The organism is Corallococcus sp. AB030 (assembly GCF_003668965.1).
Classification (GTDB): domain Bacteria; phylum Myxococcota; class Myxococcia; order Myxococcales; family Myxococcaceae; genus Corallococcus; species Corallococcus exiguus.
The window spans coordinates 1-41,300 of the sequence record NZ_RAWQ01000073.1 but is presented as its reverse complement, the minus strand read 5'-3'; the positions used below and the strand labels follow the sequence as shown (position 1 = coordinate 41,300).

General features: G+C 69.1%; 12 protein-coding genes. 6 read left to right on the top strand and 6 right to left on the bottom strand.

Features of this window, described 5'->3' with window-relative positions; translation table 11 throughout:
* Window positions 1-82: 82 nt before the first annotated feature.
* Together D7Y15_RS18895 and D7Y15_RS18890 are read right to left on the bottom strand one after the other, a co-directional pair.
* A complete protein-coding gene (locus D7Y15_RS18895; protein ID WP_121753466.1) occupies window positions 83-1,813 on the bottom strand; it encodes an AAA family ATPase in 1,731 nt (576 codons plus the stop codon).
* The gene (locus D7Y15_RS18890; protein ID WP_121753465.1) at window positions 1,810-2,940 is read right to left on the bottom strand and encodes a DNA repair exonuclease; all 1,131 of its coding nucleotides are present in this window, start codon (window positions 2,938-2,940) and stop codon (window positions 1,810-1,812) included. Before D7Y15_RS18890 ends, D7Y15_RS18895 begins: the two co-directional genes overlap by 4 nt.
* Window positions 2,941-3,118: 178 nt before the next feature.
* Between D7Y15_RS18890 and D7Y15_RS18885 the strand changes: the two genes are divergently transcribed.
* A complete protein-coding gene (locus D7Y15_RS18885) occupies window positions 3,119-3,424 on the top strand; it encodes a hypothetical protein (RefSeq protein ID WP_121753464.1) in 306 nt (101 codons plus the stop codon).
* Between the two features lie 3 nt (window positions 3,425-3,427).
* Here D7Y15_RS18885 and D7Y15_RS18880 read toward each other — a convergent pair whose 3' ends face one another.
* Both D7Y15_RS18880 and D7Y15_RS18875 read right to left on the bottom strand, forming a co-directional pair.
* Window positions 3,428-4,402: an NADP-dependent oxidoreductase gene (locus D7Y15_RS18880; protein ID WP_121753463.1), complete on the bottom strand. Its 975-nt coding sequence runs from the start codon at window positions 4,400-4,402 to the stop codon at window positions 3,428-3,430.
* Between the two features lie 134 nt (window positions 4,403-4,536).
* Window positions 4,537-7,533 (bottom strand): DEAD/DEAH box helicase, encoded by a 2,997-nt coding sequence (locus tag D7Y15_RS18875; RefSeq protein ID WP_121753462.1) that lies wholly within the window; start codon window positions 7,531-7,533, stop codon window positions 4,537-4,539.
* A gap of 322 nt (window positions 7,534-7,855) precedes the next feature.
* Between D7Y15_RS18875 and D7Y15_RS18870 the strand changes: the two genes are divergently transcribed.
* From D7Y15_RS18870 to D7Y15_RS18850, 5 genes are all read left to right on the top strand, one after another.
* Window positions 7,856-8,644 (top strand): hypothetical protein, encoded by a 789-nt coding sequence (locus D7Y15_RS18870; protein ID WP_233605010.1) that lies wholly within the window; start codon window positions 7,856-7,858, stop codon window positions 8,642-8,644.
* A gap of 84 nt (window positions 8,645-8,728) precedes the next feature.
* Window positions 8,729-10,111: a di-heme oxidoredictase family protein gene (locus D7Y15_RS18865; RefSeq protein ID WP_121753460.1), complete on the top strand. Its 1,383-nt coding sequence runs from the start codon at window positions 8,729-8,731 to the stop codon at window positions 10,109-10,111.
* A 130-nt stretch (window positions 10,112-10,241) separates the two neighbouring features.
* Complete coding sequence (locus D7Y15_RS18860) at window positions 10,242-11,690, top strand: UbiA family prenyltransferase (RefSeq protein ID WP_121753459.1); 1,449 nt, start codon at window positions 10,242-10,244, stop codon at window positions 11,688-11,690.
* A 13-nt stretch (window positions 11,691-11,703) separates the two neighbouring features.
* Window positions 11,704-13,068, top strand: a complete 1,365-nt coding sequence (locus D7Y15_RS18855; protein WP_120576173.1) for an FAD-binding oxidoreductase — start codon at window positions 11,704-11,706, stop codon at window positions 13,066-13,068.
* Window positions 13,065-13,802, top strand: a complete 738-nt coding sequence (locus D7Y15_RS18850) for an SDR family oxidoreductase (protein ID WP_121753458.1) — start codon at window positions 13,065-13,067, stop codon at window positions 13,800-13,802. Before D7Y15_RS18855 ends, D7Y15_RS18850 begins: the two co-directional genes overlap by 4 nt.
* Here the strand turns inward: D7Y15_RS18850 and D7Y15_RS18845 are convergent.
* Window positions 13,799-14,722, bottom strand: a complete 924-nt coding sequence (locus tag D7Y15_RS18845; protein WP_121753457.1) for a hypothetical protein — start codon at window positions 14,720-14,722, stop codon at window positions 13,799-13,801. The two genes, D7Y15_RS18850 and D7Y15_RS18845, sit on opposite strands and share 4 nt — an antisense overlap.
* A gap of 61 nt (window positions 14,723-14,783) precedes the next feature.
* The coding region (locus D7Y15_RS18840; protein ID WP_148712804.1) for a non-ribosomal peptide synthetase at window positions 14,784-41,300 on the bottom strand (26,517 nt) is incomplete at its 5' end.

Here is a 41,300-nt window from a genome sequence, read left to right as displayed (position 1 = left end):
CTCCACAGTCGGCTTCCAGCGTTCCATGAGCCACCTCCGAAGGTGGCGACCTATGCACGCGACCCCAGCCCGCGTCGATCCCCTATCGCCTGCCTGCTCCCTCGCCGTAACCTGATCGGCGCTCTAGCTCTCCCGCTAACTCGCGCAGTTGCTCCCTCAGTGCTTCGAGGCTTTCGACGCTCGCCGCTTCCAGAAAGGCCTGGAGTGCTCCCTGTCGTTGCTTCTGCTCCTCAAGCTGCGCCCGTTGCTCCTCCCATGCGGTTTTCAGCCCAGGGAGATCACGGACTCCCTGTTCGTGAAGCAGACGGGCCAGTTCCTTGCGAAGCTTGTCGACTTCCGCCTGAATCTTGCCGACTTCCTCCGCTCCCGTGCGAACGCTCAGGGTGCCAACGCCCTTGATTCGCAGTTCCCCTGAAGTCACCCCCACGAAGCGCTGCTGCTCGGCTTTGGCGAGCTTGTACTCGTGGGTCGCCCCTTGCTCTTCCCACTCCAGCGTCCGTGCGGTTTCTGCAGTAAAGCACACCTCGGTACCCTGGGCTTCCAAGCGGCTTCGGGCCAGGAGCAGCCTGCGCTCCAGATCCTCCGCACGTTTCACGACGGCGTCGGACAGGCCCCCCGCTGGATGCTTCCGCATGCTGTTCTTGAGGGCCGCTTCCAACCGTTCGCCCTGCTTGATGAGTCCCTCCAGGTGATGCCGTTTCTCTTGGAGTCCCAGGGCCTTTTCCAGAAGCCGCCCCCGGTCCAGGCGCTGCTCTATTTTCTCGAACGCGTCCCGCTGGGCCTTGAGCTTCTGCCGGGCTTCCTTCCATGCCCCTTCCACGACATGGAAGACTTCACGGGCCTTCTGGAGCAGAGGCTGCCGCTGGGCCACGGTAGTCTCCTGCTTCGTCGCCTTGTCCTGCAGTTCCAGCAGTGCTCGCTGCTGCTCATCCAGGTTTTGAGCCCGCTGGCGCTGGCGTTCGGCGTCCTTTCGGAGCAGGAGGAGTTCTTGTTCCTTCCGTTCCTCTTCCTGGATGCGCTCCTGCAGGTCGGCGAGCTGCTTGGTGTAGCCGTCTTTCTCCGTCCGCAAGGCCGTCAGCCGGAGGCGGTTGTCGGAGAGGGAGTCCGCGTTCCGGGACACATCCTCCTTTCGCTGGAGCAGCTGGGTCACGCTCTTCGTCAGGGACTGGATGCGTTCCTCGGCCCGGGTGAGTTCACTGCCAACGGTGGGCTTGCCTGTCTTTGGCGTGTAGTACTGGCAGTAGGCCGCGTCCACGGCCTTGATCAGCGTCTGTTCCTCGGGACTGAGGGCCGCGATACCCATGGCCTCCAGGAGGCGTCCCTTGAGCGAGGGATCGATGGCTGGAAGGTCCTGGCGTTCCGGAACCTGGTTCAACCACAGCAGGCGCGCGATTCCCCACTGCCCGAGTTTCGTGGCACCGCTCAGTGAGCCACCTGAACTCAGGAAGGCTCGCACGCGTTCGTCCGCATTCAGCGAGTCCGCTATCCGTTCGAACCGCGCTCCCGTCCACTCTTCCAACAGGCTGGACGCTTCGTCCAGGAAGGCCTTCTCCAACTTGTAGCGGCGTCCTCCGGTTTCGAACTCCACGGTGATGCGGGGAGAGAGGTCGGTCTTCCATGGCCGAAGCTGGTGGATGGTCCGGTCCTTCGTGTTGTGGCGGTCGAAGAGAGCACGGGCGAGTGCCAGCACCAGGCTGGTTTTGCCCGACTCGTTCGGGGCGTGAATGACGTGCACGCCCAGTCCCAGGCCGGACAGCTCGACAGGGTTGCGGAAGCAGCGGAAGTGCTGGACTCGGAGACGGTTGAGAATCATTTCCACACCTCCAGGGCCAGCTCGGACAGCAGCTGCCGGGCCTCGGCACGAACGGTGTCGGTTGTTGCTGTTGCACCGGGGGGAGTCTCGCTCCGGCTCAGTTGCTCCAGCAGTGCGGTCAGCAGATCGCTCGATGGGGCCAGCTCCGCGAGACGGCCCTCTGCGTTGGCGCGAGAGACATCCTGTCTGTCGAGCTCGACGTGGAGGAAACCCTTGCCCCAGAGTTCGTCAACGAGTGCGTTCAGCGCGACTGAGTCTTCATCCGAGGACGTTCCCAGGGTACGTAGCCGAAGCAGGGTCTTGCCTGGATGCGGCAAGGCCGCGACGGCTTGACGGATCCGCACGAGTTCCAGTCCACACCCCTGGCTCAGGTCCAGTTCCTGGGTTTGCCATGTCAACGAACCCGTGGAGACCGGAGTCAACTGGGGGAGGGCACCGTGAGAGGCAATCTCCACCAGCAGTGCCTGCCCGGCTCCAGTTTCGCCAAACTTCGTGACCTCGTGGCTGCCCGCGTAGGCTGTGCGCTGCTGGTAGACGTACTGGCCATGCCAGTGGCCCAGGGCGAGGTAGTCGAGATTGCTTCGCGTCACCGCATCCAGGGCGATGGGAAAGTCGTCCGAGGCGTATTTGCCTTCAATGCGCAGGGAGCCATGCGCCACGCCAATCCGGATGTCATTGCCTTCGACCTGTGGAGCCCAGCCCGCGGTCGGATCCCGCATCCCGCTCTTGTGCCTGAGGGGAGCGGGGAGGAGGACCCCGTTCGTTCCGGGAATCGGGACACCACTGTCTGATTCCAGCATCTGGATGTGCGCGGGCCGTCCCCGCCAGGAGGCGCGCAGATAGACGGAGTCCGGAGTCAGGGGATCGTGGTTCCCCGGAAGGACATAGACAGGTGCTCTGGAGGCCTGGAGGACCGTCAGGAGCTCGTGGACGAGGCGATCTCCTACGGAGGTATCCTCGAAGACGTCGCCTGCGAGCACGACGGCGTCGACTCCCAGGGCATTGGCGGATTGGATGAGCTGCCGCGCGGAGTCCATCCTCGCGGCGCGTACGGCCGCGGCGGCGCCTGCGACGTGCTTCGCGCGCAAGCCCATCTGCCAGTCGGCGGAGTGCAGCAGCCGGATCATTGGGAACACCTTCCGACCGTGCCGGTTCTTCTCGCGGTGCCTGACGCGCCGCCCTTTCAAGTGGGCACGGACGCGACAACCCTACAGAGCGCCAGAAGCGCTCTGTATTCCCCATAGGAGGTACGTCACTGGCATTGACAAACCTGCGCCAGGTGCACTTCCTGCTATCCTTGTCGCCATGACGGGACCGCAAGCGAAGACCTGTGCAACCTGCGGACGCGTCATCGCCGCGCACGCCGTCTATTACCGCTTCAGTCTGGTTCTGGAAGGGGAGCAGGATCTCATCGACCCTTCGGATGACCTGGAGGGCAATTCCGCGGAGGCGCTCGCGGAGATCGTCCGCCGCCTGGATGAAGGCTCCGCGGACCCCGGTGAACTGGAGGCGCAGGTGCACTGGGAGCGCACCGGGGTTGTCTGCTCGGAATGTCGCTCCGTGGCGGTGCGGATGCTCAGCACCCCCACGGATGACTCTGGACCGCATTGAGCGTCATTGGATCTTCATCGCGTACTTGCCCAGGTGGTGCTTGAGCACCTCCTGCTGGGCCTTCGCGGCTTCCTCCAATGCGTAGAGACGGCCAATCTCCAGATGGAACGGCCCCGCCTCGATCAACTCATTGAGCCGCTTCATCACCTGGGGGTTGGGGATGCCGTCGTAGGCCTTGGTTTCAACGCCCTCCGGACCCTTGGGCGCCGGCTCCACGCCGTTCGGGAAGGCGATGCGCCCTCCCTTGCGGATGTTGCGGAGCAGGGGCTCGGCGGCGTCTCCCCGGGCCAGCACCAGCGCCGCGTCGAAGCCGTCTGGCGCGAAGTCCCGGCAGACCTTCTCCAGGTCTTCCTGATGCCCCTCCGCGACCGCGTCCGCTCCCAGCCTTCGTGCCAGCTCCACCCCGTCCTGTCCGGACGCGACCGCCAGCACCTTCGCTCCCAGCCTCTTCGCGAGCTGCAGTGCGATGTGTCCAATGCCTCCGCTGGCGCCGAAGATGAGCAGCTTCTGCCCTGACTTGAGCTGGAGGTGCTCCTCCAGGCCCAGGAGCCCCGTGAGTCCGTCCGCGGCGAGCACCGCCGCCTGCTCCACCTTCAACCCCTTGGGCACCTTCGCCGCCTGGTCTTCCTTCACGGCGACGTACTCCGCGTAGAAGCCTCCCTTGTTGCTCATGAACGCGGAGCCGTAGACCTGGTCGCCGACCTTGAAGTTCTTCACGTTCTTGCCCACCGCTGCGACTTCTCCCGCGCCGTCGGCTCCGGGCACGTAGGGGAATTTCGGGCCGCCTGGAATCATCTCGGCCATCTGGCCCTCGCGCTCCATCCAGTCCCAGGCACCGATTCCCGCCGCCGCGACGCGCACGAGCACTTCATCGTCGCCACAGGTGGGAACGGAGAGGGTCTTGATGCCCAGGACCTCCGGGCCGCCGAAGCGGTCGAGCGCCGCGGCCCTCATCTTTTCGGGAATGGATGCTGGCATGCTGTGACTCCCTCTCGGTTGATGTTTGTCCTCCGAGACGATGTGCATGCTTCGCGTGACGTTCAGCGTCACTGGCCCCACGCAGGCACGGCGGGGGAGCGGACTGCCGCTTTCCACCCCGCCGCGGAATGCCCTCAGTTCAAAAGCTGCATGAGGTCCGCTCGCGTGAGCGCGGCGCCTCCCGTGGCGCCTCCGAGCGCGGCCTCGAAGAGGGCTCGCTTCTTGTCCTGCAGGAGGAGGATCTTCTCCTCCACCGTCCCCTGGGACACCATCCGGTACACCATCACCGGGCGCTGCTGCCCGATTCGGTGCGCCCGGTCCGCCGCCTGCGCTTCCACCGACGGGTTCCACCACGGATCCACCAGGAAGACGTGGTCCGCCGCCGTCAGGTTGAGCCCCGTTGCTCCCGCCTTCAACGAGATGAGCATCACGGGCGCTCCCTTCTCGTCCTGGAAGGAGGACGCCACCGCGCCCCGGTTCGCCGTGCTTCCGTCCAGGCGGATGAAGCCGATGTCCGCCTCCTTCAGCGCGGGCTCGATGAGGTCCAACATCGACGTCCACTGCGAGAAGACCAGCGCCTTGTGCCCGTCCGCCACCGCCGTGCCGAGCGCCTCCACCAACGCCTGCACCTTCGAGGACGTCCTCGCCTGCTGCCCCGGCACCAGCGCCGGATGACAGGCCGCCTGCCTCAACCGCAGCAGCGCCTCCAGCGCCTTCAACACGCTGCCGCCCTCCTCGAGCTGCGACACCACCTCCTCGCGCGTCGCGGCGTGGACCGCGTCGTAGACGGCGCGCTCCTGCTCGGTGAGGGTGACGTGCCGCACGGCCTCCGTGCGCGGTGGCAACTCAGGCGCCACGTCGCGCTTGAGCCTGCGCAGCACGAAGGGGCGGATGCGCGCGCGCAGGGCCTCCGCGGCGCCCTTTTGATTCTCAGACACCGGCCGGGACCAGCGCTCCTCGAAGGCCTTGCGCCCGCCCAGCAGGCCCCGGTTGGTGAAGTGCATCAGGCTCCACAGCTCCTCGAGCCGGTTCTCGATGGGCGTGCCGCTGAGCGCGATGCGGAAGCCCGCGTCCAGTTCGTACGCCGCTCGCGCCACCTGGCTGTCTGGATTCTTGATGGCCTGCGCCTCGTCCAGCACCACCGTGTCCCAGGTCTTCGCCGCCAGGATGGCTGCGTCCAGACGCAACAGCGCATACGTGGTGAGCGTCACGTCCGCGGACTCGTCCAGCGTGCGCCCCACGCCGTGATAGACAGACACCTTCAACGACGGGCGGAAGCGCTTCACCTCCGCCTCCCAGTTGGGCAGCACGCTCGTGGGCGCCACCACCAGCGTTCCCCGGCCCAACGTGCAGATGGTCTGCAGCGTCTTGCCCAGACCCATGTCGTCCGCCAGCACGCCCCCCAGGCCCGCCTGCCTCAGGAAGGTGAGCCAGCTCACGCCCTGCAACTGGTACGGGCGCAGCGTCGCGGTGAGGTCCTTGGGCAGCTGGGGCTCGGGGAGTTTCTCAAAGCCTTGCACCAGGGGCGCGAGCCTCTCCGTGACGGGCGGGGCGGGGTGCTCCAATGCCTCGCACAGGCCGGTGAGCTGGGGGATGGCGTGGTTCGCGAGACGGCCGTCCTTTTCTCTCGCCGACAACAGGTCCGTCACTCGCTGGCCGTGGGCCTTCAGCCAGCCCGTGGGCAGGGGCGCCCAGCCTCCGCCCTCCAGCGGCACCAGCCCCAGGCCTTCCTCCCAGGCCCGCATCACCGCTCCCGCGTCCACGGTGCGCTTCTCTCCAGGGCCCAGGCCCTCCACGTGGAAGTCGAGCGAGAAGCCCACTCGCGGCACGCCCGCGTCGGTGGCGGACGTGTCCAACGTGAGCATCGGCCTGAGCTTCACGTCCGGGCTGACCACACCCGCGGCGTTCCCGGTGAGGCCTCCGCGCCACTTGCGCAGCTTGTCCGCGAGCTGCACGGCCTCCTTGCCGTGGACCGTCACGCGCCGGCCCGGCGCCATGTTTAGCTCGTCCCTCAGCTGGTGGATGAGCTTCGTCTCCGTGGGCTCGTCGCGCACCGGCGCGGCGCCCTGGAGGTACACCAGCTTCCCGTTGTCGATGCGCGCGGTGGGCGGCGAGCCGTACACCAGCGTGGGCAGCACCGAGAGCCCCGCGTCGAGCTTGTCCAACTCCAGCGAGATGCGCGGCTTGAGCGTCCGGTCGATGGGCGGCAGACGCCGGCTCTTCACGTCCACCGGCATGCGCCTCGCGAAGTCCGGCAGCACCTTGCTCGTCAGGTCCGCCAACTGCTCCGGGGCGAAGACGCGCTCCTGGGGCAGGTTCTCCAGCCGCGCGCCGGTGAGTGACAACTCTCCCAACCGGCAGAGCGCGCCCGCGCACAGCGCGACGCCGGGGCTCACCAGTTCGTTGATGCGCGGATCCTTCTCCACCTTGAGCACGGTCTGCTCGCCCCGGTCCTCGACGGTGACTCGCGGGAGGAGCGGCTCGTTGGAGACGGAGACCAGCGCGCCGTCGAAGAGGACGGTGCGCGCCTTCTCCAGCACGTGCAGCAGCGCATCCAGCTTGCTCTGCGGCAGCGCGCCCCGGGTCGCCTGCGCGAGCAGCTTGTCCGCGAGCAGGTCGCACGGATCCACGTGGATGCGCGCGGCCTCCACGGGGTTCTGGAGCACGGACGCGAGGCTCCGGGCCAGCAGCCTCGCGGTGTTGTCCGGCCGGACCACCAGCCGCTCCAACTGGAGGCCTCCGTCCGCGCGTTTGAAGCGGTACACCAGCCGTTCTGTCTTCGGCGCGGTGCCGGGACGCGTTGCCGTGGCGGCAGGGCCCGGGCGGGCAGGAGAGGCCGCTGCCGTGGCCTTCCTTCCTTCCGCCTGCCGCAGGACGATGGCCGCGGCGATGACGTGCTCGCAGGGGTCCACCTTCCCCCGGCAGTCGCACTCCCAGATTTCATCCTCGGGGTAGAGGGTCGTGGTGAGCGGGGTGGGGCGGCCGGGGATGCGGATCCGCAGGACGACCTCTTCCTCGTCCACGGACTGCACTGACACGACCCCCGCACGCGACAGGGCCTGTCCGGCGGACCACGTGGTCGGGCCTGACTCCTCCCGGATGGCTTCGAGCAGTTCCGCGAGCGCCGACATAGGAGGGGCGATTCCCTAGCCCCGCGCCGGGCCTGGCGCAAGCCACCGGGCGCGTGGCTGTGACACTGAGGGACACACGCTGCCGTGCTCCTGTAACTGGCGGCGCTACAGCGGCCACGACACCCGTGTCATCCGCAGCGAGGCCTTCCGAGGAAAGCGCAAAAATCTTGGGGTGTGGCGTGGCAGGTGCAAGGCGTCCTGTTCGGAACGCGCGTCGGTGCTTCCTTGGCTTCCGCCTGCTGGACCCTCAGCGTCTCCGTCCGTTGTGAGTGAAGCAGACAGTGTCCCCCACACAGTCGAGGTCCCACACATGCACCTGAAAATGACGAGTCGCCTCCTGGCGGCTGCGTTCCTGAGCCTGGTGGTTGGTTGCCAGGGTGAGCCGACGCAGTCCCCGGAAGGTTCGCAGTCCGCGGAGCTGTCCGCCAAGGCGGATTGCGTGCAGCGGTTCGATGGCATCACCACCTGCGCCAAGGGCAACGCGTCCCTGGCCGCCACCGAGAAGGGCGTGCAGGTCAACGGGCTGAAGAGCCTCAAGACGGACGGCGTCTCCAGCACGTTCAACGACGCCATCACCTGGTCGCAGGACGCGCAGATTCGCATTGGCAGCGCCTCGGGCGGCCTCGCCCTGGCCGCGCGGGATGGTGACCAGGTGGTCAGCACCCTGCGCATCACCCCCGGGAAGGACCGCCAGGTGTCCGTGGAGCCGGGCTTCACCGGTTCGTCCTCCGGCGCGTTCCGGATGAACGTCTACAACAATGGCCGCCTCGTTGGGTCGAGCCCCCAGCCGCAGGCCATGATCATCACCTTCTACAGCTGGTGGGCCTTCCTCGACTGGTACTACTGGCACTGGGGCTTCTTCTCCTACCGCACCACCGCCACGGGCGGGAACGTGGGCATGGACGGCGCCTGCGGCTGGCGCCTGAACGTGGCCAACACGACCTTCAGCGTCAAGCTCGCTGACGGGAAGGACGTCGTCGGCGACACGGTGGAGTTCATCGAGGAGATTGGCGACGGTGCCTACCCGTACCGCCACTTCTCCGGCATCGACGTGAACGCCAGCGCCACGGACTTCCTCGTCACGGGCGAGTCCTTCGGCCAGGAGAAGTAAGCTGTTCCTCCACCGGGTGGGGGCGCCTCGTTCCCGCCCGGTGGTGTCTGTCTGTCTGTGTCTTCCCATCGAGGAGTCGTGACGATGCGCGTGCCCTGGTCTCTCGCTGGCATCTCCGCCGGAGCGCTGCTCATCGGCGCCGCGTGGGCCACCGTCGTCCGCCGCCCCGAACCCCTGGTGCTGGGCGCGCTTCCCCCCGTCGTCCTGCCGCACGTGGAGCAGGCAGGCGGTGCCACCACGGTGACGGACACTGGCCGCAATGCCTTCGGGCGCGCGCCCATGAACATGCCGCGCTCGCGCTGGCCGGACTTCTACGCGGGCAAGGGCGTCTTCGACCGCGACTGGAGCGACTCGCGCCTGCGTGCCGCCGTGGCGGGGCCCTTCTTCAGCGCCACCGGCTGCATGACCTGCCACGTGAAGGACGGCCGGGGCCAGCCGCCCTCGAGCCCCACGGAGGCGCCCGTCTCGCTGGCGTTCCAGCTGAGCGCGCCCGACGGCGCCGGTCCCCACCCGCTGTACGGCATGCAGCTGGACGCGCACGCCGTGGAGGGCCAGGTCCCCGAGGGCCACGTCCGCGTCGACTTCGAGGAGACGCGCGGCACCTTCGCCACCGGTGAGCCGTACTCGCTGGTGCGCCCGCGCTACCAGTTCCAGGGGCTGGTGCACGGCCCCCTGGGCGACGGCGCCCTGTTCTCCGCCCGCGTGTCGCCCGTGAACTTCGGCCTGGGCCTGCTGGAGGCGCTGCCGGAGGCCGACATCGTGGCCCGCGCCGACCCCGAGGACCGCGACCAGGACGGCATCTCCGGCCGGGTCAACCGCGTGCTCGACGTGGAGACGGGCGAGACGCGTCTGGGCCGCTTCGGGTGGAAGGCCAATCAGCCCACGCTGCGCCAGCAGGTGGCGCATGCGCTCGTCGCGGACATGGGCGTCACCACGACGCTCTACCGCCAGGAGCAGGGCCGGGACGCTCCGGGTGAACCGGAGGTGTCCCAGGACGACATGGACCTGCTGATGATCTACATGCGCCTCGTCGCCGTGCCCAAGCGGCGCGACTGGGAGGCGCCGGAGGTCCAGCGGGGCCATGCCGTCTTCCGCGCCATCGGCTGCGCGGCGTGCCACGTGGACACGCCCCAGGAGACGGGGCCGGTGGAGGGCTTCGACGAGGTCTCCCGCCAGGTCATCTACCCCTACACGGACCTGCTGCTGCACGACCTGGGCGAGGGCCTGGCGGACGGACGTCCGGATGGGCTGGCCACGGGCAGCGAGTGGCGCACGCCGCCCCTGTGGGGCATCGGGTTGGTGGAGGCCGTCAACCGGCACACCCGCTTCCTGCATGACGGCCGGGCCCGCTCCCTGGAGGAGGCCGTCCTCTGGCATGGAGGGGAGGCGGCCCCCGCGCAGGCTCGCTACGTCCGGCTGCCCCGCGAGGACCGGGCCGCGCTGCTCGCCTTCCTGAAGTCGCTCTGAGGCACGGACGGGACGTCCTCCCGTCTGGGTCGCGGCCAGGAGGCCCACCGCCTGGAGGGGCTTCGGCCTGGGTGGGCGCACGGAACATTGGGACGGCAGGGGCCCTTGGAGTACCCTGCGCGCCCCCTTCATGCAGCCTCAGACTCCCATTCTCGATGATGCCCCCGACGTCCCGCTCGCGGTCGACCTGGACGGGACGCTGGTGCGCACGGACACGCTGCACGAGAACCTGCTCGTGCTGCTCAAGAACGCGCCGTGGCTGCTGCTGCTGGTGCCGTTGTGGGTGCTCCGGGGCAAGGCCTTCTTCAAGGCGGAGGTGGCTCGCCGCGCGCGGCTGGACGTCACCTCGCTGCCGTACAACGCGGAGGTGGTGGCCTTCCTTCGCGAGGAGCACGCCCGGGGGCGGCGGCTGGTGCTGGCCACGGCCGCGGACCGGAGCATCGCCGACGCGGTGGCCGCCCACCTGGGCCTCTTCCACACGGTGGTCGCCAGTGAAGCCGGGGTGAACCTGTCCGGCGCGCGGAAGCTGGAGCGGCTGCGCGAATTGCTGGGCCCCTTCGACTACGCGGGCAACGACGCGGTGGACCTGCACCTGTGGCGCGAGTGCCGGCGGATCATCGTGGTGCATGCGCCGGCGGGCGTGTTGCGCCAGGCCCAGGGGCTGGGCCGTCCCGTGCACCGCGTCTTCGAGGCCCCTCCTGGCGGGGTGCGCCCCTGGGTGAAGGCGCTGCGGGTGCATCAGTGGGCGAAGAACGCGCTCGTCTTCGTGCCGCTGCTGGCGGCGCACAAGGCCACCCAGGGCGGCATGGCCCCGCGCGCGGTGCTGGCGTTCCTCGCCTTCAGCCTCTGCGCCTCCAGCGTGTACATCATCAATGACCTGCTGGACCTGGCGTCGGACCGGCGGCACCCGTCCAAGTCGCGGCGGCCCTTCGCGTCCGGGGCCCTGCCGGTGCGCGCGGGCGTCGTGCTGGCGCCGCTGCTGCTGGTGGGCGCCGCGGCGCTGGCGCTGGCGACGCTGCCCCTGTCGTTCTCCGCGCTGCTGGCCGCGTACTTCGTGCTCACGCTCGCGTATTCGCTGCGGCTCAAGCAGGTGGTGATGCTGGACGTGCTGGTGCTGGCGGGCCTCTACACGGTGCGCATTTTTGGCGGCGCGCTGGCGGTGGGCGTGCCCACGTCGAGCTGGCTGCTCATGTTCAGCACCTTCCTCTTCCTGTCGCTGGCCCTGCTCAAGCGGCTGAGCGAGGTGCGGCGGCTGCGCCAGTCCAACGAGACGTCCGCTCACGGGCGCGGCTACCTGGCGCAGGACTACGAGCAGCTCGCGAGCCTGGGCGCGGCGGCGGGCCAGGTGTCGGTGATGGTGCTGGCCCTCTACATCACCAGCAAGGAAGTGACTGCGCTGTATGCCCACCCGGAGCGGCTGTGGATGCTGTGCCCGGTGATGCTGTACTGGGTGGGGCGCATCTGGTTGCTGGCGCACCGGGGGCTCGTGAACGAGGACCCGCTCGTCTTCGCGCTGAGGGACCGCGTCAGCTATGTCGTCGGCGTGGCCGCCGCGCTGGTGCTGTGGGTGGCGACGTGACGGGAGCATGGCGATGAGCACGTCGGATTCGTGGGGCCGTTTCCCCCGCGTGGAGCAGCAGACGCGCGCGCTGGCGTGGCGCTCGGACGCGGTGCCCCAGGTGGAGGGCTCCGTCCTGCCGCATGGCCTGGGCCGCAGCTACGGCGATTCCTGCCTCAACGGCGGGGGCACGGTGCTGCTCACCGCGGGCCTGGACCGGCTCATCGACTTCGACCCGACGACGGGCGTGGTGCGCTGCGAGTCAGGCGTGTCGTTGGACACGCTGCTGCGGCTGGCCGTGCCGCGCGGCTGGTTCCTGCCGGTGACGCCGGGCACGAAGTTCGTCACGGTGGGCGGCGCCATCGCCAATGACGTGCACGGCAAGAACCACCACCGGGCCGGGACGTTCGGCCGGCACGTGCGCCGCTTCGAACTGGTGCGCTCGGACGGCAGTCGGCGGATGTGCGCGCCCGACGAGAACCCGGACTGGTTCGGCGCGACGATTGGCGGCCTGGGGCTCACGGGGCTCGTCACCTGGGCGGAGGTGCAGCTCAAGCCCATCCGCAACCCCTTCGTGATTCAGGAGACCGTCCCGTTCGAGAACCTGGACGGCTTCATCCGCGTGTCCGCGGAGTCCGAGGCGGACCACGACTTCACCATGTCGTGGGTGGACTGCCTGGCGCGAGGGCGCAAGCTGGGGCGCGGCCTGTTCTACCGGGGCAACTTCGCGCCCACGCAGTTCGAGCGGCTGCCCCTGTCGAAGAGCCACCTGTCGCATGGCAGCGGGCTCGCGGTGCCCATCGACCTGCCGGGCTTCTGCCTCAACCGGCTGTCGGTGTCCGCGTTCAACTTCCTGTACTACCACCGGGAGCGGATGAAGCCGTCTCCCCGGCTCGTGCATTACGATCCGTTCTTCTACCCGCTCGACAGCGTGTACGGCTGGAACCGCATCTACGGCCGCCGGGGCTTCCTCCAGTTCCAGTGCGTGGTGCCCCACGCCACCGCGCGCGACGCGCTGCGGGAGCTGCTGGAGCGCAGCGCCCGGGGTGGGTTGCCCAGCTTCCTGTCCGTGCTCAAGACGTTCGGCGACCTGCCGTCGCCCGGGTGGTTGTCCTTCCCGCGCCCCGGCTACACGCTGGCCCTGGACTTCGCCAACCAGGGTGAGAAGACGTGGAAGCTGGTGGAGTCGCTGGACCGCGTGACGCGCGAGGCGGGCGGGGCGGTGTACCCGGCCAAGGACGCGCGCATGAGTCCGGAGAGCTTCGCCGCGTACTTCCCCAAGCGCGAGCAGTTCTCCGCGTACGTCGATCCCGCGTTCTCGTCCTCCTTCTGGCGCCGGGTGAACCCGGTGTCCTTGCCCTTGCCCTCGCTGGAAGACCGTCAGGTCGCCATCCCATGAAGAAAGTCATTGTCCTCGGCGCCACGAGCGCCATTGCCCAGGCCACGGTGCGGCTGCTCTCCGCGCGCGGGGCGTCGCTGTACCTGGTGGGCCGCAACGCCGCGAACCTGGAGGCGGTGGCCAAGGACGCGGCCACGCGCGGCGCGCAGAAGGTGGAGTTCCGCGCGCTGGATTTGAACGACTGCGAAGCGCACGCGAGCCTCGTGGAGAGAGCGTGGCAGGCCCTGGGCGGACTGGACGGGGTCGTGCTGGCGCATGGCGTGCTGGGAGTCCAGGAGGAGAGCCAGCGCTCGTGGGCGGCGGCGGAGCTGGTGCTGCGCACGAACTTCCTCTCCGCCGCGTCGCTGCTGACGGAGCTGGCCAACCGCTTCGAGGCGCAGAAGGCCGGCACGCTGGTGGTGATTTCGTCGGTGGCGGGAGACCGTGGCCGGCAGAGCAACTACGTGTACGGCGCGTCCAAGGGCGCGCTGACCGTGTTCCTCCAGGGCCTGCGCAACCGGCTGGCGAAGTCCGGCGTGGCGGTGGTGACGGTGAAGCCCGGCTTCGTGGACACGCCGATGACGGCCCACGTGCCGAAGAACAAGCTCTTCGCGTCGCCGGAGCAGGTGGCGCGAGGCCTCTTGAAGGCCGCGGACGGGCGCAAGAACGAGGTCTACGTGCCCGGCTTCTGGGCGCTCATCATGCTCATCATCAAGAGCATCCCGGAGCCTGTGTTCAAGCGGCTGAAGCTCTAGGCTTCCGCTGTTGCCCGCGCGGGCAGCCGGTGGAGCGGGGCGCAGTGGGGCGCGTGCGTCTGGAGGAACTGGCGCATCCGCTCCGCGCGTTCCGGGTCGTTCCGCTGGATGGCTGCGGCCCGGAGTGCCCAGGCGCAGAGCAGGCGGACCACGATGAGAGGAGACTCCTCCTGGTGGTGCTCCAGCAGCCGCAGGCCCTCCGGCGTTGATTGGCCCGTGACGACTTCCGCGGAGTGGATGAGGACGTCGTAGAAGACGCGGCCCATCTTGGCTCCGGGAACGGCGGGGTTGATGTCGGCCAGGGCGAGGGCCTCGCGGGCGAGCCTCAGGGTCTGCTCAGGGTCGTCCTTGCAGATCAGCTGGAGGAGCGCGTCGCTGCTTCGCTCCATGGCCTGGAGCAGGGGCGCCTTGCTCCGCCAGTCCACCGCGTTCAATTCGTGGCGGGCCAGGGCGTCCTGCCCGTAGAGGATCCTCCCCAGGGCCCGTCTCTGCGCCCGGAAGACGTCCACGTCGGGGAAAGGGCTGCTCGGAGGAAGGAGCTCATCCGTGAGCCTGAAGTAGGCCTCCACGTCAGGGTGCTGGAGTGCCTCTGCCTCCCGCCTGCGCGCCTTGCGAACCTGGTACTGCCGCCAGGCCAAGCTCCCGCCCACGAGCACGAAGAAGAGGATGAGGAAGGGGAGCAACTGCTGGCCCAGCCCTGGAGGAACCTGGGGCTTGGGGGTGGGCCATTCGCCGTCTCCGGTGATGGGCGAGGGGTTGGTGAAGAAGGCATGGAAGCCGTACCAGAGCGGCAGCAGGACGGCCCAGATGAGCAGGAGCTTCCGGAACGGATGGCGACCCAGCCATCCCAGGACGGGCACCTTGCGGAGCTGCTTATCGGCGACTCCGCGGAGATAGCGATTGTTCTCTTCGCGCGACATGCGCGCACCGTAACCCCTTCCACTCCGTGCCTGAAAGACAGACACGGAGTGGAGGTTGTCTTCAACTGCCGGTGGCGTCGTTGGACGTAACGGCGGCCAGGGCGGAGCGCAGGTGCTCGACGACAGACCCGAGGTGCGGGTCCTGCATCAGCTCGTGGTGGCCACCGGGGACGTCGTGCACTTTCAGTTCGCCTCGCACGAGGGGCTCCCACCCGCGGTGACGAGGAATCGCTTCGGCGACGCCACTGGCGCTCAGGAGCAGGGCGGTGCCGTCGTACGGCTGGGGCACGTACTTCTCGTGGGCGAAGAGGTTGGCTCGGAAGACGTTGAAGAGGGCACGCAGTTGGGCCGGGCCGGACTGCGCGTCGAGGATGCGCGACCGGAGTCCTTCCTGCAGCAGGTGGCCCAGCATCACGTCGTCGCCCTGTGCCAGGGCTTCGTCCGGGGCGGAGAGCTCCTGGCCGAAGGCGGTGGCGGTGGCATGGGCGAAGGCGAGCCGCGCGCGGGCCTCGGAGTCGAGGTGCGTGGCTTCCTGGGCGGGCTTCGTCAGGCCGTGGACGTGGGCGTCGATGAGGGCGAGCAGGTCCACGGCTTCACCGGCCTCACGCAGGCGGCGGGCCATCTCGTAGGCGATGACGCCGCCGAGAGACCAGCCTCCCAGTTGGTAGGGGCCGTGAGGCTGCACCGTGCGGATGGCTTCGATGTAGAGGGTGGCCATCTCCTCGATGGACTCGGCGACGGGCCGTCCGTCGAGGCCACGGGACTGGAGGCCGTAGACGGGCAGCGAGGGCCCCAGGCGGCGCGCCAGTTCCGAGTAGGCCAGGACGTTGCCTCCGCCCGGGTGGACGAGGAAGAGCGGCCGGTGCCCGGGCTCTCCACGCTCCAGTGGGACGAGGGGCGTCCAGTCCTGTGAGTCGTCGCGGAGCACCTGCGCGAGCTGCTCGATGGTGGGCTGCTGGAAGAGGACGGAGAGAGGGAGGCTCAGGCCGAGACGCTCGCGCACGGCGGCGACCATGCGCACGGCGAGCAGGGAGTGGCCGCCCAACTCGAAGAAGCTGGAGCGGACGCCGACGGAGCGGACGCCGAGGAGGTCCTCCCAGATGCGAGCGAGCTGCATTTCGAGCGCGTCGCGGGGAGCGACGAAGTCCCGGGCTTCAACGGCGTGGGCGTCGGGCTCGGGCAGGGCCTTTCGGTCCACCTTGCCGTTGGCGTTGAGGGGCAGGGCGCCCAGCACGACGAGCGCGGAGGGGACCATGTACTCGGGCAGCCGCTGCTTGAGGCCCACCTTGAGGGTGTCCGCGTCCAGCGGGTGGCCTTCGCGAGCAGTGACGTAACCGATGAGGCGCTTGTCCGCGTCCGTGCCCCGGGCCACGACGATGGCCTCATTGACGCCAGTGGCGGAGCGCAGGGCTGCTTCGACTTCGCCCAACTCGATGCGGAAGCCCCGCACCTTCACTTGGAAGTCGACGCGGCCGATAAAGTCGATGGTGCCGTCCTCCCTCCAACGGGCCTGGTCGCCCGTGCGGTAGAGGCGCTCGCCCGAAGTGGAGGCGAAGGGATGGGGGACGAAGCGTTCCGCGGTCAGCTCGGGACGATTCAGGTAGCCCCAGGCCAGGCCGTGGCCTCCGACGTACACCTCACCCGCGACGCCTACGGGCACCGGGTGCAGGTGCGCGTCGAGCACGTAGACGGTGGAGTTGGAGAGGGGCCGGCCAATGGGGATGGCGCCTTCCACGCGCGTGCCGTGCTGCATGGAGAAGGTGGTGGAGAAGGTGGTGTTCTCCGTGGGGCCGTAGCCGTTGATAAACGTCGCACCTTCCGCAAGACGCGCGAGGTGTTCGCGCACTCGGGCGGCAGGCAGCACATCGCCACCAGCGAGGACCTGACGCACGCCCGCGAGCGCTTCGCCCTGGTGCAGGGCCGTCTGCTCGAAGAGGGCGGCGGTGAGCCACAGGGACGTCACGCGGTGGTGGCGCAGCTGGGCGGCCAGCTCCTCCAGCGACAGGGAATGAGGCGGAGCGAGGACGAGCTTCGCGCCGTGCAGCAGTGCGCCCCAGATTTCGAGCGTGGACGCATCGAAGGCCACGGGTGCGAACTGGAGCCAGACTTCGTCGGGCCCGAAGCGCATGAAGGTGCTGCCGAGCACCAGGCGGGTGATGCCCCGGTGCGGCACACAGACGCCCTTGGGACGCCCCGTGGAGCCCGAGGTGAACATGACGTAGGCGAGAGACTCGCTATCCACGGAGACGTCGGGCGCATGCATGGGCCGCGAAGCGATCTCCGCGGACTGGGCATCCATCCAGACGCGAGCGCCGGTGGCGGGGAGCAACGAAGCGAAGGGCTGGTGCGTGACCACCACTCCGACGTCCGCGTCCTCCAGCAGCATCGCGATGCGTTCCACGGGGGCATTGCGGTCCACGGGGACGAAGGCCGCGCCCACCTTGAGGATGGCGAGGAGCGCGGTCACCAACTCGAAGGAGCGCTCGACGGCAAGGCCCACACGCGCACCCGGGACGATGCCCAGGGCACGCAGGTGCCACGCCAGTTGGTTCGCGCGCTCGTCCAGTTGGGCGTACGTCAGCGAATCATCCCCCAGCACGAGGGCGACAGCGTGAGGCGTGCTCTGGGCCTGCCGGGCGAAGTGGACGTGGACCGGAATCTCCGTCGGGCTGGTGACGCCCGTGTCGTTCCACTCCACAAGGACGCGCTGGCGCTCGTCGTTGGAGAGGAGCGGCAGGTGGGCCATGGGCTGCTCGGGCTTCGCGGCCACGGCCTCCAGCAGCGTGCGCAGGTGGCGGGCCATCCGCTCCATCGTGCTCCGCTCGAAGAGGGCGGTGCTGTACTCCAGCGTGCCTCGCAGTCCTTCGGACGTCTCCGTGAAGAAGACGCTCACGTCGAACTTCGAAGTCGACTGGGTGGCTTCCAGTCCGCGGAGACGGAGCTCTGGCAGACGCACGTCCTCCGTGGGCACGTTCTGGAGCGCGAGCAGCGTCTGGAAGAGAGGCGTGTGGCTGAGGCTGCGCGTCGGCTGCAGGATCTCCACCAGCTTTTCGAACGGCACCTCCTGGTGCTCGTACGCGTCCAGCACCGTGGCGCGCACCTGCTGGAGCAGCGCCTGGAAGGACTGGCCCTCGTCCACCTTCGCGCGCAGGACGAGCGTGTTGACGAAGAAGCCGATGAGGCCCTCCGTCTCCGCACGCGTGCGGCCGGCAATGGGCGAGCCCACGCTGATGTCCTGCTGGCCCGTGTAGCGCGACAGCAGGCCCTGCCATGCCGCGAGCAGCACCATGAAGAGCGAACCGCCTTCACGGTGGCCCAGGCTCCGCAGGGCTTCCGTCAACTCACGCGACAGAGTGAAGCCGAGGGTTGCACCCGAAGTGCTCCGGACCGCAGGACGCGGCCGGTCCGTGGGCAGCTCCAGCACGGCCGGAGCGCCGGAGAGCTTCCCCTCCCAGTAGGCCATTTCCTGCCGCAGCGTCTCACCCGAAAGCGTGCGGCGCTGCCAGTCCGCGTAGTCCGCGTACTGAACGGGAAGGGCCGGAAGGGGCGACGGCTGTCCCGCGGAGAAGGCCGCGTAGAGGGCAGTGACTTCACGCACCAGCACACCCAGCGACCAGCCGTCGGAGACGATGTGGTGCAGGGTGACGACGAGCACGTGCTCGTGTTCGGCCAGCTTGAAGAGCAGCGTGCGGATGAGCGGACCGGTGCGCAGGTCGAAGGGTCGGCGCATCTCCTGTTCCACCTGGAACCGCGCTTCGGGCTCGCGCTGAGTCTCCGGCAGGTCCGAGAGGTCCACGAGCCCCAGGGGCACCGGACTGTCGGGGTGGATGCGCTGGACCGGTTCACCGTTCACCTGGGTGAAGGTGGTGCGCAGGGCTTCGTGTCGGCGCACGACTTCCTGCAGCGCGCGCTCGAGCATGTCCGCGCGCAGGTGGCCCTCCAGCCGGACGGCGACGGGCATGTTGTAGAGGGGGCTGCCCGGTTCGAGCTGATCAATGAGCCACAGCCGCTGCTGGGCGAAGGACAGCGGCAGCGGACCGTCATGCGAGACGCGGGTGAGCGGCGAAGTGCCCGTGCGGGTGAGTCCCGAGAGGCGAACCGCGAGCGCTTCCACGGTGGGGGATTCGAAGAGCGCGCGCAGGGGCAGTTCCACGCTGAGCTCCGCGCGCACGCGCGACACCACCTGGGTGGCCAGCAGCGAGTGCCCACCCAGCGCGAAGAAGGAATCCTTCACGCCCACCTGGGGCAGGCGCAGGACTTCCGCCCAGATGGAGGCCAGCTTCGCTTCGACTTCGGTGCGAGGCGCTTCGTAGGTATTGCCGGACTGGGGCGCCTCCGGCTCCGGCAGGGCCTTGCGGTCGACCTTGCCGTTGGAGTTGAGGGGCAGGGCCTCCATCACCACGAAGGTGGAGGGCACCATGTACTCGGGGAGGCCCTGACGCAGATGGGCCTTGAGGGCTTCCACCTCCAGCGACGCATTCACCTTGGGCGTGACGTAGGCGACCAGCCGCTTGTCGGCGGCCTCACCCTTCGCGACGACGACGGCGTCCTTGAGTCCTGGAGTGCGACGGAGAGCGGCTTCGATTTCGCCCAACTCGATGCGGAAGCCACGCACCTTCACCTGGAAGTCGATGCGGCCGAGGTACTCCAGGCGCCCGTCGAGGCGGTAACGGACGCGGTCGCCCGTGCGGTACATGCGGCCGCCGGGAGGGCCGTAAGGCTCGGGGACGAAGCGCTCCGCGGTGAGTTCCGGACGCAGCAGGTAGCCACGCGCCTGTCCTTCACCCGCGAGGTACAGCTCACCTGCGACACCCACGGGCACCGGCTGCAATGAGGCGTCCAGCACATAGGCGCGCGTCGCGGGTAGCGGGCGGCCGATGAGGGGCACTTCGTCACGACTGACGAGGGAGGCGGTGGAGTAGGTGGTGTCCTCGGACGGGCCGTAGAGGTTGAAGAGCTTCTCAACCGTGGGGACGGCGTAGACCTGCTTCGCCAGCGTCTCCGGGAGGGCTTCACCGGCGAGGTTGATGACACGTACTGAAGGCGGCACCGCGCCCAGGCGCAGCAGCTGCGCCATGGCGGAGGGCACGGTGTTGACGAGGGTGACGTGGGACGCGGTGGGCAGCTCCGCCAGGTGCAGGGCGTTGCGTGCCACGACCACCGCACCGCCACTGCTCAACGGCGCGAAGAGTTCGAAGACGGAGAGGTCGAAGTTGAGGCTCGTCGCGGCGAGGGTGCCCTTCAGTTCCTCCGGCGAGAAGGTCTCCAAAGCCCAGTGGAGGAAGGAGACAGCGTTGCCGTGGGAGATGGCGACGCCCTTGGGGCGGCCGGTGCTTCCGGAGGTGTAGATGAGGTAGGCGAGGTGGCCGGAGTGGATGCCCACCTCAGGCTTCGTGGTGGGCTGCTTCGCCAGCTCCGCGTCCGAGTCGAGGCACACCGGCGTGGCGGATGTCTCCGGTAGCGCTGAGAGCAGATGGGAGTGAGCGACAAGGGCAGGACCCTGAGCGTCCTCCAGCAGCCAGCCCAGACGCTCACGCGGGTAGCTGGGGTCCAGCGGCACGTAGGCGCCGCCAGCCTTGAGGATGCCGAGGGCACCAATGACGAGGTCTTCAGTGCGCTCGACGCACAGTCCGACGCGGACTTCAGGCCCGACACCCAGGCCACGCAGACGGTGCGCGAGTTGGTTCGCCTTCGCGTCCAGCTCCCGATACGTCAGCTGTCGCTCGGGAGTGATGATGGCCAGGGCATCCGGTGTGCGGCGCACCTGCGCTTCCACCATCGCGGGGATGCTGGACTCCTGCGCCACCTGCGATGCAGGCGGATTCCAAGCGACGAGGAGTTGCTGGCGCTCGGGGTCGGTGAGCAGAGGCAGGTCACCCAGTCGGGTGTCCGGCTTCTTCGCGATGGCCTCCAGCAACACGCCGAAGTGCCCAGCCATGCGCTGGATGGTCTCGGCGTCGAACAGGTCTGTCGCGTACTCCAGCGTGCCGACGAATCCGTCCCGGCCTTCACGCAGACCCAGGGAGAGATCGAACTTCGCGAAGTGGGCGTCCAGCGGCAGGGCCTGGAAGGACAAGCCCGGCAGGCGCAGCGCCTCGGTGGGCGTGTTCTGCAGGACGAACATGGCCTGGAAGAGCGGACTGCGGCTCAGGTCGCGTGTGGGCTGCACGGCTTCCACCAGCTTCTCGAACGGCAGGTGCTGATGTTCGAAGGCCGCGAAGGTCGTGCCTCGCACTTGAGTCAGCAGTTCACGGAACGTTGCACGCGAATCCAACTGGGCGCGCAGGACGAGCGTGTTGATGAAGAAGCCAATCAGGCCTTCGGTCTCCGCCTGTGTGCGGCCGGCGATGGGCGTGCCCACGCTGACGTCATCCTGTGCGGAGTAGCGCGACAGGAGCACCTGGAACGCCGCCAGCAACGTCATGAACGGCGTGGCACCTTCCCGTTGTGCCAAGGCCTTGAGCGCGTGAGAGATCTCCGAGGGGATGCGCACGTCCACCGTTGCGCCCCGGTGGGACTGCACGGGCGGCCGCGGGCGGTCCGTGGGCAACTCCAACGCCGCGGGTGCTCCGGAGAGCTGCTGCTTCCAGTAGTGGATCTGCGCGTCCAGTGCCTCGCCCTGGAGCCAGTTCCGCTGCCAGGCGGCGAAGTCCGCGTACTGCACGGACAGCGGCGCGAAAGCCGGCGTGCTGCTCGTGGAGAAGGCTTCGTAGAAGGCCACCATCTCCCGGACGAGGACGCCCATGGACCAGCCGTCGGAGACGATGTGGTGCATCGTCACGAGCAACAGATGTGAGTCCTCGGTCAGCCGCACCAACGTGCTGCGCAGCAGCGGTCCCCTGGCGAGGTCGAACGGCTTCCGCGCTTCCGCGTTGGCCAGCCTGCGCGCCTCGTCTTCCCGCAGCGTCTCAGGCCGGGTTGAGAGCTCCACGAGCGGCAGTGTCCAACCACTGGGCGCGTGGACCGTCTGGATGGGCTGATCCTGGTGCTCGTGGAAGGTGGTGCGCAGGGCGTCGTGACGGGCGACGAGCGCCTCGAAGGCACGGCGCAGGGCCTCGACGTCCAAGTGCCCCGAGAGCTGGAGGGCAGTAGGGATGTTGTACGACGCGTCGCCGGGCTGGAGCTGATCCAACAGCCATAGCCGTTGCTGAGCGAAGGACAGCGGCAGCGGACCGTCATGCGAGACGCGGGTGAGCTTCGGAGCCTGGGAGGTGGCGCTCCCGTGCAGCCGCCCGGCGAGCGCCTCCACGGTGGGGGACTCGAAGAGCGCGCGCAGGGGGAGTTCCACGTTGAACTCCGCGCGGACGCGCGACACCACCTGGGTGGCCAGCAGTGAGTGCCCGCCCAGCTCGAAGAAGGAGTCCTTCACGCCCACCTGGGGCAGACGCAGGACTTCCGCCCAGATGGAGGCCAGCTTCGCTTCGACTTCCGTGCGAGGCGCTTCGTAGGTGTTGCCGGACTGGGGCGCCTCCGGCTCCGGCAGGGCCTTGCGGTCCACCTTGCCGTTGGAGTTGAGGGGCAGGGCGTCCATCACCACGAAGGTGGAGGGCACCATGTACTCGGGGAGGCCCTGACGCAGATGGGCCTTGAGGGCCTCCACTTCCAGGGAGGTCTCAGCCTTGGGCGTGACGTAGGCGACGAGGCGCTTGTCGGCGGCCTCACCCTTGGCGACGACGACGGCGTCCTTGAGTCCCGGGGCGCGGCGGAGCGCGGCTTCGATTTCGCCCAACTCGATGCGGAAGCCGCGCACCTTCACCTGGAAGTCGATGCGGCCGAGGTACTCCAGGCGCCCGTCGAGGCGGTAACGGACGCGGTCGCCCGTGCGGTACATGCGGCCGCCGGGAGGACCGAAGGGCTCCGGTACGAAGCGCTCCGCTGTGAGCTCCGGGCGAAGCAGGTAGCCACGAGCCTGGCCTTCACCCGCGAGGTACAGCTCACCTGCGACACCCACGGGCACCGGCTGGAGAGACGCGTCCAACACGTAGGCACGCGTCGCGGGCAGGGGCCTGCCGATGAGGGGCACCTCGTCCCGACCGACGAGGGAGGCGGTGGAGTAGGTGGTGTCCTCGGAAGGCCCGTAGAGGTTGAAGAGCTTCTGCACCGTGGGGACGGCGTAGACCTGCTTCGCCAACGTCTCCGGCAGGGCCTCACCGGCGAGGTTGATGACACGCACGGAGGGCGGCACCGCACCCAGGCGCAGCAGTTGCGCCATGGCGGAGGGCACGGTGTTGACGAGGGTGACGTGAGAGGCCGTAGGCAGCTCCGCCAGGTGCAAGGCGTTGCGTGCCACGACCACCGCACCACCACTGCTCAACGGAGCGAAGAGTTCGAAGACGGAGAGGTCGAAGTTGAGGCTCGTCGCGGCGAGGGTGCCCTTTAACTCCTCCGGCGAGAAGGTCTCCAGGGCCCAGTGGAGGAAGGAGACAGCGTTGCCATGGGAGATGGCGACGCCCTTGGGACGGCCGGTACTGCCGGAGGTGTAGATGAGGTAGGCGAGATGGCCGGGGTGGATGTCCACCGCGGGGGCCGTCGTCGGCTGCTTCGCCAGTTCTGCATCCGAGTCCAAGCACACCGGCGTGGCACTGGTTTCGGGCAACGCCGAGAGCAGATGGGAGTGCGCGACGAGTGCAGGGCCCTGGGCGTCCTCCAGCAGCCAGCCCAAGCGCTCACGCGGGTAGCTGGGGTCCAGTGGCACGTAGGCACCACCCGCCTTGAGGATGCCGAGGGCACCAATGACGAGGTCTTCAGTGCGCTCGACACAGAGGCCGACGCGGACTTCGGGCCCGACGCCCAAGCCGCGCAGGCGGTGCGCGAGTTGGTTCGCCTTCGCGTCCATCTCCCGATACGTCAGCTGCCGCTCGGGAGTGATGATGGCCAGGGCATCCGGAGTGCGGCGCACCTGCGCTTCCACCATCGCTGGGATGCTGGACTCCTGCGGCACCTGCGATGCGGGGGGATTCCAATCGACGAGGATCTGTTTGCGCTCGGAGTCAGTGAGCAGCGGCAGGTCACCCAATCGGGTGTCCGGCTTCGTCGCGAGGGCCTCCAGCAATACGCCGAAGTGTCCAGCCAGGCGCTGGATGGTCGCCACGTCGAACAGGTCCGTCGCGAAGTCGAATGAACCGACGAATCCGTCTCGGCCTTCACGCAGACCCAGGGAGAGGTCGAACTTGGCGAAGTGTGATTCCAGCGGCAGGGCCTGGAAGGACAAGCCCGGCAGGCGCAGCGCCTCGGTGGGCGTGTTCTGCAGGACGAACATGGCCTGGAACAGCGGGCTGCGGCTCAGGTCGCGCGTGGGCTGCACGGCCTCCACGAGCTTCTCGAACGGCAGGTGCTGATGGTCGTAGGCCGCGAGCGTCGTGTCTCGCACCTGGGCCAGCAGCTCCCGGAACGTCGCGCGCGGGTTCAGCTGGGCGCGCAGGACGAGCGTGTTGATGAAGAAGCCGATGAGGCCTTCGGTCTCCGCCTGGGTGCGGCCGGCGATAGGGGAGCCCACGCTGACATCGTCTTGCGCGGAGTAGCGCGACAGCAGCACCTGGAACGCCGCCAGCAACGTCATGAACGGCGTGGCGCCTTCCCTCTGCGAGAGCGCCTTGAGGGCATCCGCGATGTGCTTGGGAATGCGCACTTCCACCGAGTCACCCCGGTGCGACTGCACGGGCGGGCGCGGGTGGTCCGTGGGCAGCTCCAACGCAGCGGGTGCTCCGGAGAGCTGCTGCTTCCAGTATTGGATCTGCGCGTCCAGTGCCTCGCCCTGGAGCCAGTTCCGCTGCCACGCCGCGAAGTCCGCGTACTGCACGGGCAGCGGCGGGAGCGAGGGCGACTGGCCCGTGGAGAATGCCGCGTAAAAGGTCGCCACTTCCCGGACGAGGACCCCCATGGACCAGCCGTCGGAGACGATGTGGTGCATCGTCACGAGCAACAGGTGTGAGTCCTGTCCCAGCCGCACCAGCGTGCTGCGCAGCAGTGGTCCCCTGGCGAGGCCGAACGGCTTCCGTGCTTCCTCGTTGGCCATCCGCCGCGCCTCTTCTTCCCGGAGTGCTTCAGGCCGGGCGGAGAGGTCCACGAGCGGCAGAGTCCAACCGCCGGGAGCGTGGATGTTCTGGATGGGCTGGTCCTGGTGCTCGTGGAAGGTGGTGCGCAGGGCCTCGTGGCGCTGGATGAGCGCTTCGAAGGCACGGCGCAGGGCTTCCACGTCCAACTGCCCAGAGAGCTGGAGCGCGGTGGGGATGTTGTACGACGCGTCTCCAGGCTGGAGCTGATCCAACAGCCACAGCCGCTGCTGCGCGAAGGACAACGGCCGCGGGCCGTCCGCGTGCGTCTGGGTGGGCGCGGGCAGGTGGAGGTTCGGCGTGGCCGTCTGGAGCCGCTCCGCGAGCGCGGCCACGGTGGGCGCTTCGAAGAGGGCCCGCAGCGGCAGTTCCACGCGGAACGTGGCGCGCACGCGCGAGACGAGCTGGGTCGCCAGCAGCGAATGACCGCCGAGCGCGAAGAAGTCGTCGTGGACGCCCACGCGCTCCACACGCAGCACCTGAATGAAGAGGGCCGCGAGCTGCTCCTCGGTGGCGGTGCGCGGCGCGACGTAGGTGGACCCGAGCGCCGTGCCCTGGGGCGCGGGCAGTGCCTTGCGGTCCACCTTTCCGTTGGTGTTGAGCGGCAGGGCCTCCAGCACGAGGAACGCGGACGGCACCATGTACTCGGGCAGGTTCTGCTTGAGGAAGGTGCGCAGCTCGGTGGAGTCCAGGGACTCTCCCGCCTCGGGGACAAGATAGGCGACGAGCCGCTTGTCTCCGGGCACGTCCTCGCGGGCGAGGACGACGGCTTGATGCACGGCGGGATGTCCCAGCAGGCGGGACTCGATTTCACCCAGCTCGATGCGGAAGCCGCGGATCTTCACCTGGAAGTCAGCGCGGCCCAGGTAGTCGAGCATCCCGTCCGCACGCCAGCGCACCACGTCGCCCGTGCGGTAGAGGCGTGCACCGGGCGTGGAGGAGAAGGCATCCGGGATGAAGCGGTCCGCCGTCAGCTCCGGCCGGTTGAGGTAGCCGCGCGCGACGCCCTCACCACCGATGAAGAGCTCACCCGCGACGCCCACGGGCACGGGGCGCAGCGTGCGGTCCAGCACGTAGACGCGGACGTTGGGCAGGGGCCTGCCGATGGTGGGAGAGGGGGAAGCGTCGAAGGCGCAGGCGGTGGCGTCGACGGTGCACTCGGTGGGGCCGTAGACGTTGAAGACGCGAGGGCGCGGGGCCTGGGCGAGGTGGCGCCAGGTGGCGGGGTCCACGGCTTCACCCCCCACGAGGACGCGGTGGGGGATGGCCCTGCGCTCCAGCAGGCCTTCATCCACCAGCAGGCGCAGGTGCGCGGGAGAGCAGTCGAGGACGTCGAGGGCGTCCTGGGCAATCCGGTTGACGAGCTCGCCGACGTCGGCGCGTGCCTCGTCGGGGACGATGCAGAGGGTGTGGCCGTCGAGCACCTGGATGAGCTGTTTGACGGAGGCATCGAAGGAGAGCGGAGCGTTGACGCTGACGCGCTCCCCGGGCTGGGCGTCCGCGTGCACGGTGGCGGCGAGGGCGACGCGAAGATTGAGCACGGAGCGGTGCTGAATCATCACGCCCTTGGGGCGGCCGGTGCTGCCGGAGGTGTAGATGATGTACGCCAGATGCTCCGGCGTGACCGACGTCACCGGCGAGTCCTGGGACTCAAGAGCGAAGTCCGCGGAGTCGGAGTCCAGGCAGAGGGTGTGCGCGGAGTGCGGAGGAAGAGAGTCGCGCAGGCGCTGCTGGGTGAGGACGACGGGAGCGCCGGTGTCCTGGAGGACGTGGGCGAGCCAGTCGCGCGGGTAGCTGGGGTCGATGGGGACGTAGGCGCCACCGGCCTTGAGAGTGCCGAGGATGCCGACGAGGGCCTCCACGGAGCGCTCCACGCAGAGCACGACGCGCACGTCGGGGCCGACGCCCAGCTTCACCATCCGGTGCGCGAGCTGATTGGCGCGCGTGTCCAGCTCACGGAAGGTGAGCTGCTCCTCGCGGCAGATGACGGCCAGCGCGTCGGGCGTGCGAAGGGCCTGGGCGCTGAAGGCGTCATGGAGGCAGAGGTCGCGAGGGAACTCGGCGCTGGGGCCATTCCAGTCCACGAGGAGCCGCTGCCGCTCTGGCGCGGTGAGCAGGGGCAGGCCCGCGAGCGTCGCGTCCGGCTGGGCGGCGATGGCCTCCAGCAGCACGCCCAGGTGTCCGGACATTCGCTGGACCGTCGAAACATCGAAGAGGTCCGTCGCGTACGTCAGCAGCCCGACGAAGCCCTGGGGTGACTCGCCGAGGGTGAGCGTGAGGTCGAACTTGGAGGACCGGGTGTCCACCGGGACGCTCTGGAAGGACAGCCCGGACACGCGGAGCGCTTCGGTGGGCGTGTTCTGCAGGGAGAACATCGCCTGGAAGAGCGCGCTGCGGCTCAGGTCTCGCGAGGGCTGGAGGACCTCCACCAGCTTCTCGAAGGGCAGGTGCTGGTGCTCATAGGCCGCGAGCGTCGTGCGGCGCACCTGCGCGAGGAACTCACGGAAGGTCGCCTGCGGCTGCACGTGGGCGCGCAGCACGAGCGTGTTGACGAAGAAGCCGATGAGGCCCTCGGTCTCCGCCTGGGTGCGGCCCGCGATGGGCGTACCCACGCTGATGTCGTCCTGCGTGGAGTAGCGCGACAGGAGCAGCTGCCAGGCCGCGAGCAGCAGCATGAAGGGCGTGGCGCCTTCATCCTGGGCCAGGGCCTTCAAGGACTGGGAGACCTCCAACGGGATGCGCACGTCCACCGTGGCGCCTCGGCGTGACTGCACCGGCGGACGCGGGCGGTCCGTGGGCAGGTCCAGCGCGGAAGGTGCCCCCCCGAGCTGCTTCTTCCAGTAGCCCAGCTGCGCGTCCAGGGCCTCACCCTGGAGCCAGCCTCGCTGCCACATCGAGAAGTCCGCGTACTGCACGGGCAGCGGCGGGAGCGAGGGCCACTGGCCCGCGACGAAGGCTTCGTAGAAGGCCGCCACTTCCCGGACGAGCACGCCCATGGACCAGCCGTCGGAGACGATGTGGTGCATCGTCACCAGCAACAGGTGCGAATCCTGTCCCAGCCGCACCAGCGTGCTGCGCAGCAACGGGCCCGTGGAGAGGTTGAAGGCACGCCGGGCTTCCGTGGCCGCCGCGCGCTGGGCCTCCTCCTCCCGCTGCGTCTCAGGCAGGGACGTCAGGTCGATGAGGGGCAGCTCCCAGCTGGAGGGCTCCTGGATGCATTGCGACGGCTCCTCCTGCGACGTGGAGAGCGTGGTGCGCAGCGATTCGTGGCGCTCCACCAGCGCTTCGAAGGCGCGGCGCAACGACTCCAGGTCCACCGGGCCCGTCAGTCGCAGGGCGGTGGGGATGTTGTACGAGATGTCTCCCGGCTGGAGCTGATCCAGTAGCCACAGGCGCTGCTGCGCGAAGGACAGCGGAATGGCGCCTTCTCGTGGCATGGGCCGCAGCGGCGGTGCGCGGAGCCCGGTGGTCTGGGCCTCCTCGAGCTTCGGCGCGAGGCGTTCGACGGTGGGCGCCTCGAAGAGGGCCCGCAGCGGCAGCTCCACACGGAAGGTGGAGCGCACGCGCGAGACGAGCTGGGTGGCCAACAGCGAGTGGCCTCCCATGGCGAAGAAGTCGTCCCGCACGCCGATGCGCTCCACGCGGAGGACCTCGGCGAAGAGGGTGGCCAGCTGCTCCTCGGTGGCGGTGCGCGGCGCGACGAAGACGGTGCTCCGAGGCGTGTTCCCCGGCTCCGGCAGGGCCTTGCGGTCCACCTTGCCGTTGGCGTTGATGGGCAGCGCGTCCAGCACCATGAAGGCAGACGGCACCATGTACTCGGGCAGCCGCTGCTTGAGGCCTGCCCGGAGCGTGTCCGGGGTCGGCGCATGGCCCGCGCGCGCGGTGACGTAGCCGATGAGGCGCTTGTCCGCGCCGGTGCCCCGCGCCACGACGACCGCTTCGTTGACGCTGGCGGCGGAGCGCAGCGCGGTCTCGATTTCGCCCAGCTCGATGCGGAAGCCACGTACCTTCACCTGGAGGTCGACACGGCCCAGGAAGTCGAGCGTGCCGTCCTCCCTCCAGCGGGCCTGGTCTCCCGTGCGGTAGAGGCGCTCGCCCGGACTGGAGGCGAAGGGGTGGGGGATGAAGCGCTCCGCGGTCAGGTCCGGGCGGTGCAGGTAGCCCCAGGCCAGACCCTGGCCGCCGACGTACACCTCGCCGGCAATGCCCACGGGCACCGGGTGCAGGTTCGCGTCGAACACGTAGACCGTGGAGTTGGAGGGCGGCCGGCCGACGGGGATGGCTCCTTCCACGTGCGAGCCATGCCCCATGGCGAAGGTGGTGGCGAGGGTGGTGCTCTCCGTGGGGCCGTAGGCGTTGTGGAAGCTGGCGCCTTCGGGGATGCGGGCCAGGTGCTCGCGCACGCGGTCCGCGGGCAGCACGTCGCCACCGGAGAGAATCTGGCGCACGCCCGCGAGCGCTTCACCCTGGTGCAGGGCCATCTGCTCGAAGAGCGCGGTCGTCAGGAACAGCGTCGTCACACCATGGTGGCGCAACAGCGCGGCCAGCTCCTCCAACGACAGCGAGTGGGGCGGAGCGAGGACGAGCTTCGAACCATTCAGCAGCGCGCCCCAGATTTCGAGCGTGGAGGCGTCGAAGGCGATGGGGGCGACATGCAGCCAGACCTCGTCCGCGCCGAAGCGCATGAAGGTGCTGCCGACCACCATTCGCGTGATGCCCCGGTGCGGAATGCAGACGCCCTTGGGACGGCCGGTGCTCCCGGAGGTGAACATCACATAGGCCATGGCCTCGCCGTCCACGCGGACGTCAGGGACGTGGGTGGGCCGCGTGGCGATGACGTCTCGCTGCGCATCCAGCCAGACGCGGGTGCCGGTGGCGGGCAGCAGTGACGCGAAGGGCTGGTGGGTGACGACGAAGTGGACGTCCGCGTCCTCCAGCAGGGACGCGATGCGCTCCACGGGCGCATTGCGGTCCACGGGGACGTAGGTGGCACCCACCTTGAGGATGGCGAGGAGCGCCGCGACCAGCTCGAAGGACCGCTCGACGGCGAGACCGACACGCGCACCCGGAACGATGCCGAGGTCGCGCAGGTGGTGGGCCAGTTGGTTCGCGCGCGCGTCCAGCTGCGCATACGTCAGCGAGGCCTCCCCCATGACGAGGGCGATGGCCTCGGGCGCGCGCTGCGCCTGCCGCGCGAAGTGGACGTGGACGGGAATGTCCGTGGGACTGGCGACGGCGGTGTCGTTCCACTCCACGAGGATGCGCTGCCGCTCCTCGCTGGAGAGGAGGGACAGCCCGGCCACGGACTGCTCGGGACTGGCGGCCACGGCCTCCAGCAGCGTGAGCAGCTGACGGGCCATCCGCTCCACGGTGCCGCGCTTGAAGAGCGCGGTGCTGTACTCCAGCGAACCCACGAAGCCCTGGGGCGAGTCCTGCATCGCCAGGTTGAGGTCGAACTTCGCGGAGCGCCCTTCGGTGATGACCTGCTGGAAGGTGAGTCCGCGAACGCGCAGGTCTCCCACCGGGGCGTTCTGGAGGGCGAACATCACCTGGAACAACGGGCTGCGGCTCGCGTCCCGCACGGGCTGGAGGACCTCCACCAGCTTCTCGAAGGGCAGGTGCTGGTGCTCGTAGGCCGCGAGCGTCGTGCCGCGCACCTGGGCGAGCAGCGTCCGGAAGGAGTCCTCCGGCGCCACGCGCGTGCGCAGGACGAGCGTGTTGACGAAGAAGCCGATGAGGCCCTCGGTCTCCGCCTGCGTGCGGCCCGCGATGGGCGAGCCCACGGTGATGTCGTCCTGCGCGGCGTAGCGCGACAGGAGCACCTGGAAGGCCGCCAGCAGCACCATGAAGGGCGTGGCGCCTTCACGCTGGGCCAGCGCCTTGAGCGCGTCGGACGTCGCCTGGGGAATCCGGACGGAGACGGCCGCGCCCTGGTGGGACTGGATGGCCGGACGCGGATGGTCGGTGGGAAGCTCCAGCGCGAACGCCGCGCCCGCGAGCTGCTGCTTCCAGTAACCCAGCTGCGCGTCCAACGCCTCTCCCTGGAGCCACTGGCGCTGCCGTTCCGCGAAGTCCGCGTACTGCACCGGCAGCGGGGCCAGCGTGGGCGTCTGGCCGGAGGTGAAGGCCTCGTAGAAGGTGATCAGCTCGCGGACGAGCACGCCCATGGACCAGCCGTCGGAGACGATGTGGTGCATCGTCACGAGCAGGAGGTGGTCCTCCTCCGCCAGCCGTACCAGCGTCGTGCGCAGGAGCGGTCCGCGCTCCAGGTGGAAGGGCTGGTTCGCCTCCTTCGCGATGCGGCGCTGGGCCTCGGCTTCGCGCTGCGCGTCGGGCAGCGAGGACAGGTCCACGAGCGGCAGTGCCCACGCGTCCGGCAGGTGGATGTGCTGCGTGGCCTGGCCTTCATGCTCATGGAAGGTGGTGCGCAGGGATTCGTGACGCGCGACCAGGGACTCGAAAGCGCGGCGCAGCGACGCCACGTCCACCGGCCCCTGCAGCCGGAGCGCGGACGGAATGTTGTACGACGCATCCCCCGGCGTGAGCTGATCCAGGAACCAGAGGCGTTGCTGGGCGAAGGAGAGCGGAATGGCTCCCTTGCGTGAGGTGGGCCGGAGCGGAAGAGCCCCTCGGGCCGCGGCGGGCCGCGCGTCCGCGAGCTTCAGCGCGAGAGCGGCGACGGTCGGCGCATCGAAGAGGGCCCGCAGGGGCAGCTCCAACCCGAGCGTGGTCCGCACGCGCGAGACGAGCTGGGTGGCCAGCAGCGAGTGGCCTCCCAACGCGAAGAAGTCATCGTGGAGGCCCACCTGCTCCACCCGGAGGACTTCGGCGAAGAGGGCCGCCAGCTGCTTCTCCGTGGCGGTGCGCGGTGCGACGTAGGCGACGGCGCGCGCGGTCTCCTCCGGCTCTGGCAGGGCCTTGCGGTCCACCTTGCCGTTGGCGTTGAGAGGCAGCGCGGTCAGCACCACGAAGGCCGCCGGCACCATGTACTCCGGCAGGCTCCGCCGGAGCTGGGCCTTGAGCGCGTCCGAGTCCAGCGAGTGGCCTTCGCTCGCGCTGACGTAGCCGATGAGGCGCTTGTCCGCGTCCGCGCCCCGGGCCACGACGACGGCCTCGTTGACGCCCGAGAAGGCGCGCAGCACGGCTTCGATTTCACCCAGCTCGATGCGGAAGCCCCGCACCTTCACCTGGAAGTCGACGCGACCCAGGAAGTCGAGCGTGCCGTCCGCCTTCCAGCGGGCCTTGTCGCCCGTGCGGTAGAGGCGCTCGCCCGGCGTGGACGCGAAGGGATGGGCGACGAAGCGTTCCGCGGTCAGGTCGGGGCGGTTCAGGTAGCCCCAGGCCAGACCCTGGCCTCCGACGTACACCTCACCCGCGACGCCCTCGGGCACCGGGCGCAGGTTCGCGTCGAGCACGTAGACGGTGGAGTTGGAGAGCGGCCGGCCGATGGACACCGAACCGCCCACCACCGAGTCGCGATGCATGGCGAAGGTGGTGGAGAAGGTCGTGTTCTCCGTGGGGCCGTAGCCGTTGATGAAAGTGGTGCCTTCCGGCAGGCGGGCCAGGTGCTCGCGAACGCGGGAGGCGGGCAGCACGTCGCCACCCGCGAGGACCTGGCGCACGCCCGCGAGCGCTTCGCCCTGGTGCAGGGCCATCTGCTCGAAGAGGGCGGCGGTGAGCCAGAGCGACGTCACGCGGTGGTGGCGCAGCTGCGTGGCCAGTTCCTCCAGCGACAGGGAGTGTGGCGGAGCGAGGACGAGCTTCGCGCCGTGCAGCAGCGCGCCCCAGATTTCGAGCGTGGACGCGTCGAAGGCAACAGGGGCGGCCTGGAGCCAGACTTCATCCGGCCCGAAGCGCATGAAGGTGTTGCCGAGCACCAGGCGCGTGATGCCCCGGTGCGGCGCGCAGACGCCCTTGGGGCGGCCCGTGGAGCCCGAGGTGAACATCACGTAGGCCAGGGCTTCACCGTCCACGCGGACGTCCGGCGCATGCGTGGGGCGCGCGGCGATCTCCGTGGCCTGGGTATCCAACCAGACGCGGGTGCCGGAAGCGGGCAGCAGTGACGCGAAGGGCTGGTGCGCGATCGTCACGCTGACGTCCGCATCCTCCAGCAGTGCGGCGATGCGCTCCACGGGCGCATTGCGGTCCACGGGGACGAAGGCCGCGCCCACTTTGAGGATGGCGAGGAGCGAGGTCACCAACTCGAAGGACCGCTCGATGGCGAGGCCGATGCGTGCACCGGGGACGATGCCCAGGGCCCGCAGGTGATGGGCCAGTTGGTTCGCGCGTGAATCCAACTGGGCATACGTCAGCGAGTCATCCCCCAGCACCAGGGCCACCGCGTCGGGCGTGCGCTGTGCCTGCTGGGCGAAGTGGACGTGGACTGGCACATCCGTCGGGCTGACGGCGGCCGTGTCATTCCACTCCACGAGGACGCGCTGACGCTCCTCGCTGGAGAGGAGGGACAGCCCGGCCACGGGCTGGTCGGGCTTCGCGGCCACGGCCTCCAGCAGCGTGCGCAGATGGTTGCCCATCCGCTCGAGGGTGCTCCGCTCGAAGAGCGCGGTGCTGTACTCCATCCAGCCGGTGAAGCCCTGCGGTGAGTCCTGCAACGTCAGGGTGAGATCGAACTTGGCGGAGTGGCCCTCGGCGACGACCTGCCGGAAGGTGAGGCCCGGCACGCGCAGCGCTTCTCCCGGGGCGTTCTGGAGGACGAACATCACCTGGAAGAGGGGGCTGCGGCTCGTGTCCCGCACGGGCTGGAGCACCTCCACCAGCTTCTCGAAGGGCACGTGCTGATGCTCGTACGCAGCGAGCGTCGTGCCGCGCACCTGGGCGAGCAACTGGCGGAAGGAACTCTCCGGCGTCACGCGAGTACGCAGGACGAGCGTGTTGACGAAGAAGCCGATGAGTCCTTCGGTTTCCGCCTGGGTCCGGCCCGCGATGGGCGAACCCACGGTGATGTCGTCCTGGCCTGCGTAGCGAGACAGGAGCACCTGCCAGGCCGCGAGCAGCACCATGAAGGGCGTGGCACCTTCGCGCTGGGCCAGGGCCTTGAGCGCGTCGGACGCAGCCTGGGGAATCCTCACGGCGTGGGTCGCGCCCGCGTGGGACTGGATGGCCGGGCGGGGATGATCCGTGGGCAGCTCCAGCGTGGCCTGAGCCCCTCCGAGCTGCTGCTTCCAGTAGCCCAGCTGCGCGTCGAGCGTCTCGCCCTGGAGCCAGTCGCGCTGCCACGCCGCGAAGTCCGTGTACTGCACCGGCAGCGGGGCCAGCGCGGGCGCTTGACCGGTACTGAAGGCTTCATAGAAGGCCACCAGCTCGCGGACGAGCACGCTCATGGACCAGCCGTCGGAGACGATGTGGTGCATCGTCACGAGCAACAGGTGTTCTTCCGCCGCCAGCCGCACGAGCGCGGTGCGCAGCAGCGGACCGTTCCGCAGGTCGAACGGCTGACGTGCGTCCGCTTCGACCTTCCGCTGTGCTTCGTCTTCGCGCCGCGCCTCGGGCAGCGTGGAGAGGTCGGTGAGCGGCAACGCCCACGTGCCGGGCGTGTGGATGTGCTGGGTGGCCTGCCCCTCGCTGTCGCGGAAGGTGGTGCGCAGGGCGTCGTGACGAGCGACCAGCGCTTCAAACGCGCGGCGCAGCGACTCCACGTCCACCTGGCCCGTCAGCCGGAGCGCCGTGGGGATGTTGTAGGACGCATCGCCCGGCGTGAGTTGATCCAGGAACCAGAGCCGCTGCTGGGCGAAGGACAGGGGCTGAGGCCCGTCCACCTCGGTCCGGGTGAGCGGCGGGAGGCGGAGGCTCGGCGTCTGGGATTGGAGGCGCTCGGCGAGCGTGGCCACGGTGGGCGCTTCGAAGAGGGCCCGCAGCGGCAGCTCCGCGCGGAAGGTGGCGCGGATGCGAGAGACGAGCTGGGTGGCCAGCAGGGAGTGGCCTCCGAGCGCGAAGAAGTCGTCGTGGATGCCCACGCGCTCCACGCGCAGCACCTGCGTGAAGAGGGTGGCGAGCTGCTCCTCGGTGGGAGTGCGCGGCGCGACGTAGGTGGAGGCGAGCGAGGTGCCCTGGGGCGCGGGCAGTGCCTTGCGGTCCACCTTGCCGTTGGTGTTGAGCGGCAGCGCCTCCAGCACGAGGAGCGCCGAGGGGCGCATGTGTTCCGGCAGGAGCTGCTTGAGCCAGTCCTTGAGGGACTCGGGCGTGGGCGCGGACTCCGTGCCTTCCGGAGGCACCACGTAGGCCACGAGCCGCTTGTCGCCGGGCACATCCTCGCGCGCCAGCACCACTGCTGCGTGCACCTGGGGGTGCTTGAGGAGCGCGGCTTCGACTTCACCCAGTTCGATGCGGAAGCCGCGGATCTTCACCTGGAAGTCGGCGCGGCCCAGGTAGTCGAGCATCCCATCCGTGCGCCAGCGCACCACGTCGCCCGTGCGGTAGAGGCGGGCACCGGGCGTGGAGGAGAAGGCATCCGGGATGAAGCGGTCCGCGGTCAGCTCCGGCCGATTGAGGTAGCCGCGCGCGACGCCCTCACCGCCGATGAAGAGCTCACCGGCGACGCCCACGGGCACGGGGCGCAACGTGCGGTCGAGCACATAGACGCGGACGTTGGGCAGGGGCCTGCCGATGGTGGGAGTCGGAGACGCATCGAAGGCGCAGGCGGTGGCGTCGACGGTGCACTCGGTGGGGCCGTAGACGTTGAAGACGCGCGGGCGAGGGGCCTGGGCGAGGTGGCGCCAGGTGGCGGGGTCCACGGCTTCACCACCCACGAGGACGCGGTGGGGGATGGACTTGCGCTCCAGCAGGCCTTCATCCACCAGCAGGCGCAGGTGCGCGGGAGAGCAGTCGAGGACGTCGAGGGCGTCCTGGGCAATCCGGTTGACGAGTTCGCCGACGTCAGCGCGTGCCTCGTCGGGGACGATGCAGAGGGTGTGTCCGTCGAGCACCTGGATGAGCTGCTTGACGGAGGCGTCGAAGGACAGCGGCGCATTGACGCTGACGCGCTCCCCAGGCTGAGCATCCGCGTGCACGGTGGTGGCGAGAGCGACGCGAAGATTGAGCACGGAGCGGTGCTGAATCATCACGCCCTTGGGACGGCCGGTGCTGCCAGAGGTGTAGATGATGTACGCCAGATGCTCCGGCGTGACCGACGTCACCGGAGCGTCCTGGGACTCAAGAGCGAATTCCGCGGAGTCGGAGTCCAAACAGAGGGTGTGCGCGGAGTGCGGAGGAAGCGAATCGCGCAGACGCTGCTGGGTGAGGACGACGGGAGCGCCGGTGTCCTGGAGGACGTGGGCGAGCCAGTCACGCGGGTAGCTGGGGTCGATGGGGACGTAGGCGCCACCGGCCTTGAGAGTGCCGAGGATGCCAACGAGGGCCTCCACGGAGCGCTCCACGCAGAGCACGACGCGTTCATCGGGGCCGACGCCCAACTTCACCAGCCGGTGCGCAAGCTGATTGGCGCGCGTGTCCAACTCACGGAAGGTGAGCCGTTCCTCGCGGCAGATGACGGCCAGCGCGTCGGGCGTGCGAAGGGCCTGGGCGCTGAAGGCGTCATGGAGGCAGAGGTCGCGAGGGAACTCGGCGCTGGGGCCATTCCAGTCCACGAGGAGCCGCTGCCGCTCCGGAGCGGTGAGTAGCGGCAGGCTCGCGAGCGTCGCGTCCGGCTGCGTAGCGATGGCCTCCAGCAGCACGCCCAGGTGTCCCACCAGGCGCTGCATGGTCGAGGCATCGAAGAGGTCGCTGCTGTACTCCAGGACGCCCACGAAGCCCTGGGGCGAGTCCTGCATCGTCAGCGTCAGGTCGAACTTCGCGGAGTTCGATTCGAGCGGAAGCTGCTCGAACAACAGGCCCGGCACGCGCAGCGCTTCCATGGGCGTGTTCTGCAAGGAGAACATCGCCTGGAAGAGCGCGCTGCGGCTCAGGTCGCGAACGGGCTGGAGGGTCTCCACCAGCTTCTCGAACGGCACGTGCTGGTGCTCGTAGGCCGCGAGCGTCGTTCCACGCACCTGGGCCAGCAACTGGCGGAAGGTCGCCTGTGGCTGCACGTGGGCACGCAGCACCAGCGTGTTGACGAAGAAGCCGATGAGGCCTTCGGTCTCCGCTTGCGTGCGGCCGGCGATGGGCGTGCCCACGCTGATGTCGTCCTGCGTGGAGTAGCGCGACAGGAGCAGCTGCCATGCCGCGAGCAGCAGCATGAAGGGCGTGGCGCCTTCACGCTGGGCCAGGGTCTTGAGGGCGTCGGAGAGTTGCGCGGGGACGCGCATGTCCACCGCGGCGCCCCGATGCGACTGCACGGGCGGACGCGGACGGTCCGTGGGCAGGTCCAGCGCGGCGGGTGCTCCCGCGAGCTTCTCCTTCCAGTAGGCGAGCTGGGTCTCCAGCGTTTCGCCCTGGAGCCATGATCGCTGCCAGACGGAGAAGTCCGCGTACTGCACGGGCAGCGGCGCGAGGGTGGGCAGGTGATCCGTGTGGAACGCCGCATAGAGCGCGGTGAGCTCACGGACGAGGACGCTCATGGACCAGCCGTCGGAGACGATGTGGTGCATCGTCACCAGCAGCAGGTGCTCCGCGTCGCCCAGGCGCACCAGCGACGTGCGGAGGAGCGGGCCGGCTTCCAGGTCGAAGGGACGCCGGGCCTCCAGGTTCGCGAGGCGCCGCGCCTCTTCCTCCCGCCGGGCCTCGGGCACCGAGGACACGTCGAGCAGGGACAGCGTCCACGTCCCAGGCGAGTGGATGCGCTGCGCGGGCTCGCCCTGGTGCTGGAAGAAGGTGGTGCGCAGCGTTTCATGCCGTGCGACCAGCGTCTCGAAGGCACGGCGCAGGGACTCCACGTCCACCTGGCCCTTCAGGCGAAGGGCCGCGGGGATGTTGTACGCGGCGCTGCCCGGCTGGAGCTGATCCAGCAGCCACAGCCGCTGCTGCGCGAAGGACAGGGGCGGCGGGCCCTCGTGGGTGGCGACAGGGAGTGGCGGGAGCCGGGAGCCAGCGGCGGAGGTGCGCAGGCGCTCGGCGAAGGCGGCGACGGTGGGGGCCTCGAAGAGGGCTCGAAGCGGCAGCTCCGCACCGAAGGCCGCGCGGACGCGGGAGACGAGCTGGGTGGCCAGCAGGGAGTGGCCACCGAGTGCGAAGAAGTCATCGTGGACGCCCACGCGCTCCACGCGCAGGACCTGGGCGAAGACGTCCGCGAGCTTCTCTTCGGTGGCGTCGCGAGGAGCGACGAAGTCCGCGAGCGGTGAAGCGTCAGGGACGGGCAGTGCTTTCCTGTCCACCTTGCCATTGGGGCTGAGGGGAAGGGCCTCCATGACGACGAAGGCGGCGGGTACCATGTACTCGGGCAGCCGCTCCTTGAGGAACGTGCGCACCGCCGAGGTGTCCAGTTGCTGGCCCGAAGTGGGCGCGACGTAGGCGACGAGGCGCTTGTCACCGGGGACGTCCTCACGAGCGAGGACGGCGGCTTCGTGCACGGAAGGATGGGCGAGGAGAGAGGCCTCGATTTCGCCCAGTTCGATGCGGAAGCCACGCACCTTCACCTGGAAGTCGAGCCGCTGGAGGTAGTCCAGCTGGCCGTCGGCGCGCCAGCGCACGACGTCACCCGTGCGGTAGAGGCGGGCACCCGGCGTGGAGGAGAAGGGGTGCGGGATGAAACGCTCAGCACTGAGGGCCGGCTGACCCAGGTAGCCCCAGGCGAGGCCTTCACTGGCGAGGAAGAGCTCACCGGGGACACCCACGGGCACCGGCTGAAGGTGGGCGTCGAGGACGTAGGTGCGGGTGTTGGCGATGGGCCGTCCGATGGGAGGCCGCGTGCCGTCGTCGCGCGAGGAGGCAGCGACGGGGGTGAAGGTGGCGACGACGGTGCTCTCGGTGGGCCCGTAGTGGTTGAAGAGGGCGGCGGGGAATGAAGGAGGCGGCCCGTGGTGGAGGGCGTCTCCGCCCGTCAGCAGGGCACGCAGGGCGATGGGGCGAGGCCACTCCTCACGCAGCACGGCCTCGGCCAGGGGCGTCGGCATGAAGCAGGTGGTGATGGCTTCGCGTGCCAGCCATTGCAGCAGTTGGGATGGCTCCGCACGCACGGCGTCGGGCGGGACGACGAGGCTGGCGCCAGAGGCGAGGGAAGGCCACACCTCCCAGGTGGAGGCGTCGAAGGCGACGCCCGCGGTGAGGGCCGTGGAGTCCTTGGGCGTCAGCGCGTAGGTGCGCTGGTGCCAGGAGACGAGGTTCATCAACGCGCGGTGGTGGACAGCGACGCCCTTGGGCCGTCCGGTGCTGCCGGAGGTGTAGATGACGTAGGCCAAATCCTCCGGGCCCACGGGCATCACCAGCAGCGGCTGCTGGTGCGCCGCAGTCTCCACTTCGAGCGCGAGGACACGAGCGGAGAGGGGCGGCAGCGAGTCGCGCAGGTGCTGCTGGGTGAGGAGGACAGAAGCACCGCAGTCCTCCAGCATGAAAGCCAGACGCTCCGGCGGGACACCGGGAGAGATGGGGACGTAGGCGGCGCCCACCTTGAGTGCGGCGAGGAGGCCCGCCACCAACTCCGGAGAGCGCTCGGCGAGGACGGCGACGCGGCTGCCACGGGAGACACCGGCCGCGTGGAGTTGGACGGCAAGGCCATGGGCCCAGGCGTCGAGGCCCGCGTAGCTGATGCTTCTCTCCCCCATGCGCACGGCGACCGCGTCCGGCTCGCGTTGGGCGTGCTCCGCGACGACGTGGTGGATGCAGGTGTCGCGCGGGAAGGCGACGTCCGTCTCGTTCCATTCAACGAGGAGATGCTGCCGCTCCGCCGCCGTCATCACCTCCAGCGTGGACACGCGAGCGTCGGGCTGGGCGGCGAGGGAGGAGAGAAGGACGCCGAAGTGGCCCATGAGGCGCTGGGCGGTGGAGGCGTCGAAGAGGTCGGAGCTGTACTCGAGGAAGCCGGTGAGGCCCTGAGGCACCTCGAAGAGGGTGAGGGCCAAATCGAAGCGAGAGGAGTTGCCCTCCAGGGGAATGGGCTGGAAGGCCATGCCCGGCACGCGCAGGGCTTCTGCGGGTGCGTTCTGCAGGACGAGCATGACTTGGAAGAGCGGGCTGCGGCTCAAGTCACGCGAGGGCTGGAGGACCTCCACCAGCTTCTCGAAGGGAACGTGCTGGTGCTCGTAGGCCCCGAGCGTGGTGGCCTTCACCTGGGCCAGCAGCTGGCGGAAGGTCGATTGAGGCTGGACCTGCGTGCGAAGGACGAGGGTGTTGACGAAGAAGCCGATGAGGCTTTCGGCCTCTGCGTGAGTACGGCCAGCGATGGGGGAGCCGACGCTGATGTCGTCCTGGCCGGAGTAGCGCGACAGTAGCAGCTGGAAGGCGGAGAGCAGCAGCATGAAGGGAGTAGCGCCCTCCCGCTGAGCCAGGCTGCGAAGGGAGTCCGTCAGCTGCGACGGGAAGTGCACGGGCACCGTGGCACCGCGCCGTGACTGCACTGCTGGACGAGGACGGTCCGTAGGCAGCTCCAGTGCGGCGGGGGCGCCGGCCAACTGGCGCTTCCAGTAGCTGAGCTGTGACTCCAGCGGCTCCCCCTGGAGCCACTGGCGCTGCCAGAGGGCGAAGTCCGCGTACCGCACGGGCAGCGGTGGCAGGGAGGGAGCCCGGCCGCCACTGAAGGACTCATAGAGGCTTGCCAGCTCGCGGACGAGGACGCCCATGGACCAGCCGTCGGAGACGATGTGGTGCATCGTCGCGAGGAGGACGTGGGAATCCTCTGAAAGCTTGAGGAGGGCTGTGCGCAGCAAAGGCCCGTGGACGAGGTGGAAGGGCTGCCGGGCCTCACGGGTGGCAAGCCGCAGCGTCTCCGCCTCGCGTGCGGACTCCTCCAGGGAAGAGAGGTCTTCCACCGGGAGCGCCCATGCGGCCGGGGCATGGATGCGCTGGAAGGGCTGGCCCTCCTCTTCGAAGAAGGTGGTGCGCAGCGCTTCGTGCCGCGCCACCAGCGCTTCGAAGGCACGGCGAAGGGCTTCCACGTCCAGCCGGCCCAGGAGGCGCAGCGCGACGGGCAGGTTGTAGGAGGCGTCGTCCGGGGTCAGCTGATCGAGGAACCAGAGGCGCTGCTGCGCGAAGGAGAGAGGCAGGTGGCCTTCGGTGCGCGTGCGCGTCAGGGAGGGCAGACGCGTGCCGGTCGTGGCGCGCTGGAGGCGTTCAGCCAGGGCAGCGATGGTGGGGGCCTCGAAGAGGGCACGAAGCGGCAACTCCACGTCGAGTGCCGCACGCACGCGGGCCACCAACTGCGTGGCGAGCAGCGAGTGGCCACCCAGTTCGAAGAAGTTGTCCGCGCGACCCACGGTGGGCACGCGAAGCACTTCGCTCCACAGGGCCGCGAGCTTCTCCTCCAGCGGGGTCGCCGGAGCCTCGTAGGCGTGCGAAGCCCGAAGCGCGCTTACGTCCGGAGCAGGGAGTGCCTTGCGGTCCACCTTGCCGTTGGACGTCAGGGGCAGCGCTTCCAGGGGGACGAAGGCCGCGGGCACCATGTACTCGGGCAGGTGCTGCTTGAGGTATGCGCGGAGGGC

Excerpts from the sequence above, each read along its gene's own strand:
- D7Y15_RS18855 (WP_120576173.1), top strand. The coding sequence starts at position 11,704 with ATGAGCACGTCGGATTCGTGGGGCCGTTTCCCCCGCGTGGAGCAGCAG.
- D7Y15_RS18860 (WP_121753459.1), top strand. The coding sequence starts at position 10,242 with ATGCAGCCTCAGACTCCCATTCTCGATGATGCCCCCGACGTCCCGCTC.
- D7Y15_RS18875 (WP_121753462.1), bottom strand. The coding sequence starts at position 7,533 with ATGTCGGCGCTCGCGGAACTGCTCGAAGCCATCCGGGAGGAGTCAGGC.
- D7Y15_RS18890 (WP_121753465.1), bottom strand. The coding sequence starts at position 2,940 with ATGATCCGGCTGCTGCACTCCGCCGACTGGCAGATGGGCTTGCGCGCG.
- D7Y15_RS18880 (WP_121753463.1), bottom strand. The coding sequence starts at position 4,402 with ATGCCAGCATCCATTCCCGAAAAGATGAGGGCCGCGGCGCTCGACCGC.
- D7Y15_RS18845 (WP_121753457.1), bottom strand. The coding sequence starts at position 14,722 with ATGTCGCGCGAAGAGAACAATCGCTATCTCCGCGGAGTCGCCGATAAG.
- D7Y15_RS18850 (WP_121753458.1), top strand. The coding sequence starts at position 13,065 with ATGAAGAAAGTCATTGTCCTCGGCGCCACGAGCGCCATTGCCCAGGCC.
- D7Y15_RS18895 (WP_121753466.1), bottom strand. The coding sequence starts at position 1,813 with ATGATTCTCAACCGTCTCCGAGTCCAGCACTTCCGCTGCTTCCGCAAC.
- D7Y15_RS18870 (WP_233605010.1), top strand. The coding sequence starts at position 7,856 with ATGACGAGTCGCCTCCTGGCGGCTGCGTTCCTGAGCCTGGTGGTTGGT.
- D7Y15_RS18865 (WP_121753460.1), top strand. The coding sequence starts at position 8,729 with ATGCGCGTGCCCTGGTCTCTCGCTGGCATCTCCGCCGGAGCGCTGCTC.
- D7Y15_RS18885 (WP_121753464.1), top strand. The coding sequence starts at position 3,119 with ATGACGGGACCGCAAGCGAAGACCTGTGCAACCTGCGGACGCGTCATC.